A 55405-nucleotide genomic window follows, 5' to 3' on the forward strand; every position below is an offset into this window, starting at 1 on the left:
GCCACGGCTCTTAAGCACGGCGCGCCTGACTGGTTCGATAGTGAGGAAAATATCGCTGAGCACACAACGATAAAGCGGATTGACGCAGCCATCGCCAAAGCCACCACCTAACCCCGACCGCCGCCCCGGGCGGCCTGGAGAACGACATGAACACAACTTTTTTGCTTATGGCCCAGTACGATGGGCAGGCTATCATCCCGCTCGAGCGGGTATGCACCGATTACTTCAGCCACCTCACGCCGGAAAAGATGAAGGCAAAGGTGGCTGCGGGGGAGATAGACTTGCCGCTCGTGCGCATGGAGGGCAGCCAGAAGGCTGCGCGCGGGGTGCATTTGAACGACTTGGCCGCATACTTGGATGCCCAGCACCTCAAGGCCAAGACAGAGCATGAAAAGCTAATGGGAAGGCGCCTCAAGCGCGTTTCCTGACCCCTACCGGGCCCCGATCGTGGGGCCCGTTATGATCTTCTGTATCCATTCCCACCCCGCATAGCGGTCCCCCTTCCCTCTCAGGTGCGTGTATCTGCGCATCGAGTTCCAATCCCTGTGGCCTGACACCGACGCCACCTGCGGGATATCCCACCCCAATTCAAATAGCCGACTCACTCCATCGTGTCGCAGATCATGGAAATGCAAGTCCTTGATTTCCAGGAAGTGGCACGCCCGAGTAAAGGCAGTGCCAATGGTTCTAGATTTGTAAGGGAAGACGAATTCCCCCGCACGGGGCATCGACATCATGATGGCCCAGGCCTCATCAGGCACATGGCACCAGACGTCATTGCCCCATTTCTGGCCAGGGTTTTTCATGTCTTTGATCAGCACGGCCTGGCGCTCAGGGTTGATAGCGTCCCAGCGAATGCGGGTTATCTCCTCCTGCCGGCGGGTGGAGAACAGCGCGAAGGCCACCACTCTAACCATGTCGGTCTGCTGCCGCCGCCTGTCGCGCATATCGGCGAAATACCCAAGAATGCTTTCCAGCTCTTTCAGCGTTGGTCGGCGATCACGCTCCTTGCTACTCGCAACAGCCCCCATTTTCTTTAGAACGCGCCGCGCATGAGCCATTGCGGTTTCGTCGACATCATAGCCCCAGGCTGGTTTTGCTACGGAAAGAACAGCACCCAGGTGGGCCAGGTCGTTCCCCACAGTCTGAGCCTGCACCCCGTCCTTCTGCATGCGCTCGTTGGCATACTCGACGATATGCTGGCTAGTGAGCTGAGAGTCTTCCAGGGCCCCCAGGGGCGTCTTGCCGATGGCTGTGAGGGTGGCGCGCTTGGTCTTGCCCAGAGGGCGTATTTTCTCGTACTCCGCGAGATACCGCTCGATCATGCTCTTGATCGTCACGCCCTTGCGGCTGGCCTTCTCCAGGGCTCCAGGTGCAGCCAGTTCAGCTTCGCGCTTTTTGATCCAAGCCTGGGCGGTGGTCTTGCGGTCGAAGGTCTGCGATTCCTGATAAACTGTTGCGCCCTGCTTCATGATGCGGATCTGCGCGGTATACCCGGCCGATCCGTCCTTGCGCTTGCGAGTGGTGATGCTGCCCATCGTTTTTGCTACATGAGGTGAAGGGCTTGCTACAATGTAGCAACGAGCAACGGAAAACAAGGTTGAATGAGCAAAAACAATGGTGAACGGGGGATTGTCGAAAACCAATGAATCAGCAGTCAGGACGGGCAAATCAAGCAGATTCGGTATCTAGGAGATTTTCCGTTGCGCCCATGATGGATTGGACAGACCACCATTGCCGGTACTTCCACCGGCAACTCTCGCAACGTGCCCTGCTGTACACCGAGATGGTCACCACCGGGGCCTTGCTCAACGGCGATGCTGGCCGGTGGCTGCGTTATCACGAAGCGGAACACCCCGTAGCCTTGCAGTTGGGCGGCAGTGTGCCCGCAGAGCTGGCCGCGTGCGCACGGCTGGCCGAGCAGGCCGGTTACGATGAGGTGAATCTCAATGTAGGTTGCCCCAGCGACCGGGTGCAGAACAACCTGATCGGCGCCTGCCTGATGGGCCATCCGGCGCTGGTCGCCGATTGCGTGAAGGCGATGCGCGATACGGTCAGCATCCCGGTCACGGTCAAGCACCGCATCGGCATCAACGGGCGCGACAGTTACGAACAGTTGTGCGATTTTGTCGGCCAGGTACGTGATGCAGGTTGCCACAGCTTCACCGTGCACGCGCGCATCGCTATCCTCGAAGGCCTGTCGCCGAAGGAGAACCGCGAGGTGCCCCCGCTGCGCTACGAGGTGGCGGCGCGGTTGAAGGGCGATTTTCCTGATCTTGAACTGGTGCTCAACGGCGGCATCAAAACCTTGAGTGATTGCCTGGCGCACCTGGCAACGTTCGACGGGGTGATGCTTGGCCGCGAGGCCTACCACAACCCCTACTTGCTGGCCGAAGTGGACGCCGCGCTATTCGGTGGCCAGGGGCCGGCGATAACGCGTTATGGTGCGCTACTGGCTATGCGACCGTATATCGAGGCACACCTGCGCGAGGGTGGTTCGATGCACCATGTGACGCGCCACATGCTGGGCCTTGCCCAGGGTTTTCCAGGCGCGCGCAAATTCCGCCAGTTGCTCTCGGTAGACGTACACAAAACGGCCACGCCGTTGGCACTATACGACCAAGCGGCGGCGCTGCTGCACGGCCGCTAGCGGGTAGGCCAGCGCCATACCGTCGGAACCTCGCCGTGGTGCTGAACTCCAACGCCATATCGCTTTAAGGTAGCGCCGCACCGCCCCATTAAGGGGCGGGGGGTGCTAAGTTAATGTCGCTATTTCAACAGGACAGAGAACACTCATGACTTCCAAGCTGGAACAACTCAAGCAATTCACGACAGTCGTGGCCGATACCGGCGATGTGGATGCAATCAAGCGCCTCAAGCCCCAAGACGCCACCACCAACCCCTCGCTGCTGCTCAAGGCTGCATCCCTGCCAGGCTATGCCGCGCTGCTCAAAAAAGTGATCGGTGAGTCCGGTGGCAATGTACAAGTCGCCGGGGACGCCCTGAACGTGGCGGTCGGCAGCGAAATCCTCAAAGCCATCCCGGGCCGTATTTCCACGGAAGTCGACGCGCGATTGTCGTTCGACACCTCGGCCATGTTGAAAAAGGCCAACCACCTGATCGAACTGTACGAAAAGCACGGTGTGAGCCGTGATCGGGTGCTGATCAAGCTGGCCTCTACCTGGGAAGGCATCCGCGCGGCCGAGCAGCTCGAGCGTGATGGCATCCAGTGCAATCTCACCCTGTTGTTCTCTTTCGCCCAGGCCGCGGCCTGCGCCGATGCAGGGGTGTTTCTGATCTCGCCGTTCGTAGGCCGTATCTACGACTGGTACAAAAAAGCCAATAACACCGACTATACCGGCGCCGAAGACCCGGGCGTGCAGTCGGTCACGCGCATCTACGATTACTACAAAACCAATGGCTACAAAACCGTAGTAATGGGCGCAAGCTTCCGTAACACAAGCCAGATCGAACACCTGGCCGGCTGCGACCGCTTGACCATCAGCCCTGACCTGCTCGATAAGCTGGCCAGCGACGAAGGCCCCTTGCAGCGCGTGCTCAAGCCCAACACCAACGGCGAAGCCAAGCTGGCGCTGGATGAACCTAAATTCCGTTGGCTGAGCAACGAAGACGCCATGGCCACCGAGAAACTCGCCGAAGGCATTCGGCAGTTCGCCCGCGACCAGGAGAAGCTCGAGAAGCTGATCGGTGAATACAAAGGCTGATAAAACGCCCCCGCATGCAAAAGGGCGACCGCAGGGTCGCCCTTTTTGCGTGGAGCTTGCCACGTTTCATACCTTGCCTGCGTAACCGTCGCGGCGCGCAGAGCAGCCGCTCGGCTGGGTACCACCCAGCCCGTCCTAATCCTTTGGCCGGCCGCGCCGCGGACCCCACCAGGCCCGCCTAGCTGCGCTCCAGCGCATTCACCAGGTCGTGAAACGCCTCACGGTTAGAGTCGTTCAGGCCCATGAGGATCTTGTGCGCTTCCAACACCTTGGATTTGACCACGTCTTCATCCTGGTCCTGCGATGGCAGGTCGGTCAGGCATTCTGGGCAAGGAATCGGCGTTTCGACGATATTGAATACCTGATCGAAGCCCATCGACTGCAACAGCCGCGTGATGTCTTCATGGGTCGTCACCACGGTCGGCAGCAGCCCGACCTTTTGCCGCGACAGAATCGAGAGTTTGGCCAGCAACCCCAGCGTGGTGCTGTCGATGCTACGGGTTTCGGTCAAATCGATGATGATGGCCGAGAAATCCAGGGCGCAGAAGATTTTCTCGATCGTGGCATCCAGCGCCGAGCACAGCGTCAAGCGCACTTCGCCCACAAATTTCAGCACAAAGGTGCCGCCTTGCTCAGCGAACTGGATTCTACCGGTACTCATTCAAAATTCCTGCTTAGCACCATGAGAGCGATATCATCCGGCATCTCACCCAAGGTGGCCAATCCAAACTGTTGGCGCAAGCCATCCAGGCTACCGCCTGCTGCCTCGATGATGTGAGGCAAGGCAGCTTCTTTGTCTTTGAGTGTTTCACCTGGCAAAAGGTCCAGGATGCCATCTGAGAACAGGGTCAAACTGAAACGCTCAGGTAACTCCAGCACGTGGTCGTGGTAGCTGGCTTCGTCGAACAGCCCTACCGGCAAACCGCGCCCTTCGAGGTAGCGACCGCTGCCACCAGTGTATAGCACCGGAAGCGGCAAATGGCCACCAATGCTGTAGGTGAGGACGCCGCGCTGCTGGTCGATGACCCCGCCCACCATGGTCACGTGCTTGCCCAGCCGGCAGTTGAGCAGGCCGCGATTGATATGCGCCAACACCTGGGACGGTTTGAATTCAGGCAGGGCACCGTTGCGCTTGGACTCGAACATCAGCCGGGTGGTCATGAACTTGAGCAGCACTGTGACGAACGCCGACGAGGCACCATGGCCGGAAACGTCAGCCAAGTAGAACGCCAAGCGATGCTCGTCGACGCGGAAGCAATCGACGAAATCCCCCGACAGATACAGCGAGGGGATAATCTGGTGCTCAAAGCGGAAACCGTCGGTCACCCATGGGCTGACCGGCAACATGTTCATTTGAACCTGGCGGCCAGCGTTCTGGTCTTCCTGCAACAAATGCAGGCTCGCCTCCAACTCGCGGTTGGCAGCCTCGAGCTTTTCCCGGTAACGCAGGTTTTCGCGCACCAGCCGCGAGCGGTCGAGGGCACGGGCCACCGAATGTTCAAGTACGGCCAGGTCTTCGAGCGGCTTGATCAGGTAATCCGCGGCGCCCAGGCGCAAGGCTTCGACCGCATCGGCCATCACGCCCGCGCCGGAAACTACGATCACCGGCGTATCGTAAGCGCCTTCATTGACCTTGCGAATCAGCTCCAAGCCGCCCAGTTGTGGCATGCGTAGGTCGCATACGATCAGGTCGGGTTTTTCCCGTTCGAATACCGCCAAGCCCTGCACGCCATTATTGGCCTGCAGCACACGAAAGCCGCTGTCTTCTAGATAAGCAGCAATGCTCGCGCGAACGACTTCGTCATCGTCGATCAGGAGCAGCGTTGCACTGGTGTTCGGCATGTGGGCAAACGGCGCCAGAAATTGGTTGGCATAAGGAAGGCTCGGCCGGGGCAGAACTCACTTACTGGATTCACTTCTGACACCCTGGCGATGTTCCAGGCCAGCAAGCCTGGGCGCGCGTTGCAGAGGTGCCCTATAAGGCGCAGACGGTACTCCCATCCGCTTGCCGTTTCAAGCATGCGCCGATGGTCGCGGCGCGACTTTACAGGCTAAATCGCTGGGCGTTATAAGAAACCTGAGTACCGTGCAGCACTTACATAATCAAGGGATGAACCTAATGAATCGACTCGACTACAGTGAAAAACGCGATTTCATCCGTATGAGCATAGGCGCCAAGATCACTGTGCGAGCGCAAGGCGCCAACCTGGACGGCACCTGCCACGACCTCTCCAGCAGCGGTATGCAGATAGAAGCACCCAGCAAACTGCGCGTAGGCGAGCAGATCGATGTCACCGTACCATCCCATCACCCCACGGTCGCGGATCTCGAAGCGCGCTGCGAGGTGGTACGGATTGAAGCGGCGCCGAACGACGCCCAGTTGCTCGGCTTGAGAATCATCGAAATGGACGGCATCAAGATCGGTTGAGGCCGCCCTGGGCGATCAGAAATCGTCTTCGACTTGGCCATCCTTGACCTTGAATTCCCGGTTCTGCAGGTAGGCATTGCGCAAGAATGTGTATTTGTCGCCACGGATCAGCTTCTCGGCCGACAGCAGATTGGCCCGGGTATCGACCATGTTCAGCCCGAAAACCGTGTTGCGCGTGGGCACATGGTCGACGTAGCGGTAGGGGTAGGTATAGGTATCCGGGTACTTGGCCACGGCGTCGCGCACGGTGCTTGGGCCGAGCAGTGGCAACATCACGTACGGGCCGCTGGGCACGCCCCAATAGCCCAGCGTTTGGCCAAAGTCTTCGTCGCTGCGCTGCAAGCCCATGCGCGTGCCGACATCGAAGAACCCGAGCACGCCGAAGGTGGTGTTGAAGATCAGCCGCGCCACGTCCTTGCCCGCCGCTGCTGGCTTGGCCTGCAGCACATTGTTGGCCAGGTTGGTCACATCGCCAAGGTTGTTGAACACGTTGTGCACGCCGTCTTGCAGAAACTGCGGCGTTACATACTGGTAGCCCTTCGCAATCGGCTTGAGCGTGTAGGTGTCGAGCGTATCGTTGAAGCGGAACACTGCACGGTTCACGCTTTCCCAGGGGTCGTCCTCGGCGGCCTGCGCAGCCAGCGGCGCCAACGCCAAGCTCAACGCCAAGCAAGTGAGGGGGCCGAAACGGCGCGCTTGGATGTGGCGCATCGGGTGTTTCCTCCAATGGTCGAATATCTTCAAAATTTGTCTAAAAACGCCCTAGTATAAGGAACACGCGCCGTAATACCACAAGCGTTGCGCTCTGCGCCCCAGAACCTTTACCCTTGCCGCCTGGTCAATGGAAGCGCCCGCTTTTGAAGGAGAACCTAATGCCTGTGCGCGAACTCGAAGAACAACTGACCGCCTTGCGCGATCAACTCGATAAAGAACCACCACTGTCGCTGGAAGAACGCGATAAGCTTGAGCAATTAATGCAGCAAATTGGCGCGCGCATCAAGGTGGAAGACGCAACACAGCAGCCCGACAGCCTGAGCGACGGGCTAACACTTGCCGTAGAGCGCCTGGAAGTGGAATACCCAAAGGTAGCGAGCGTGCTGCGCGACATCGTGCAAAAACTGGGTAGCATGGGCGTCTGACCCCCGTCCGCACCACTACTGGCGGGCAAACCGCCGGTTGGCCCACGTAAGCGCCTGGGTGCTGCGGTAGGGGTTGATGTCCAGGCCGCCACGGCGCACATAGCGCGCATATACGGTCAAGCGCTCGGGCGCCAATAACCTGAGCAGGTCCAGGAACATACGCTCCACGCACTGCTCATGGAAATCCGAATGCTGGCGAAAACTCACCACATAGGCGAGAAAACTCGCGTGGTCCAGCGCCTTGCCGTGGTAGTCCACCACCACCGTACCCCAATCAGGCTGGCCAGTCACCGGGCAATTCGACTTCAGCAAATGGCTGTGAAGCACCTCGGCCACCTGGCCTTGGCCACAGCGCAACTGCTCGGCGCTGGGGTGCTGGTACACATTCAAATGCACATCCAGGTCATCGATACAGGTTCCCGGCACCGCTTCGAGGCCTTCGGCCTGGGCCTGTGGCAAGGTCTTGAGCAGCACGTGCACCGGTTTGCCGGCGGCCGCCGAAAGGTCGCGTTCAAGGCAGGCTTGCGCGGCGGCGAAGCTGGCGAAAACAGTTTGGTTAAGCGAGTTCAGGTACAGCTTGAACGATTTGGACTCGATGATATTGGGCGAGTCGGCCGCAATCCGGAACTCGCCAATGGCCACCACCGGCCTGCCGGTGGGCAGCAGCCAAGACAATTCGTAACAATTCCATATGTCCACGCCTTGGTAGGGCAGGCGATCGGCGACCAGGCCGAGTTCGGCCCACTTGTCGGCACGGGGTATCGGGAACAACAGGCCAGGGGTGTAAGCAGTAACGTATTCACTGGCCTTGCCCAGCGGGGAATGTTCGGCGGCAGGGTGCATGGCAAAACCTGGTAGATAATTTCCCGGCTATTGTACCTGCCTTTGTTTATGCCCGCGCTAAAATGGACACCTTGCCCGCCACCACAGGCCCACCATGAAACTGCTGCTCGTCGAAGACCAAGCCAAGACCGGCCACTACCTGCGCCAGGGGCTGAGTGAAGCCGGCTACGCAGTGGACTGGGCCGACCACGGCCTGAACGGCCAACACCTGGCCCTGGCCGGCGACTATGCGCTGGTGATCCTGGACGTGATGCTGCCAGGCCGTGACGGCTGGCAAATTCTCCAGGCGTTGCGCAGCGCGGGCCACGATACCCCGGTGCTGTTTCTCACCGCCCGCGACTCTGTGGCCGACCGTGTTCACGGCCTGGAGCTGGGTGCTGACGATTACCTGGTCAAACCCTTCGCCTTCGCCGAGTTGCTGGCCCGTGTACGCACCTTGCTACGCCGCAGCGCCAGCCCCAGCCTGGCCACAACGCTGGAGCTGGCCGGCCTGCGCCTCGACATGCTGCGCCGGCGCGCCGAGCGTGAAGGCCAGCGCATCGACCTCACTGCCCGCGAATTCGCCCTGCTCGAACTGTTATTAAGGCGGCAGGGCGAGGTGTTACCCAAATCGCTGATTGCCTCGCAAGTGTGGGACATGAACTTCGACAGCGACACCAACGTCATCGAAGTGGCCATCCGCCGCCTACGGGCGAAGGTCGATGACCCTCATCCGGCCAAGTTGATCCACACGGTGCGTGGCATGGGTTACGTGCTTGAAGCGCGGCCGGTATGAACATCAGCCTCAGTGGCCGTATCGGCCTGCTGTTCGCCGCCTGCACCGCGGTTGTCTCGCTGCTGGCGGGGGTGCTGTTCAACCGTGCCAGCGAAGCGCATTTTCTGGAACTGGACCAACAACTGCTGGGCAGCCGCCTTCAGGCGTTGCGTACCGTACTCGGTGGCGTGAACGACCGGGCAAGCCTGGCCGCGCATTTACCTGCGCTGCAAAGTGAGTTGGCTCATGAGTCGGACCTAGGTTTGCGTATCCTCGGCCCGGATGGCCAGCTCTGGTTCGACGACCGCCCTACCCTGCTCGGCAGCCCCGCGCCGCCCGGCCTGACCCGCCTGCAGGGCATTAGTGGGGATTTTCGAGTGTTGCGAACCCCACTGGCCGGCGGCCAGGGCCCACAGTTGGAGCTGCTGCTCGACATCACTCACCACCAGCACTTCCTGCAGCGCATGCAGCGGCTGATCTGGCTCACCGTCGGCCTGTCGGCGCTGGCCACCGCATTGCTGGGGGCCTGGGCGGCGCGGCGGGCCTTGGCCCCGCTGAGGCGAATGGGCGAGGTCGCGGCCAGCGTATCGGCCACGTCGCTGACCACCCGCCTGCCCGACCATGCGCTGCCGGCAGAGTTGGCGGAGGTAGCACATACCTTCAACGCCATGCTGGGCCGGCTCGATGATGCCTTCCAGCGGCTCACGGCATTTAGCGCAGACATCGCCCACGAACTGCGCACGCCGCTGACCAACCTGCTCACCCACACCCAGGTTACCCTGGCCCGCCCGCGCCCCCTTGAAGACTACCGCGAAGCACTGCACGGCAACCTCGAAGAGCTGCAGCGCCTGGCGCAACTGGTCAACGATATGCTGTTGCTGGCCAAGGCGGAGCATGGCTTGCTGATGCCAGGCCACGAAGCGCTGGACCTGGCCCAAGAGGTAGACGCTTTGCTCGAGTATTACCGGCTGTTGGCCGACGAGTCCGGCATCACGCTGGCCCAGCACGGCCATGCCAACGTGTATGCCGACCGCGGCATGCTGCGCCGCGCGTTGTCCAACGTGCTGGAGAACGCGCTGCGCTTCACCCCAGCGGGCGGCCAGGTCACGGTCAACCTGCAACAAACCGCGGAAGAAGTCCGGGCTGAGGTGCACAACACCGGGCCAGGTATTGCCCCCGCGCGCCTGGCTCGGCTATTCGACCGGTTTTACCGCGAAGCGCCGGCCCGCCCCGATGAACACGGCGCGCAGCACGCGGGCCTGGGTTTGGCGATCACCCGTTCGATCGTGCGTGCCCATGGCGGTGGTATCCACGCTGAGTCCGGCCAAGGCTGGGTGCGTTTGGTAATCCGCCTGCCGGCTCATTCGTAACGCAGGGCCTGCGCCGGTTGCACTTGCGCTGCGCGCCAAGCCGGGTAGAGGGTGGCGAGGAAACTCATCACCAAGCCGGCGCAGCAGATCATCGCCACGTCGCCCCACTGCAACTGCGAGGGCAGGTTGCTGATGAAGTACACATCGGAGGTGAAGATGTGTTGGCCACTGACGCGCTCCATCCAGCCGACGATCCGGCTCACGTTGAGTGCGGCGATCACCCCCAGCACGCCACCCGCCACTGTGCCGGCGATGCCGATCAGCGAGCCTTGCACCACGAAGATTCCAAGGATCTGCCCGGGCGTGGCCCCGAGCGTGCGTAGAATGGCAATGTCGGTGCCCTTGTCGTTCACCACCATCACCAGGGTGGCGATGATATTGAACGCCGCCACTGCCACTATCATCAGCAACAACAGGCCGATCATGGTTTTTTCCATTTTCATGGCACTGAACAAGCTGCCTTGGGTGTGGGTCCAGTCATCGGCGCGGTATTGCGGGCCCAAGCCCTGGGCAATGTCGCTGGCCACTTGCGGTGCCAGCCACAGGTCGCGAACTTTCAGGCGCACGCTCTGTACCTGGGTGGGCTGCCAGTGCTGTAGCTCGGCAGCATCCTGCACATTGATCAGCGCCAGGCTGCTGTCGAGCTCCGCCCCCACCTTGAAGATACCCACCACGGTCAAGCGTTGCAGGCGCGGGGTGATGCCACCCGGTGCCGTGCTGACCTCCGGCACGATAAGGGTGACTTTGTCGCCCGGTGCCAGGCGAAAGCGCCGGGCGGTGATTTCTCCGATCACCACGCCGAACTCACCCGGTTTGAGCGCCTGCAAGTCGCCGGCCTTGATGTGCGAGGCCACGATGGACACCTTGCCCTCCTGGGCCGGGTCCACCCCGCTTACCTGGATCGGCTGCATCGCCCCCTTGAACGAGAGCATGCCGTCAAGCTGGGTGAAGGGTACTGCGGCCTGCACTTCAGGGTTCTTCATGGCGGCTTCGGCCACCGGCCGCCAATCGTCCAGCGGCTGGGTAGCCCCTACCGTGGCGTGGGGCACCATGCCGAGAATGCGCTCGCTCATCTCATGCTGGAAACCATTCATGACCGACAGCACCACGATCATTGCGAGCACACCCAGGGCCAGGCCAATCATCGAGGTCAGCGAAATGAACGAGATGAAATGATTGCGCCGCTTGGCCCGCGTGTAGCGGCTGCCGATGAAGATCGCTAGGGGTCTGAACATGTAAGCCTCGAAATCAGAGCGGGACCAAGTGGCCTTCGTCAAGCGTCAGCGTGCGGTCCATCTGCCGGGCCAGGGCCTGGTCATGGGTTACCACCAGAAACGCGGTGTTCAGCGACTGGGAAAGCTCCAGCATCAGTTCTTGGATACCCTGTGCCGTGTGCTGGTCGAGGTTGCCGGTGGGCTCATCGAGCATCACCAGCCCCGGCCGGTTGACCAGTGCACGGGCGATTGCCACCCGTTGGCGCTCACCACCGGAAAGCTCGGCCGGCTTGTGCGACAGCCGGTGGCCCAAGCCTACCCGCTCCAGTAGCGCGCTGGCGCGGGCTTTGGCCTCGGCGATCGGCGCCTTGCCGATCAGCAATGGCATGCACACGTTTTCCAATGCGGTGAACTCGGCCAATAAGTGATGGAACTGGTACACGAAGCCCAGCGAACGGTTACGCAGCAGCCCACGGTCGCGCTCGTTAAGTGCCGACAGTTCCTGGCCGGCCAGCCAAACACTGCCATGGGTGGGCGTGTCCAGCCCGCCCAGCAGGTTGAGCAAGGTACTTTTGCCAGAGCCCGACGTGCCGACGATCGCTACCCGCTCACCCGCATACAGCTCCAACTGCAGGTTATGCAGCACCACCACCGATTCGGGGCCCTCCTCGTAGGATTTGCCCAGGTTGCGGCAACTCAGCACGGCTTTGTCGTTCATGCGTGGCTCACTCATAGCGAAGCGCCTCGGCCGGCTGCGTGCGCGCCGCGCGCCAGGCCGGGTACAGGGTGGCGAAGAAACTCAGGATCAACGCCGCGCCACACACGAGGTAAATGTCCTCGGCCATGACCTGCGACGGGATGTAATCGATGAAATACACGTCGGGGTTGAGGAATTTATGCCCGATCAGGTGTTCCAGCCCCGCGATGGCGCGGCTCACGTTCAGCGCGGCAAGGATGCCTAGCGCGGCACCGACGGCCACGCCCACCACGCCGATGACCGTACCCTGGACCATGAACACCCCCATGATCTGCCGCGGGGTCATGCCAAGGGTCCGCAAGATGGCGATGTCACCCCGTTTGTCGTTGACCACCATCACCAGCGTGGAAATGATGTTGAACGCGGCCACCGCCACAATCAGCAGCAATAGCAGGCCAATCATGTTTTTTTCCATGCGGATAGCCTGGTAAAGATTGCCGTGGGTGCGGGTCCAATCGCGGGCGTAGTAGTTATCACCTAACTGCTGGGCCAGTTGCCAGGCCAGGCGTGGGGCCTGGAACAAATCGTCGAACTTCAGCCGAATGCCCTGCACCTGGCCGGGCTTCCAGCGATGCAGGCGGCCAAGGTCTTCCAGGTTGGTGATGCCCAGGTAGCCATCGATTTCGCCGGCGCCCACGTGAAACACGCCCGTCACGGTAAACCGCTTCATGCGTGGAAACACCCCGGCTGGCGTTACCGCGACCTCGGGCGCGACGAAGGTGACCTTGTCACCCACCTTCACCCCCAATTTACTGGCGGCCTTGTCGCCGATCATGATGCCGAACTGCCCCGGGGCGAGGTCAGCGAGTTTACCTTCGCGAATAAAGGCGTCGATGATCGAAACCTTATCTTCACGGGCAGGCTCTATACCGTTGAGCAAAACCTTTTGCACCTGCCCATCGTGGGTCAACAGGCCTTGCATCTGGGTGAACGGCGCCACCGCAGCGACCCCCGGGGTGGCTTGGGCCTTGGCTGCCAGGGCCTGCCAATCGTCGATTGGCGTTGGCGACTCGATGGTCGCATGGGGCACCATGCCCAGCACCCGGTTGCGCATTTCGCGGTCGAAACCGTTCATCACAGACAGCACCACGATCATTACCACGACCCCCAGGGCCAGGCCGATCATGGACGTTAGGGAAATGAAGGAAACGAAGTGGTTACGGCGTTTGGCGCGGGTATAACGTGCGCCGATGTATACGAAAAGAGGTCTGAACATGTAAGGGGCTTGTTCGCAATGGATTGGATCGCCCGTGTGGCGGAGCTGCCCGTGCAACCTTACACTCGGACCATCACTGCCAGATTGGGTTCGCCATGCTGACGACAGACGACGCGGAACGCCGCGAATACTATCGTATCAACGATCGTATCGCACTTGAAATCACCCCGTTGGCCCCAGGTTTCACCGAGGCTGAAAACACCGCCGCCGCCAGCTTGTTCGGCTTGCTCAGTGAACTGCACCTCTCGGATTTCGAATCGCAACACTTGCTGCGCCAGGTGGGCGACGCCAACCGGGCATTGGCCGCTTTGCTACGCGCACAGAACAAACGCATCGAGTTGCTGACGCAAGTGATGGCGCAATCGATACTGGGCAGCATCGGCGAGCCACAACCGGTGGTGCTGTCGGAGGCGGGCCTGGAGTTTCACTATGCCCAACCGCTGGCCCCCGGCAGCCTGCTGGCCCTGAAGATGGCGCTAATGCCGCAGGCGCTGGGGGTGATGCTACAGGCGCGCGTGGTGCGCTGCGACCGGGCGCACGAAGGGCATTTTGACGTGGGCGTGGCGTTCGTCGATGCCAGTGACGCGCAACGGCAATTGCTTGCACGCTATGTGTTGCAGACACAAGCTGCCGAGCGCCGGCGGGCGGCTTCAGCAGAAACTTACCCGCTGCACGCTGCCCACTAAAAGCGTTACGCTCAGCCGATGCAACTTGCCACGTGCCGCTGTTTTTTCCTCAGTTTGTAAGGAAACACTGTGACCCTCCTATACGGTCATCGGGGCGCCAAAGGCGAAGCCCCTGAAAATACCCTCGCCAGCTTCCAGCAATGCCTGGGCCATGGCGTAAAACGCTGCGAACTCGACTTGCACCTGTCCCGCGACGGTGAACTGGTGGTGATCCACGACCCGACCCTGCAGCGCACCACCGAGCGCCGCGGCAGGGTGAGCGATTACAGCGCCGCCGAACTGGCCAGCTTCGATGCTCGCCGCGGTGGGCCAGGTTGGGTCAGCCCCTGTCCCATCCCAACCCTTGCGCAGTTGTTCGAAGCTTGCCCCTTCGAGCATTGGCAGTTGGAAGTCAAGAGTGCCTCGCGGGTGCGCGCGGCCAATACGGTGCTCGCCATCCGCGAGCTTGCCCAACGCTTTGGCCTACTCGACACCGTGACCATTACCTCGAGTTCCCGCGAAGTGTTACGTGCCGCCCAGCACTTGGTCCCGGACATCGCCCGTGGGCTGGTGGCCGAGTACGCCTGGCTCGACCCGCTGAAAGTCGCCCAGAACTATGGCTGCCAGTTGCTGGCACTGAACTGGACGCTGTGTACCCCCGAGCGCCTGCAACGGGCCCAACGCCAGGGGTTGCACGTGTCGGTGTGGACGGTCAATGAACCGGCGCTGATGCGCCGGCTCGCCGACTTTGGCGTAGACAGCCTGATCACGGACTTTCCCGGTTTGGCGCGGGCCACCTTGGGTTAGCCTGGCGTTTCGATAGGTGCCAGCACGGCACGCTATTAGGTTCTGGGCACCGCCAGGAACAGTCGTTGCGCCAAGGCCGGCCCGATGCTGCTGCGATAAACGGCTAGCGCCGCTCGGCCGCTACCCGCGCGGCCAAGCAATTCGCGGTAACCAAGTTTGCGTTCAGTGGCCAGCTTCAGGTGCGCAGCCACGTAGGCTTCAGCGGGGGCAGTTGCCTGGTCATAGTGAAAGTGCGCCCACCACAGGGTTTTGTGCTCGGTATCGACGATCCGGTACTCCTCGAGAAAATCCCCCGGCCGCTGCAACGCTCGGCGCTGGCCCACCCGTTCGATGTACGCCTGGCCCCCCCGCACCAGGTAATCGACCCGGGAGGCGGTGGGGCGCTGTGCCTTGATCAACTCGACCCGTAGCGCCTGGCCTTCATCACGCAGGCGCTGCTCGGCGGCCATGGCCCGGGCGATCAGCGCATCGGCGCCCTGGGCCTGCTCGCTGCTCCAACCGGTACGGTCGGCTTGCTGCAGTGCCCCAAACAGCCCCTGTAGCCGGTCGGCCTTATGCACCAATAGATCTTCTATGTCTTTGGGGTCCGCCTCGGCTCGGGCCAGGCGCCGTACCTGGTCGAGGTCCGCGTCGCAGCGGTTGATCGCCGCTTCGATCCGCTGCCGTAAATGGACCCGGGCCGGTGCAGCGCGTTCAGCGGGCACGGGTGAATGCTCCACGACCTCATGCCACAGGCCATCCTCTTCGTGCAAATGGTACGTTTCGATCACTTGCCCGGTAAAATCGACCATTTCGGCCACCTGCCCCGGCAGTTCACTGGGCTGGCTCGCCGCACGCGCCAGTACGGTGCGCTCGTCCACGGTACGAACCACCTGCACCCGTGGCGAGGGCCGGGCCGCAAGTGCAGGCGTGGTAGCGGGGGTAGGCACCGACGCCGATTCGGCGACCCAGGCGGCCACCTGCCGTTCGGCCAGTGCCTGCAATTCGCCCAGTTGCGCTAATGCGCGCCCCAGTTGGGCAACCTCGAGTGATGCCTCAGCCGCCCCTTCTTGCGCCAGCGTGGTGATGCCAACCGCACGCTCGTAGCTGCGTAAAGAGCTTTCCAATACCTCGATACGGTCACTCAGTGGAAGGGTCAGATCGAGGTTCATGTGGGAGTAGACGGCGGCCCGCAACCATTTGCTTTCGACCATATGCCAATAGCCTGATGCTTGCGAAGCATCCGCCAGCGCCTCACGGGTCAGGCTCAACTCCAGGGCATCGAACAAGCGTGCGCCGCGCCAGCGCATCACTTCAAGGTAGGGGGCGCTTTCAACCCACTGCCGCTCAACCTGCGCCGGGCCAACAACGGCGGCCGAACGCAGGTGCTCGGTCCAGTCGGCCCACGCTTGCGACCATTTCATGCCCCATTCATCGTAGCGTTGTATTACGTCCAAGGCCGCCCGATACTGGCTATAAGTTCGCTCGCTGGCCAACCCATCGGCCTTCAGGCAACTGACCATCACCGCCAGCGACGGTTGGCGCTCGGCCCATAGGCGCTCGATAAAATTGCCAATGAACGCCAGCAAGCCATTGACCTCGGTGGCCATGCGTTGCGGGCTGAGCCGGTCGGCTGGCAGCAATTGCGCATCCAGTGCCCGCCGCTGCTCGGTCATATCGACGAGTGCGGTGAGCACCCCCTGCATTTTTTCCAAAAACCGCGGTCGCAGTTCCGCCGCGGCTGCCTCGTAGTGTTGTTCGTAGCGTTCCTGCAGTGCGATCTGCTCCAACACGGCGCCGCTCAGGCGCTGCAGTTCTGTGGCGACCCGCTCGCGCAGTGCGCGATAGGCCTTGACCGTGCGGGGGCCACCGCCCCGCAGGCGCAGCGGCAAGTCCAACCGCCATTGCCCGTCAAGCCACTGCACCGCGGGCCCCTGCCCAGCGGGTGCAGTAGGGTCGACGATATAGAAACCATGTGCTGCCTCCTTGACCGGATAGACGTCCTTGCCCACCGGGGCATACCAGTGCCCGCCATGCTCGACCAACCCGGCATAGCGCCCGCTTTGCTGGCTCGGTGGCAACGGCCGTGGAAGGTTCCCGCGCAATGTTGCAAGGCGCGCCCGCACCTCACTCGGCGGTTGCGCGTAGGGGCCTGCCCAAGCGAAATCCAGCCGCATACGCCACGAGCCCGGCGGCACAGCTGCCGGCTGCAGGCTGGCCGGCAGCTTCGGCGCGGTCGGCGGTAGCGGATCGTACTGCGGATGGCGCAAATAGGCCGGTGCCGACCATCGCACATCGTGCAGTACAGCCAGTGATACGTTCATCAGCACCTCTGCCAGCCGCGCACGGCGCATGTCACCCGTTTGCTTGATGAACGATTCAAAGCTGCCCAGCGCCTCCAGCAGCCAGACAGCGCGGGGCAACGGCCCACTGACCACACTCAACAGCGTGTCGAGCAACAACCACCCACCCGCTTTAAACTGCGCCCAACGGCTTTGATGGTTAGACACACTGTTGCGCTCGGCCAAATGAACCAGGGCCTGGATATGGTTTTCATACAGCGCCTGCGATACCGCCCCGGCCACCGGTACATCGGCTAATTCGGCGGGCTGGGGTGTCGCCACCGGAGCATACTCGTCACCCTGCCCAAAACGTTGGAAACGGGGCTGCTCGAACCCCCCATCAGCGTATACGCCAGAGGCTGCATCGCTGAGCCAAGGCAATATACGGGCCTGAAGCGGCCCCGGTGTCGCGACGGCAGCCCGCAATTGATGCCAACTCGCCCACTGGTGCAAGGGGCGGGGCGCCAGCGGCTCATACAGCAAAACCGGCCCGTGGGTCATATCTAGCGGCCCGGCCACATAAAGATGCTCGGCCACATCGGGGGCGGCACCGGCACGCGAGCGAAACGCCAAATGGCGCAACACCACCGGTTCCGGGTAGGGTGGTTCGCTGGTGGCGCCGAACATGGCCGCGATCACACGATAGCCTTCCCAAGTCAGCCCCTGCTCGTGGCGAATGGCCTGCTCCATCGCCTGCAACGGCAGTTGCAGGCTCAACTGCCGTGCGAACGCGGCACGCCGCCAGGCCGCGTCCGGGCTGTCCAGCAATGCAGCCTTGACCAGATGAGGGTATCGGCCGCCGACATCGACCTGCTCAACCACGCGGGCCAAGTACTGCGGTGTCAACCAGCTGGGTACCGGTACGCCGTCGCCGCGTAGCACATGGCGGGCACCCGCGGGTAACCCGGACAAGTTGTTCAGGGCAAAATCCAGCACCGGCATGCTGACGGGCTCGATACCGCCGACTACCCGCAGGTCAGCACCGCTGGCGACCGCCGTGCCGACAACCCGGTCGATACGCAAGGTCAAGGCCGAAAGCGGCACATTGAAGCCAGGGTGTCTTTGTCGAATGGCCGTGAGCAAAGCGTCTTTTGCGTATTGGCGCAATGAAGGCACACCGTCGTCGAACGGGCGCCCGGGGTCACCCCGCTGAGCCGCCGCGACCTTGGCCAGCGCCTGGCCATAGGCCAAACGCTGGGGCAATGGCGCGGCGGCCAGCCACTGTGGCAGGGGGTGCTTGAGTTGTGCCGCAGGCGGCTGGGGAAATGGGCCCAGTAACCGGCTAAGGTCGCTGACGGCCGCAACGTACTGCTGCGCCTGGTCGGCCGTACAAGGCAGTGCCGCCGCCAAGCCCGCCAACTCGGCCAACTGCCGGTCGAGCATGGCCAGGGCCAAGCCCTCGAAGGCATCGGCCGGCGGTTCCACCCACGGTATGCTGAACGTCGAAACCTGCCGGCCTGGCGCCCGCTGCAGTGATCGCAAGCCATCACGGGCGCGCTCCCCTGCCCATAGCCCGGCCAGGGGCCAATACAGTAGCCTGGTGGCATCTGCCGCTTGGCCCGCGCGGATAAGCATGCACGGGTAAAGCGCATCGGCTTGGCCGCCCCGCTGCAGCGGCACACTCACCTGCAGGCGTTCTGCGCTAGGCGTTTCGAATACGGAATCGAGCAAGTCACGGGCAGCTTTGCCAGGGCTGCCCAGCAGTGTTCTGCCGAGGTTGTATTCGCTGTCGCTCAGGGTACCGGCAGCCGCCCGCAAGGTACCGGCAAAATCCGCCGATAGCCGGGTGGCTAACCACCCCAGGCGGCTAGCGCTCTGGGCATCGCCCTCGGCGGCCCAATAGCGCACCAGCGCCTCGGCGTAATGGCCCAGCAGCCCCACGGCCACGCTATCGATCAGCTCGCCCAGCGCCAGAATAGGCAATTGAGGGTGGGCGACCCCGTGCTCGTCCACCACCGTTCGCGTGTCTTGCGCCCAGTTACCGTCCGCAGCCCCGCTGAAACGGTCGAGGATCTCGTCGGCCACCGCCCGAGGCGCCGTCGACTGATCCTCCACCACCAAGCACGCGGTGCCGAGCTTTAGGCGGTCATCGGGAAACCGTTGGGTAAACAAGGCCGAGATTTCTTCGGCAGCCACATCGCGCAAGCTCGGCCGGGAGGCGAATCGCTCAATGATATCGAATAGACAGTCCATCTGTGCTCATTCCAGTCAATGCCGGCGAGGGCCGCCGGTTGAAACTGGAACTAAGCGCCACGCGTGCGCAGCCGGGTGCTAAATACGTCTTGGCGAAAAAGCACAGGGAAAAAGGGGCCGCATGGGCGTGCCCCCGGTAGGCAAACTCGGCCTGATCACAGACTTTCCCGGTTTGGCCAGCGCCATTCTCGGGAATCGCTGAATGCAGTCTCTCCGGCCGGCTCAGGCCACCGGCCGGAGCCACTCAAAAAAGCCGGTTGAGCCCGTCGTATGCGGCCACCCGATAGGCTTCGGCCATGGTCGGGTAGTTGAAGGTGGTATTGACGAAGTACTTCAATGAATTGAGTTCGCCAGGTTGATTCATGATCGCTTGGCCGATATGCACGATTTCCGAAGCTTGGTCACCGAAGCAATGCACGCCGAGCACCTCCAGTGTTTCGCGGTGAAACAGGATCTTCAGCATGCCCACCGGTTCGTCGGAAATCTGCGCCCGCGCCATGCCCTTGAAGAACGCCTTGCCCACTTCGTAGGGCACCCTGGCTTGGGTCAGTTCATGCTCGTTCTGGCCAATCGAGCTGATCTCCGGGATGGTGTAAATACCGGTGGGCACGTCGTTGACGAAGCGCCAACTGCCATTGTCTACGATCGAGCCAGATGCTGAGCGGCCTTGGTCGTAGGCGGCGCTGGCCAAGCTTGGCCAACCGATCACGTCGCCGGCGCCACAAATATTCGGTACGCTGGTGCGATAGGCTTCGTCTACGTCGATCTGGCCACGGCTATTGACTTTGATCCCGATATTCTCAAGGCCCAGGCGGTCGGTATTGCCTGTGCGGCCGTTACACCATAACAGGGCGTCGGCCTTGATCTTCTTGCCGGATTTCAAATGCAGGATCACGCCGTTTTCCAGGCCTTCTACCCGCTCATACTCTTCGTTGTGGCGCACCATCACGTTGTTGTTGCTGAAGTGGTAGCTCAACGCCTGGGAGATTTCCGAATCCAGGAAACTCAATAACTGCTCACGGGTATCGACCAACTCCACCATCACGCCCAGGCCGCTGAAAATCGAGGCGTACTCACAACCGATCACGCCGGCGCCATAGATGATGATCTTGCGCGGGGTGTGGTTCAGGCTCAGGATGGTGTCGCTGTCGTAGATACGCGGGTGGCTGAAATCGATGTCCGCTGGGCGGTAGGGGCGCGAGCCGGTAGCAATCACAATGTTCTTGGCAACGAGCTTTTCCTGGGCACCGTTGGCGCAGATCACGCTCAGGGTTTGCTCGTCGGTGAAGCTGCCGGTGCCGAAGAACACATCGACCCGGTTGCGCGCATAGTAGCTGGTGCGTGAGGCGACTTGCTTGGCAATCACCCGCTCGGCGCTGTGCAACACATCAGGAAATGAAAACCAACGCGGTTCGCCAATGGCGCGGAACATGGGGTTGGTGTTGAACTGGATGATCTGCTTAACCGAGTGGCGTAACGCCTTGGAGGGAATGGTGCCCAAATGGGTGCAGTTGCCGCCGACCTGGCGCCGGCTATCGACCATCGCGACCTTGCGCCCTGCCTTGGCGGCATTCATTGCCGCACCCTCTCCCGCTGGGCCGGAACCCAACACCACTACGTCGTAGTTATAGACAGCCATGCGTACTCCTTAGAACAGGCCGGAAACGCCACCCGTCTCCGACTTTAAATGCCGCAGGCGGCACCGATGAGCCTGGCCCGTGCAATTTCAGGTGCGTGTGCGGTTATCACGCACAAGCACCGGGCGCAGCCACTTTGCGCGCAGCCTAATGAACAGCGGGTGACGCGCACATTAAACCTTGGTCGCGAGAAACGCCATTTTTCCGTGCGGCAAGGTGCCACACCGGCAGCCCGAAAACGCCGTAACAGACTGCCGCCGAACAGATTTAGGTTGCCTGGGTCAAAGGATACACATATCGTAACAATTACCGTCGATTAGTGACGCCATCACTGTGCAGGGCCCGCGCAGCTGTTCAGCTCAAGGACCGGGCAACGCCAACAACTACAAGCAGGTGCATTCCATGGCCGCCAATACAGGCAAAGGCAAGGCGATTTTTCGCGTTGTCAGCGGTAACTTTCTAGAAATGTTCGACTTCATGGTGTACGGCTATTATGCCACCGCCATTGCCAAAACCTTCTTCCCTTCCGATGACGGCTTCGCTTCGCTGATGCTGTCGCTGGCCACCTTCGGCGCGGGCTTTTTGATGCGACCGCTCGGGGCCATCGTGCTCGGGGCCTACATCGATAAACACGGCCGCCGCCAAGGCTTGATCGTGACCCTGATGATGATGGCCGCAGGCACCCTGCTGATTGCGCTGGTGCCCGGTTATGCCACGCTCGGCGTGCTCGCACCGGTGTTGGTGCTGATCGGCCGGCTATTGCAAGGCTTTTCTGCCGGCGTCGAGCTTGGGGGTGTGTCGGTGTACCTTGCCGAAATCGCCACCCCTGGGAACAAAGGGTTCTATGTCAGTTGGCAGTCAGCCAGCCAACAGGTGGCCGTGATATTCGCAGGCCTTTTGGGCGTGCTGCTCAACCACTTCCTCAGCCCCGCCGACATGGGCCAATGGGGTTGGCGCGTGCCGTTCCTGGTCGGTTGCGCCATCGTGCCGGCCATCTTCATGATCCGCCGTTCGCTGGAAGAAACCCCTGAATTCCAGGCGCGTACCCATCGCCCGGCGTTTCGCGAGGTGATGCGCTCGATTGGCCAGAACTTCGGCCTGGTAATCGCCGGCATGGCCATGGTGGTGATGACCACCGTGTCGTTTTACTTGATCACCGCCTACACGCCGACGTTCGGCAAAAACGTGCTGCACCTGTCCGACCTCGATGCCTTGGTGGTTACAGTGCTCGTGGGTGTTTCAAACTTCATCTGGTTGCCGGTGATGGGCTCGGTGTCCGACCGGGTGGGGCGCAAGCCGTTACTGGTGGGCACTACGGTGCTGGCGATCCTCACCGCTTACCCGCTACTGTCGTGGCTGGTCACCGCCCCCAGCTTCAGCCATCTGCTGATGGTCGAGCTGTGGTTGTCGTTCCTGTACGGCTCGTACAACGGCGCAATGGTAGTGGCCCTGGCCGAGATCATGCCCAAGGAAGTGCGCACCACCGGGTTCTCGCTGGCCTATAGCTTGGCGACCGCCACGTTCGGCGGCTTTACCCCAGCAGCCTGCACGTGGTTGATTCACGCCCTGAACAACGACGCCGCCCCCGGCATTTGGCTCACCGGCGCTGCCGTGATGGGCCTGCTGGCCACGTTGGTGCTGTTTCGCGGCAACCGCCATCAGTGGCGGGCCAGCGAGCCGGCGAACGCCTAACGCCATATGCGCCGCGGGAGGGGGCATTGCTACCCCTTCCCGCCCCTTACGGCTCATGGCTTGGTGTTCAAGGCTGCGCCAGCAGCCGCTGCAACGTATTACGCACCTTGCCGATCCCCGCATGCAGGGCCAGTTCGATCTCGGCCATGGTAATCACCTCGGTGCTTTTCCCAGCCGCCGGGTTCACCACCAGCGCCAGGCATGCGTAGTCGAGTTGCAGCTCGCGCGCCAGCGCCGCCTCTGGCATGCCCGTCATGCCTACGATATCGCAGCCGTCACGTTCGAGCCGGGCGATTTCGGCCACGGTTTCCAAGCGCGGCCCCTGGGTGCAGCCATATACCCCCTGATCACTGTGTGCATGGCCTTCAGCCGCCAACGCCGCTAACAGGCGCTGGCGCACCGGTTCGCTATAGGGGTAGCTGAAGTCGATATGCGTAACGGCCTCCAGGTCATCAGCGAAATACGTGTGCTCGCGCCCGCTGGTGTAATCGATCACCTGGTGCGGCACGCAAAAATGCCCAGTGCCCATCCCTGGGTGGATACCCCCTACGGCATTGACGGCCAGCACCGCCTCGGCGCCGGCCTGCTTGAGTGCCCACACGTTGGCGCGGTAATTGACCTTGTGCGGCGCGAAGCGGTGCGGGTGGCCATGGCGCGCTAAAAACAGCACCTCGCGCCCGGCATATTCGCCGATCACCACCTCGGCCGAAGGCTGGCCATAGGGGGTGTCCACCGCCAGGGAGCGCTGGATGTTCAGGCCTTCGAGTTGGGTAAGGCCGGTACCACCGATGATGGCGTAAACAGTCATGGGTAAATCCTCAATCGATCAATTGCGCGCGGCGCAGGGCGCCCAGCGCCTCGAGCCAACGCGGGTGGTGGCGGTAATCCTGCCCCGGGGTGGCACGCCCGGCCATGCGGGCGATACGTGCAGCTGGCGTTACCCTCAGCCGCTGGGCCGCGCTCAGGGCCAACTCAGCGGCGCCGCGATCATTGCACACCAGGCCCATGTCGCAGCCAGCGCTGAAGGCCGCTTCGACACGGGCGGCGGCATCGCCTACCACGTGGGCGCCGGCCATGGACAAGTCATCACTGAAGATAACCCCGTCAAAGCCCATCTCGCCGCGCAGAATGCCCTGCAGCCAGCGCTTGGAAAACCCCGCTGGGCGGTCGTCGACCTGTGGGTAGATCACGTGCGCTGGCATCACTGCCGCCAGCTCCGGAAGCAGCCGGCTGAACGGGATCAGGTCGTGTTGGCGCAAGGTGGCAAGGTCTCGCTCATCGACCGGGATCGCAACGTGCGAGTCAGCTTCGGCCCAACCGTGGCCAGGAAAATGTTTGCCGCAGGCCGCCATGCCAGCCTGGCGCATGCCGCGGATAAACGCACCGGCCAATAGCGCGGCGCGCTCAGGGTCGCTTTCGAACGCGCGCAGGCCGATCACCGCGCTACGCTGGTGGTCAAGGTCCAGCACCGGGGCGAAAGAAATGTCCAGCCCTACCCCAAGTACTTCGCTGGCCATCACCCAGCCGCAGTGCTCGGCCAGGCGCTGGGCATCGGCCGCCTCGGCGAGGCGGCGCATTGCCGGCAGGGCCACGAAACCCTGACGCAGGCGCTGCACACGGCCGCCCTCCTGGTCCACCGCCAGGATCAGATCAGGGCGCAAGGCGCGCACCGAGGCGGCCAACTCGCGGACTTGGCGGGGGTGTTCGATATTACGGGCGAAAACGATCAGGCCGCCCACCTCGGGCTGGCGCAGCAGGTGGCGGTCCTCGGCGCACAGCCAAGTGCCGGCGACATCGAGCATCAATGAGCCCTGCAGGCGGGTGGTCATGGCAAATCCTTCGAAGCAGTGGGGGCGCTACTTTAACGGAAGCCAGGCGCGCCGGCCACGCCCTGCGCGGGCCTTAAACCTTTGCCGGCAGCGCCTGTTTATTGCGCGGGCGCAGCTGCGCGCTGCCCATGGCCGGGTCGGTGACGCCACTGTCGGCACGCATGCCGGCCGCCAGAAACGGTACCATCAGCCGCATCACCTGCTCGATCGAGGTATCGACGCCGAAGTCGTTCTCCGAAATAGCCCGTAGCGCCTTGATACCCGACATACTAAAGGCCGCAGCGCCGAGCATGAAATGCACCCGCCAGAATAGCTCCAGTGCCGGGATACGCGGGGCGGCCTCGTTAACCAATTGCATATAGCGGCGAAACACCTTGCCGTACATGTCTTCGAGGTAACGCCGCAGGTGCCCCTGGCTTTCGCTGAACGCCAGCCCCAGCAGGCGCATGAAGATGGAAAGGTCGTTGTTACTGCGCGGCTGCACCGCCATGGCTTGGTCTACCAGCACCTCGAGCAGTTCCTCAAGACCGGCCTTGTGCTCGGGGCGTGCGCTGCGCCGTTCGAGCTCACGCTCGAGGCTGGCGCAAAAAGGCCCGAGAAAACGGGAAAACACCGCCTGGATCAGGGCTTTTTTTGAGCCGAAATGGTAGTTCACCGCGGCCAGGTTAACCCCGGCCTTGCCCGTGATCAGGCGTAGAGAGGTTTCGGCGAACCCCTTCTCCGCGAACAATTGCTCCGCGGCATCGAGGATGCGTTCGACGGTCTCCGACTGGGCCATGGTGTCTCCGGCTGGCAAACAGGTGTTTGAAACTTACGTTTCAATATGCACCGCTGTCAAGCTGGCCGATGCATTTTCAGGCCAGATGGTCAAGCAATTCAATTGCCAAGTCAAAAAAGGAGGGTTGCCAAGCGGCCATTACTGTATATAATCCCAGTCACTGTATAAAAAGCCAGAGCCCGCCACTATGCTGAAATTGACGCCACGCCAAGCCGAGATCCTGGCCTTCATCAGGCGCTGCATCGAAGACAACGGCTTCCCCCCTACTCGCGCAGAAATCGCCCAACAGTTGGGGTTCAAATCGGCCAATGCCGCCGAGGAGCACCTCAAAGCCCTGGCACGCAAAGGCGCGATCGAAATGACCCCGGGTGCTAGCCGCGGCATCCGCATACCCGGTGGTGGCAGCGAGGCCAAGGGTGACGACAGCTTGCCCATCATCGGTCGCGTGGCCGCCGGCGCGCCCATCTTGGCACAGCAGCACATCGAAGAAACCTGCAGTATCAACCCCGGTTTTTTCCACCCCCGCGCCGACTATTTACTGCGGGTGCACGGCATGAGCATGAAAGATGTCGGCATCCTCGACGGCGACCTGTTGGCCGTGCACACCTGCCGCGAAGTACGCAATGGCCAGATCGTGGTGGCCCGCATTGGTGAAGAGGTCACCGTAAAACGCTTCCAGCGCAGTGGCAGCAAGGTTCGCTTGCTGGCCGAGAACCCTGAGTTCGCGCCCATCGAGGTCGACCTTCGGGAGCAGGAGCTGGTGATCGAAGGGCTGAGTGTCGGCGTGATCCGCCGCTGAACGAGGAGGCTTCATGCAGTGCATTCCCGCAATTCCCACCCGGGCGCAACAGGCTCAGTTATCGCTGTTTGAAGTGTTCATGGCACCTACCGCCGAACCGCTGCTCGAAACCCACTGGGTAAGCCCAGCCGACGTGGAAGAACCCGAGGTGTTCAGCGAGCTTGCACTGCGCGGTTCGGCGGGCAGTTGCTTGAGCCTGATGGCCCCAGTGCTTCAATCGCTGAGCCAGGCCAGGGAGCAACGCTGGCTAACGCTCGTCGCGCCCCCCGCCAGCCTCACCCATACGTGGCTTCGCGAGGCCGGGCTGAACCGCGAACGCATCCGGTTGTTGCAACCGCGCCGTAACCAACCGGTGCTGGAACTGGCTTGTGAAGCATTGGCACTGGGCAATAGCCACACCGTGGTCAGTTGGCTAACCCCGCTGGCTTCGGCCGCGCGCCAACAACTGGTGCGTGCGGCGCTGGCAGGGCAGGCCCAAAGCCTCAACATACGCCTGGGCTGAATGGCCCAGCCTTTGCCAGTGAACTGTTAGCGCTGGCACCGGTAGGCCACGGCGTGGGGCCCTCAGGCGAGCGCCTGTGAGTATGAACTGAACGCCATGGTAACGATGCCCAACGCTATGCAGCGGATGGTAACCGCCCCTCGCGCGTATTCGTCCGAAAAGGCTGAGCCAAGGTTCAGCGCTTGCGCAGGATCACGCTGCCAATGGAATAACCCGCTCCGAAGGAGCTGAGCACGCCCACGGCGCCGCTGGGCAGGTCGTCCTGGTGCAGGTGCAGGGCAATCACTGAACCCGCGGAACTGGTATTGGCGTACCGGTCAAGGATCACCGGTGCCTGTTCGGGCGCCACATCATGCCCCAGCAGCTTCTTGACGATCAGTTGGTTCATCGCCAGGTTCGCCTGGTGTAGCCAGAAACGCTGCACTTGCTCCACCGGCAGGTGTTGCTCGGCCAGGTGTTGGCCAATCAACTCCGCAACCATCGGGCACACTTCCCGGAACACCTTGCGGCCTTCTTGTACGAAAAGCTTGTCGTCGGCGTTGATGCCCTCTTCCGCCGCGCGGTTGAGAAAACCAAAGTTGTTGCGGATGTTGTTCGAAAACTGCGTCAGTAGCTTGGTGCCAAGAATGTCGAACTGGTATGGCGAGCAGGCAAGGTCAGCCCGCTCCACCAACAGGGCGGTGGCGGCATCGCCAAAAATAAAATGGCTGTCGCGGTCGCGGAAGTTCAGGTGCCCCGTGCAGATCTCCGGGTCAACCACCAGCACCGAGCGAGCCTGGCCCACCTGTACCGCATTGCAAGCGGCCTGGATGCCGAAGGTAGCCGACGAACAGGCCACGTTCATGTCGAAGGCAAACCCGGCGATGCCCAGGGCTTGCTGCACTTCGATGGCAATGGCCGGGTACGGCCGCTGCAGGTTGGAGCACGCCACGATCACCGCATCTACATCCTTGGGCGCCTTGCCGGCACGCTGTAGCGCCTGGTGGGCGGCCTTCACCGACATCTCGCAGAGGATCGATGGCTCGTCGTTGCTGCGCTCGGGCAAGCGCGGCTTCATTCGCTCGGGGTCGAGGATGCCGTCTTTGTCCATCACGTAGCGGCTTTTGATGCCGCTGGCCTTCTCGATAAAGGCGGCACTGGATTCCAGCAGCGCCTGTACCTCGCCACGCGCGATGGCCATGGCGTGCTGATCGTTGAAACGGTTGACGTACGTGTTGAACGAGGCAACGAGTTCGTCGTTGCTGATGCTGTGGGGCGGTGTGTACAAACCGGTGCCACTGATAACAGCCTTATGCACGATCCATCCTCATGATTGTAAGGCGCCGCCCCGGGGGCCATGCGCGCGGTATTTTGCCATATCAGCTACATTCATGCCGGGTTCAGCCTTCGACCTGCGCCCATTGCTTGGCCAGGCGCTTATCCGACACCGGGACCTTGGTACCCAACTGCTGGGCGAACAATGAAACCCGGTACTCTTCCAGCCACCAGCGGTAAATGGCCAGTTGCTCATCCCGCTTGCCCTCCTGGCCATGCTTGGCCAAGCGCGTGCGGTACTGGGCCCAAGCTTCGCTCAGTTCGGCACTCCATACCCGGTCCCGCTGCAACTGGGCTGGCAGCTTCTCCAGCCGCAACTGGATGGCCTTCATATAACGCGGCAGTTCTTTGAGCCACTGCAACGGCGTTTGCCGCACGAAGCCAGGGTAAACCAACGCCCCAAGCTGCACCTTGATGTCGCCCAGCGCCACGGCATGGGCCAGGTCGATTTTGCCCTTCAGATGCTTTTGCAGCCCGTGCCAGAGCGTAAGAATCTCCAGCGTCAGCCGCGCCAAGCGCTCGGCATGCTCGGCCCAACTGCCGCGCTTGGTTTCAGCCAACGCCGCCAGTGCCGCGCCATCCCGTGGCAAGCTGGCCTCGCCCTCCAGGATGCAGCTGTCCAGGCTGGCCAATAGAATGTCCTCGACCAACGCCTCCGGCCGCCCCAGGTCGCGGTACAACAGCCCCATCTGGGTGAGCCCGGGCAGCTTGCCACGCAGGTAGCGGGCAGGCTCGGCCAGTTGCTGCAACAACAGCCGTTGCAAGGCCTGCCGGTGTTGCCATTGGGCTTCGGCGGCGGTCGCGAAACGTGCCTGGCGCACCTCACCGCCCTCCTCGGCTAGCGCCGGGTATACCGTCATGTCCAGCCCGGCAACTTGCTGCCGTGCGGTGTGCGCCACGTTGGCAAAAGCCTTGGCTTGCACTGGCTGCTGGGCCTCAGCCTTGGCCGGCATGGCCAGCGCCGCCTGGCTGGCCTGGGCGAAGCGCGCGGTCAGTTCGGCGAGGTTACGGCCCTCGCCGAGGAATTTACCCTGGGCGTCAACCACCTCGATGTTCATCTTAAGGTGCGCTTCGACTTCCTCCACCGCTTGCGTCCAGGCCTCATCGCTCACTCGCGCACCGGTCATGCGTTGCAACTGCGCGCCCAATGCCTGGGGCAACGGCCCTTGTGCGAAGCCCAGGCGTTCGAGCGCGGCGCGAACGAAATCCGGCACTGGCACGAAGTTCTTGCGCAACGCCTTGGGCAAATGGCGCACCAGCGCCATGCACTTGGCTTCGAGCAAGCCAGGTACCAGCCACTCCAGCCGCTCAGCCGGCAATGCGGGCAGCAGCGGCGCCGGTACCCGCACGGTAACACCGTCGCGCGGGTGGTTGGGTTCGAAATGGTAGGCCAGCGCCAAGCTCAAGTCGCCTAATTGCAAGGTATCGGGGTACTGCGTGGCAGTAACCTCAAGGGCCTCGCGGGCGAGCACGTCTTCTTCGCGCATCATCAGCAACTGCGGGTGCTTTTGGCTCTCGCTGCGGTACCAGGCATCAAAGCTGGCGGCCTGGTGAATGTCGGCTGGCAAACGCGCGTCGTAATAGGCATACAAGGTCTGCTCGTCGGCCAGGATGTCGCGCCGGCGCGCCTTGGCTTCCAATGCATCGAGTTGTTCGAGCAGTGCCCGGTTGGCCGCCAGGCATTTGGCCCGGGAGTTGATTTCACCGCGTACCAATGCTTCGCGAATGAACAACTCACGGGCCACCTGCGGGTCGATGGGGCCATAGTTGACTGGCCGGCGGCCGATGATAATCAAGCCATAAAGGGTCACTTGCTCGAAGGCCACCACCTGCCCGCGTTTTTTCTCCCAATGTGGCTCGAAGTGGTTTTTCTTCACCAAATGCTCGGCCAACGGCTCCAGCCACAGCACATCGATGCGCGCGACCATGCGCGCGTACAGCTTGGTGGTTTCCACCAGTTCCGCCGCCATCAGCCACTGCGGGCGCTTGCGGCCGATGCCCGACGAGGGGTGTACCCAGAACCGCCGTTGGCGCGCGCCGAGGTAATCACCCTCCTCGGTTTTTTGCCCTACCTGGCTGAGCAGGCCCGCCAGCACAGCCTTATGCAGCTTGGGGTAGTCGGCGGGCTCTGGGTTGGCCTTTAGCTGCAGCTCGCGGCAAATCAACGTGAGTTGGCGGTGGGCGTCGCGCCATTCGCGCATGCGCAAGTAATTCACAAACTGCTTGCGGCACCAATTGCGCAGCGCGCTGGCCCCCAGTGCCTGGCGCTGCTCTTCGAAGCCCCGCCACAAGTTCACCAGGGCGGCGAAGTCCGAGTCAGGGTCCTTCCATTGCGCATGGGCCTGGTCGGCGGCCTGTTGGCGCTCGGCCGGGCGCTCGCGTGGGTCTTGCACCGAGAGCGCGCTGGCGACGATGAGAATCTCTGCCAGGCTGCCTTGGCGGGCGCCTTCGAGCAGCATGCGGCCCAGCCGCGGGTCGATGGGTAGGCGCGCCAATTGCCGGCCCAGGGGTGTGAGTTGTTGCTCGCGGGTCACCGCACACAGTTCTTGCAGCAGGTTGAAGCCGTCGCTAATAGCCTTGCCATCCGGCGGCTCGATGAACGGGAAGGCCTCGATGGTGCCCAGGCGCAGGTGCAGCATTTGCAAGATAACCGCCGCCAGGTTGGTGCGTAGGATTTCCGGGTCGGTAAAGGCTGGGCGGGCGTTGAAATCTTCTTCACTGTAAAGGCGAATGCACAGGCCGCGTTCTACCCGCCCGCACCGGCCCTTGCGCTGGTTGGCACTGGCCTGCGACACCGCCTCGATGGGCAAGCGCTGTACCTTGGCGCGGTAGCTGTAACGGCTGATGCGCGCGGTACCGCTGTCGATCACGTAGCGAATGCCCGGCACGGTAAGGGATGTTTCCGCCACGTTGGTGGCCAGCACCACGCGCCGCCCAGGGTGGCTTTGGAAGATACGCTGTTGCTCGGCCGGAGACAGCCGCGCATACAGCGGCAAAATCTCGGTGTGGCGCAGTTGCGCCTTGCGCAGCATGTCGGCGGCATCGCGGATTTCACGTTCACCTGGCAAGAACACCAGTACATCGCCCGGGCCCTTGCGTTCGCTGCGTTCGAGGGCGGCGATTTCATCGAGGGCGGCCAAAATACCCTGGTCCACCGACAGGTCGTCTTCCACGGCGTTGCCGTCTTCATCCTGTTCACGGACCAGCGGCCGGTACCAGGTATCGACTGGGTAGGTGCGGCCCGACACTTCGATGATCGGCGCACTGTCGAAGTGCTTGGAGAAACGCTCCAGGTCAATCGTGGCCGAGGTGATGATCAGCTTGAGGTCTGGGCGGCGCGGCAGCAGCGTCTTCAGGTAGCCCAGCAGGAAGTCGATGTTCAGGCTGCGCTCGTGGGCTTCATCGACAATGATAGTGTCGTAGCGCTCCAGGAACCGGTCGTGTTGCGTCTCGGCCAACAGAATACCGTCGGTCATCAGCTTGACCAAGCTAAGCGGCCCTGTCTGGTCTTCAAAACGCACTTGGTAACCCACCAGTTGCCCCAGCGGCGAACCCAGTTCCTCGGCCACCCGGCTGGCCACGCTGCGTGCGGCGATACGCCGCGGTTGCGTGTGGGCGATCAAGCCGTACTGGCCACGGCCCAACTCCAAGCAAATCTTCGGCAATTGTGTGGTTTTGCCCGAGCCGGTTTCGCCAGCGATCACCACCACCTGGTGCTCAGCGATCAGGCGCTTGATCTCATCGCGCTTAGCGGCGATCGGCAGTTGCTCGTCGTAGCGGATCGCCGGCACGCTGGCACGGCGCCGCGCCACCAGTGCGCACGAGGCCTGGTAACGCTCCAGCCATTGCGCCAGGCGAGTTTCGTCCGGCTGTTTGCGCAGTTCATGCAACTGCCGGCGCAGGCGATGGCGGTCGGCGATCTGGGCGTTGTCGAGGAGTTCCAGCAGGGTGTCGAGCGATGGGGCTTGATCAGTCATCAGCAGGCGAAATCTATGGTGCGGCAAGAGTATGGCGGGGATTGTCGCAGATTTCCGCGGCGGCGTTTCAGGCGTTAGCCGCACTATTTTATCGCGGTGCCCTTAGCTGGCGGTACCCGGCGCCGCCGGGCACCTGCGGGTAACTCATGCAATTTTTTTCAGGCCCCGTTTGCGCAGCTCTTCGTCGCGCAGTTCACGGCGTAGGATCTTGCCCACATTGGTGGTCGGCAAGCTTTCGCGGAATTCAACGTATTTGGGCACCTTGTAACCGGTGAGGTTGGCGCGCATATGCTCGATCACTTGCTCCTTGGTAAGCGACGCACCGGGGCGAATCACCACGAACACTTTGATCAGCTCACCGGATTTTTCGTCCGGTATCCCAATGGCGGCGCATTGCATCACGCCTGGCAGGCACACCAACACCTCCTCCAGCTCATTGGGGTACACGTTGAAGCCACTGACCAGGATCATGTCTTTCTTGCGATCGACGATGCGGATGTACCCGTCGGGCTGGATCAGCGCGATGTCGCCCGTTTTCAGCCAGCCTTCGGCGTCAAGGATCTCCGCGGTGGCGTCGGGCCGTTCCCAGTAGCCCTTCATGACCTGCGGGCCCTTCACGCACAGCTCGCCGATTTCATTGAAGCCAAGGCTCTGGCCGTCTTCGCCGATGACCTTGCACACCGTGGACGGCACCGGGATACCGATGGAGCCGATTAAAATGTGTTCGCGCGGGTTGACGGTGGCGACTGGGCTGGTTTCGGTCATGCCGTAACCTTCGCAAATGGGGCAACCGGTGACGGCTTGCCAGCGCTCGGCCACCGCCTGTTGCAGGGCCATGCCGCCCGACAGGGTGACCTTGAGCGCGGAAAAATCCAGCTTGCGGAACTCGGCGTTGTTGCACAGCGCCACGAACAGGGTGTTCAAGCCCACGAAGCCGTTGAACTTCCAGCGTGCCAGCTCCTTGGTCATGGCCGGCAGGTCGCGCGGGTTGGTAATCAGTACGTTATGGTTACCCATGAGCATCATCGACATGCAATGAAACGTGAACGCATAGATGTGGTACAGCGGTAACGGTGTGATGATCACTTCGTTGCCTTCGCCCAGGTTGGCACCCATCAGCGCCTTGCATTGCAGCATGTTCGCCACCAGGTTGCGGTGGGTGAGCATCGCACCTTTGGCAACACCGGTGGTACCGCCGGTGTACTGCAGCACGGCCACGTCGTGCCCGGCGGGGCTGGCCTCGTTCACCGGCTGGTCGCGGCCCTGGGCAAGCACTTCGGTAAAACGTACAGCACCCGGCAAGTGGTACGCCGGTACCATCTTTTTGATGTAACGGACCACCGCGTTGACCAGTAGCCGTTTCAAGGGCGGCAGTAAGTCGCCCACTTCGGTGATGATCACATGGCGTACCTGGGTTTTCGGCACCACGGCCTGGGCCAGGTGCGCCATGTTGGCCAGGCATACCAAGGCCCTGGCACCGGAATCCTTGAATTGATGTTCCATTTCCCGTGCGGTGTACAACGGGTTGGTGTTCACCACGATCAGCCCGGCACGGATCGCGCCGAACACGGCGATCGGGTATTGCAGCAGGTTGGGCAACTGCACGGCGATACGATCACCCGGCTTGAGGTCGGTGTGTTGCTGCAGCCAGGCGGCGAAGGCGCCGGAGAGTTGGTACAAGTCGCCATAGGTGAGCGTTTTGCCCATGCTGGTGAACGCCGGCTGCTCGGCGAAGCGCTCACAAGAAGCCCTGAGCACGGCCTGCACGTTGGGGTACTGGTCAGGATCGATGTTCATCGGCACGCCAGCCGGGTACTTGTCCATCCAGAAATTTTCGACCATGGAAGCCTGCTCCTCACGCAACTGCTGGGCTGCACCGCATTGGCTGCGGTTCTTATTGATATAGTTGAAGCGCGCCGAGAGTAGCAGTTTTGCCGTAGGTCGCCTAGAGGCACACCCCCCTCTACGGGTCACTAACTAAACCGATATGCGCGATATAGTCATGTTTAGAGTGTTTGCACCAACTGCACGGATCGCTCTAGCCTGGGCCTTCCGTTAGTCTGGCGGCCGCCAGGAGGCAATAGCGACCGCCACAGGTGCGAGCCCGCGCTATGGTTACAGCGCATTACCCAGGTGGCCAGCAGGCAGGCAAATCAAGGGATTTCATTCGCATGCGCCTGCGGCGCGCTACACTGTGGCACTTTTTTACCGACCGTGAAGGATTGCCACTCCATGACCGAAGTCAGCAACACGCCGTACGACGCACTAGAGGTCGGCCAAACCGCCTCATACAGCAAGACTGTGGAGGAGCGTGACATCCAGTTGTTCGCGGCCATGAGCGGCGACCATAACCCGGTACACCTCGATGCTGAATACGCCGCCAAAACACTGTTCAAGGAGCGCATTGCCCACGGCATGTTCAGCGGCGCACTGATCAGCGCGGCAGTGGCGTGCGAATTGCCGGGCCCAGGCACTATCTACCTGGGCCAGCAGATGACCTTCGAAAAGCCGGTGAAGCTGGGCGACACCCTCACCGTGCGCTTGGAGATCCTCGAAAAATTGCCGAAGCTCAAGGTGCGCGTGGCCACCCGCGTGTTCAACCAGCGTGGCGAGCTGGTCGTCGATGGCGTGGCAGAGATCCTGGCACCCCGCAAGCAGCAAACGGTAAGGTTGGCGCCGGTACCGGCCATTCACTTCGGCTGATGGCACGCCTTGAAAAGATGTTTTTATAACGAAACGTTTTGAAACTAATTAGCTTATACGGCTATTGACCAGCATTTACGGGACCAGGATAAATCCTATATTCCAAAAAAGAATATAGTTTTTATTTAAACCTCAACGCCTTGCGGTTAGGGTAGGCCACCTTTTCGTATAGTCATGGAGGGCTGGGTCGTGTCCCTGCGTCTATCGCTGAAACGTTTCTTTGCCATGGAGGCCGCAAGCGGCCTGTTGTTGATCGCCGCCGCCGTGCTGGCCTTGATTATCAACAATTCCTCGCTGGCCGCCTGGTATCAGGGTTTTCTCGACGCACCGGTACAAGTGCGCCTGGGCCCGCTGGACATCGCCAAACCCGCACTGTTGTGGATCAACGATCTGCTGATGGCGCTGTTCTTCCTGCTGATCGGGCTGGAAATCAAGCGCGAAGTGCTCCAGGGGCAACTGGCACGCTTCTCTCAGGTCGCGCTGCCCGGCGCTGCGGCCTTGGGCGGGATGCTGGTGCCCGCGCTGATCTATGTCGCCACCAACCACGGTGATGAGGCAGCCTTGGCGGGCTGGGCGATTCCTACCGCTACCGACATCGCCTTCGCCCTTGGCGTACTGGCCCTGCTCGGCAAACGCGTGCCTACCTCGCTGAAATTGTTCCTGATGACCCTGGCAATCATCGACGACCTCGGCGCCATCGTGATCATCGCCCTGTTCTATTCGGCCGAGGTATCCGGCGCGGCTTTGGGGCTGGCCGCCGCTTGCCTGGGGGTATTGCTGGCCTTGAACCGCCTGGGCGTTCGCGCGTTAGGCCCGTATCTGTTGGTAGGCCTGGTGCTATGGGTATGCGTGCTGAAAAGCGGTGTGCACGCCACCCTGGCCGGCGTGGCGCTGGCGTTTTTCATTCCCCTGCGGGGCGAACGCTCGCCGCTGATCATCCTCGAACATGCCCTGCACCCCTGGGTGGCGTATGTCATCCTGCCGGTATTCGCCTTTGCCAATGCTGGTATCTCGCTGGCCGGCATCAGCGCGGCGAGCTTCACCCACGGCGTGCCACTGGGCATTGCCTCGGGCCTGGTGCTGGGCAAGATGCTGGGCGTGTTCGGGTTAACCTGGTTGGCGATTCGCCTGCGCTGGGCCGCGATGCCACATGGGGCGAATTGGGGGCAGTTGCTCGGCGTAGCGCTGCTCTGTGGGATTGGCTTCACCATGAGCATCTTCGTGGGCTCGTTGGCCTTCGATGCGGCCAGCAGCCCCTATGCCGGTGAGGATCGGCTGGGTATCCTTACAGGGTCATGCCTGGCGGCATTGCTCGGCTATACGGTGCTCAGGGCAAACCTTAAGCGCTGAATGCGGGAGCGAAAACGGGCGGGCTCGCGCGGAGCCCGCCGCGCTAGGTCAATGAGCAACGCGGCTGGTGCCATCGACGGTCATGATGCGAACTCGCTCACCGGTGCGAAAAATCTCATTGGGCTGCACTTGCTGCACATAGGCGCGCGTACTGCCGTCGTCTTCCCGCACAGTGATTTCTACACCCTGGGTGCGGGTCAGCCCCTCTTCGGCGGCCGAGCCTGCAAAGCCGCCCGCTACCGCGCCGATCACCGCGGCGACGATGCTGCCGCGCCCACCCCCTATCGCAGACCCAGCCACACCGCCGACAATAGCGCCAGCACCCGTGCCGATCGGCGTTTTGGTGCCTTCGATACGCACCGGCCGTAGCGCTTCGATGGTACCCATGCGCACGGTTTGCACCTGGCGCGCCTCATCGCGAGAATACACATCCCCCTCCAGGCTAGAGGCACAACCACCCAGAAACAGGGATGAAACGGTAAAAGCAGCGACCAGCAATACAGGTTTACGCATGGAACATACTCCGTAGGACTCGACACCATTAGACGCCAGGCGGTGCGATGTGTCACGGGGTGTAAGGTACAAAAATGTGTTCATTCAGCAGGCGTACAGCTCGCCAGGCTTGCCGGGCGGGCGTAGGAATGGGCGACCACCGCGAGGCGAAGCGCTCAGGGCGCCAGGCGCTCACGCAGCCATAGGCCGTGGGCCAAGCGGTAGTTCAGGCGGTCATGCAGGCGGCTGGGGCGCCCTTGCCAGAATTCAATGCGATCAGGCACCAGGCGATACCCGCCCCAATGTTCGGGGCAATGCGGCGGCGTGTCGCCAAAACGTTGCTCGGTGGCCTTGAGCAGGCCCTCGAGCGCTGCCCGGTCGGCGATCACTCGGCTTTGTGGCGAGGCCCAGGCACCCAGGCGGCTGCCCAAGGGGCGAACCTGGTAATAGGCCTCAGACTCGGCGGCGGCCACTTGCAGGGCGCGCCCTTCGATGCGTACTTGGCGCTCCAATGCCGGCCAGAAGAAGGTCATTGCCGCGAAGGCGTTCTGCGCCAGGTGCTGGCCTTTGGCGCTTTCGTAATTGGTGAAGAACGTAAAACCCTCTTCATCGAGCGCCTTGAGCAACAACACCCGGCAATGCGGCCGGCCCTGTGCATCGACGGTGGCCAAGGTCATGGCATTGGCCTCGACCGGCGGCTGCTCGGTCTGCACGGCCTCCTCGAACCATTGGCGAAACAAGGCGAACGGCTCGGCCGGGGCCGACGCCTCGCTCAAACCGTCTCGGGTGTAATCCCGGCGCATATCGGCCAATGCCTGGCTCATCGCGGGCTTTCCTCCCAACAATCAGTTGGACGCTTGCTGGTCAACCACTGGCTTTTTGGCAGCGGCCTTCTTCGCAGCAGTGGCCTTGGTCGCTACTTTTTTGGTGGGCGCGGCTTTTTTCGCGGCCACGGTTTTCTTCGACGTCGATGCCGGCTTGGCGACGGGCTCAGGCTCAGCCTTCACGTCTTGCATCGCCACCATTTGTGGCACCGCGGTTGGCGGCAGGTCGTACTTGGCCATCAGCGCGATCATGGTGTTCTGCGGCGTCACGATCATTTCTACCCGGCGGTTCAGTGCCCGGCCGGGTGCGCTGTCATTGGCAGCGCGCGGCATCAACGAGCCCATGCCGCGAAGGCTCAGGCGGGTACGCTCAAGGCCACTGAGGCGGAAGATCGCCGCCACCGACTGGGCACGCTCCAGGCTAAGTTTCTTGTTCACATCTGCCGCGCCGGCAGCGTCGGCATGGCCAAGAATGAGCACGGCACCCTGCTGGTCAGGCTCGAGTAACTTGGCGACATTGGTGATGGGCCCCAGCGCGGCTGGCAACAGCATGGCCGGGCGGTCAGGGTTGAACGAGGCATCCACAGGCGCGGTGACCACCAGCACGTCATCGCGCCGCTCTACTTGGAACTTGCTGCCCTTGATCGCTTCGCGCACTTTGGGTTCGTACTGATCAAGGAATGCCTGGGTTAGCACCGGGTCCACCTTCGGCACCGCCGCTACAGGTTTGGCCGCCTCAGCCTTGGCCGTGCTTTCACCGGCACCGAATGGCCACCACCAAGGGTTCTCGCTGCCCTTGGCGTTGGCGGCCTGGGCCACCGGCGCAGGCTTGGCCTCAGCCTGCGCAACACGGGCCTTGACGGCCTGCTCCACGTCATTCTCAGGGGCCTGCTCGGCGCCCGATTTAGCCATCGCGTTCGAGCTGCCAAATGGCCACCACTTGTAACTGCTGTCTGCGCTCGCGCTCTTGGCATCCTGCGCGCCACTGGTGGCGCAACCGGTAATGGCTAGGCAAAGGGCCAGGGCGAGGGATTTTTTTGCGTACATTGAGCGTTCCAGGCGTTGATTGATAAAGCGGGTTAAAAAACCCGTATAACTTATTGATTGAGATAGTAGATCATTAACCACACAAAAGTTGACCGCCGGTCGCCTTATTCACGGTATGCAACGGGCGAGTACCTGGGCCAGCCGCTGCGCGCGGGGGTCCATCAGGATATAGGGCCCCAACGTATTGGTGACGAAACCAAATGCCACATCCTTGGCGGGGTCGGCAAACCCGCAGCTACCGCCAGCACCCGGGTGGCCAAAGGCACGCGGCCCCATGCCGAACGTGGCATTACCCTTGCCCGGCTGATCGAGCATGACTCCCAAGCCAAACCGGGTGCTGGTCAGCAGCGTCAAGTCTTCACCGTAACTGTGTTCACGGGTCATTTGCGCGAGCCAATGCGGGTCGAGCAATGTCCCATCGAGCAGGCCGGCATAAAAGCCAGCCAGGCTGCGTGCATTACCATGGCCATTCGCCGCGGGCTGCTGCATACGCCGCCATTCGGGTTTGTTCGTGCTGGTTAGCATGCCAGGCGGGTTGGTGAAAGCGAGGGCACTTAAGGCTTCGGGTTGGTGCAGGGTAACCTGCAGCAGGCGCCTGGCCGCTTCGTCGCCAGCATTCCCCTTGCCCCGCGCGATGTGCGCGACGCGGTCGAATTCGCTGTCGGCTAACCCGATGTGAAAGTCCAGCCCCAGCGGCCGCGCGACCCGGTCGACAATCACTGGCCCTGGTTCGCGGTCTTCTACACGCCGCAGCAGTTCACCGAGCAACCAGCCAAACGTGACCGCGGCATAACCGTGAGCGGTACCGGGTTCCCACCACGGCGCTTCGGCGGCCAGCACGCCGACCATCGTTTGCCACCGGTACAACGCTTCTGGCGCCAGCGCCTGGCGGATGGCCGGCAAGCCGGCGCGGTGGCACAACAGTTGGCGCACCGTAACCTCGGCCTTACCGGCTGCGGCGAACTCGGGCCAATAGCGCGCCACTGGCGCATCGAGGTCCAGTTTACCTTCGGCGGCCAACTGCAGCACCGCGACCGAGGTGAATGCCTTGGTACAAGAGAACAGGTTAAGGATGGTATCGCTGTGCCAGGCCTGTTGCCCGTCCTTGTCGGCGCTGCCGGCCCACAGGTCCACTACCGTCTCACCGCCCCGTTGAATGCACAACGCCGCGCCGCGTTCCTGGGGGTCGTCGAACAGCGCGGCGAAGGCGTCGCGTACTGGTTCGAATTCGAGTTGGAAATGGCCCTGGATCTGCACCTGCCGGCTCCCGTGGCTGACCGCACAAAATGGCAGGCATTGTTTCAGTAGTCAGGGCATTTGTGAACCGGGAGGGCGCTTTTAATTAAGAACATTACCCAATTTCTTGGCGAAACGGTGGCAGTGTAGCAAGGATGGCCTTGCCGTAGCGCTGGGTGACCACCCGCCGGTCAAGCAGGGTGATGGTGCCGCGGTCTTGCTCGGTACGCAACAGCCGCCCACAGGCCTGGATCAACCGCAGCGAGGCATCCGGCACGGCAATTTCCATGAACGGGTTGCCGCCACGCGCTTCGATCCACTCGGCCAATGCGGCTTCCACCGGGTCGTCCGGTACGGCGAACGGGATCTTGGCGATCACCACGTGTTCGCAATAAGCGCCGGGCAGGTCGACGCCCTCGGCGAAACTGGCCAGGCCGAACAGCACGCTACTCGCGCCATCGTCGACCCGGGCCTTGTGTTTATTAAGGGTTTCCTGCTTGGACAGATTACCCTGGATCAGCACCTGCTTGCGAAAGTCGCGGTCCAGGCCGTCGAACACATCCTGCATCTGCCGCCGTGAAGAAAACAACACCAGCGTACCCCGCGACCCCTCGACCAATGCCGGCAGCGCGCGCACGATGGCCGCGGTGTGCGCAGGGGCGTTGCGCGGGTCTGCGCCGAGGTCTGGCACCCGCAGCACCCCCGCATCGGCATGGTGAAAAGGGCTGGGCACCACGGCCGTGACGCTATCGTACGGAATGCCCGAGCGCATGCGGAAGCGGTCGAAGCGGTTCAATGCGGTGAGCGTGGCCGAGGTCACCAAAGCGCCATAGGCCACGTTCCACAGCGTACGCCGCAACATCTCGGCGGCGAGGATGGGGCTTGCGTTGACTTCGATGTCATGCAGGTTGCCGGCCTCGACCAGGGTCAACCAGCGCGCCATGGGCGGGGCATCTTGCGGGTCTTCGACGGTGAAGGCGGTCCACAGCTCCCAATTGCCCTGTGAGCGCGCCAGCAGGCTGCCGAACAACGGATACCATTCCTCGGCTTGGTGGCTGGCAATGCCGATGTTCTTCTCGCCATCCATGCCCTCTTTGAGCAACTCGGCGAGCCGGGTGAACAGGTCGGTCAGGCGGCCGAAGCCTTTTTTCAGTTCCAGGCCCATGTCGCGCAGGTGCTCGGGAACCAACCCCGCGGCAAACCGATGGCGCGGCCGCTCGCGGCCTTCCATGTCTTCGCCCGCATGGAAGTCGGCCAACTGCTCGCACGCCCCATACATGAACTGCTGCTGCCCCTTGAGCTCACGCGCCAGCTCCGGCACCTGCTCCACCAGCTTGCCCAGGTCGCCCGGCAAGGGATGCTGGGCCAACAGCTTGGTAAGGTTGCGGGCAGTCTGCTCGAGCCAATCGGCGGTGGAGCGCAGGCGTGTGTAATGGGCAAAGTGGCCAATGGCTTTGTCGGGTAGGTGGTGGCCCTCATCGAACACGTAGAGGGTGTCGCGCGGGTCGGGCAGCACAGCGCCACCGCCCAGGGCAAGGTCGGCCAGCACCATGTCATGGTTGGTCACGATCACGTCAACCTTGCCCATACCCTCCCGGGCCTTGAAAAAGGCGCACTGCTGGAAGTTCGGGCAATGCCGGTTAGTGCATTGGCTATGGTCGGTGGTCACCTGCGCCCACTCTTTATCTTCCAGCGCCACCGGCCAGCTGTCGCGGTCACCGTCCCATTGGTTGCCCGCCAGTTTCTCGATCATGCTGTTGAACAGCTTCAGGCTGGCTTCGTCGACATCGATGGAAAAACCTTCGTCTTCGAACAACTGCGCGGTGGCCGTTTGCGCTTGGCCCTCTTGCAACAGGCTGTCGAGCTTAGACAGGCAGAGATAGCGGCCACGGCCCTTGGCCAAGGCGTAGCTGAAGCTGAGCCCGGCATTGCTCAGCAGGTCGGGGAGGTCTTTGTGGACGATTTGCTCTTGCAGGGCCACCGTGGCGGTGGCGATCACCAAGCGCTTGCCGGCGGCCTTGGCCACGGGGATCGCCGCCAGGCTGTAGGCAACCGTTTTGCCGGTGCCGGTACCGGCCTCCACCGCCACCACTGCCGGTTCGCCCAGGCGCCGGCCTTCGTCGTCTTGCGCCACCGCGCCAAGCACCTTGGCGATTTCGGCGATCATCAGCCGTTGGCCATAGCGCGGCTTGAGCCCCTTGGCTTCGAGAAAACGCGAGTAGGCGCCCTGGATGGTGGCTTTGAGTTCAGTACTGAGCATGGAATCCGGGCCAGCGGAGTGCTGGATAAATTATCAGTGTCGCAAGTTCGGTATCATACCTGCTTCTGCATTCTCGCGCCGGCTGGAGTTACGCATGATATTGCAAGCGATCACTTACGCCCTGCACGTATTGGCGGCGGCGTTGTGGGTGGGGGGCATGTTCTTCGCTTGGGCGGTGCTGCGCCCGGCCAGTGCCGCGTTGCCACCGCCACAGCGCCTGCGCCTGTGGTGGCAAGTGCTGGGGTGCTTCTTTAACTGGGTGTGGGCCGCGCTGGTGCTGTTGCCCGCCACTGGTTTGATGGTATTACAAGGGCGTTTTAACGGGTTCGAAACGGCACCGCGTTATGTGCAGTGGATGATCGGCGGCTACATCGTGATGGCCGCCGTGTTCTTGCGCTTGTACGCCCTTGGCCTGCCGCGGCTGGGCGAAGCGGTGGCCGCCGAAGACTGGCCCGCGGCCGCCAAGGCACTGGCGCAGGTTCGCCGCTGGGTCGCGCTGAACCTGGCGCTGGGGGTGGTGATCATGGCGGCCGCGGCAGCGCGGCTTCATTGAGGGCGGGATATCGGCGCAGGTACCGACTGAATATGAAAAACCCCCAACAGCAGGACCTGCATGCGGTCGATATTACGGTGCGAACGGTCACGAAGGTGGCCGTTGAAAGCGAACAGTTCTAACACGTGCAGCACCAGCATGGCAGCGCCCGCCAGGTTCACCCAGGCCCGAAACGGCCACACCATGGGCATGAACAGGTTCACCAGCACCACCCACCAGAACACCAGCATCAACGCCTTGAAAACCCCTAACAACATTTATCCCCCTCGGGGCGCAGGGCCCATGGCCAACCCTTGGCGGCCATGGGCCAGGCCCTTGCCAGTGGCACGGTCAACGGTTGATGTGTAGCTCCACGCGGCGGTTTTGTGCCCGGCCTTCGTCCGTGCTGTTATCCGCCACCGGGCGCGACTCACCGAAGCCTTGGCTGCTGATTTTCGACTGCTGCACCCCATGGGCTACCAGGTAGCGCACCACGCTGGCCGCACGGCGTTCCGATAGGCCTTGGTTGTAAGCATCGGTGCCCATGCTGTCGGTGTGGCCTTCGACCTTGATGGTGACCACGTCGGCGGCGCGCAATTTGTCGAGTTGTTTGTCCAACTGGGCGGTCGCTTCGGCCGTGAGGTTGGATTTATCGAACTCGAACAGCACATCACCTGCATCGCTCAAGGTAATCACCTCTTCCTGAGGCGGTGGTGGAGGTTCGGCCTTGGGTGGCGCAGCCGGGTATTGTGGCAGCGGGCAACCGTTATGGCTCACCGGCGTACCTTTGGGCGTTCCCGGGCAACGGTCGCGGCGGTCGAAAATACCATCGCCGTCTTCGTCGCCATCCTGCGCGTAGCAGATCAGCCCGCCCCCTATCGCGCCGAGCAGGCCGCCACCAGCAGCCCAGGCACCGCTTTCGATCGCCCCCAGGCCGGCGCCCACCGCGCCCCCGAGTACGCTACAAATTGGCCAGTTCCTTTGGTTCAGTGGCGCACTTCCATCACTGTGCGTGGCACACCCCGAGAGAACACTGCTGACCAGAAGTACGGGTAATAAAGCCTTCGTCAAACGGCCCATCATCGAAGCTCCTGTGTCTCCGGCCCCTGCCGGTAAAGGTATTAAAGCGCAACGGCCCGCATTCGCCCGGTAAGGGTGGCGAACACCACAAGGCCACGCATGTGACAATGCCACTATCGGAACGATCCCTGCCCCGGCTACTCTTGTGGCTTGAACGAGGATTTTCGATGCCCGAACGCACGCCCCAACAGGCTTTAGCCGCCCTGCTCGACCGCTACGCACCGCAAACGTTATTGGTGGTGAGCACGCAACGTTTCCCGGCATTGGACGCCTTTACCCAGGCCCACCCGGAGTGCGACGTCGCCCACAGCGCACCTGGCCCGTTGCCGGCCACCTTGGCTGGGCGGCGCTTCGACCTGGCGCTGGTGCTCGACTGCCTGGAACACCTGCCCAAGCGCGACGCCCTGCAATTGCTAGGCGGCATACGCAACCTCAACAGCGGCCGCCTGGCGGTGCTGGTAGATCTGCAAGCCGCCGGCTGGGCCAACACCGACTTCTACGCCCTGGCTTTGCAGGCCGCCGAGCGCTTTACCCGCGATAGCCAGGAGTTGGCGCTCTACACTTACGACGTGAAGGACTACAAGCAGGTGCCCGATTGGCTGAATGCCAAGTTCTGGGCCAACCCGGAAAACTTTGGCAAGTACTGGTGGTAACGCAATGAACCCATGCCCTTGCGGCAGTGGCGACCTGCTGGAGGCGTGCTGCGGCCGCTTCCATGCACGTGCCGGCGCGCCGGATGCGCAAACCCTGATGCGCTCGCGCTACAGCGCTTACGTGCTGGGCAATGTCGACTACCTGGTGGCCACGACCCTGCCGGCCCAACAACCGGGCCTGGATCGCCAAGCGATGGCGGGGTGGAGCGCCTCGGCCACCTGGCTGGGCCTGGAGGTACACAGCACGCAAACCTTGGGCGGCAAGCCTGAGCATGCCTTCGTGAGCTTTACCGCGCGCTGGCACGACGCCACCGGCGAGCACAGTCACCATGAGCGCTCAGCCTTTGTGCAGCAAACCGACCAGTGGTATTTCATCGACCCCAACGTGCCGCTGCAAGCCGGCCGCAACGACCCTTGCCCCTGCGGCAGCGGGCAGAAATTCAAGAAGTGCTGCGCGGGGTTCATTACGGGATGAGCCGCAGATGATCTGTGTTCGGCGCCGCACTGGCGGCCTGGGGCTTGGCTTGGCCCATGTCGCTGCCGGCCGGCGCCAGCGACAGGCCGCTGAGGTCCATGGCCGGCGCTGGCGCTGGGGCGGTGGGTGGGCTCAGGTCGGCACCGAGCTCGGCAAGGTCGTAGGCCGGCGCGTCGACATGGGCAAAGGCCGCCATGTACTGATCACGCGGCACCACTTCGGCACGCGGGCGTGGCGCCTCAGCGGATGGCAGCCCGGGCTCGATGGCTGGCTCGGCCAAGGCATTGACCTGCACCGCGGCCCCAGCACGCTCCAGTACCTGGCGGTATTTGCCTGCCTCGGCTGCGTCCAACCCGGTTTTGAGCACCAGGCGGCGGCCGCTGAAGAGCGCCTCGATGCGCGCAGTGTCGGCCTGGAACACCCGCGCCAGGTTGGCCTTTACCGCTTCCAGCGGCGCACCGGTTTGCACTTGGCCCTCGAAAACGATTTCATAAAGGCTCATCGGTTCACTACTCCTGATCCACACAAGGGCGCCCGGCGATGACGCGTTTACCAGCGTTGGCTGCCCTTATCTTAGCCCTGTGCCTGCCGGCTTGCTCAACGGCCTGGTTCACCGGCCGTTACCAGGCCCCCGACGTGAGCCTGTTGCGGGTCGAACGGGTCAAGGCCCACCTGTTGCAACAAACCTTCATCCTGCACTTTCGCATCGATAACCCCAACGACAGTACCCTGCCAGTACGAGGGTTTCGCTACCACGTCACACTCGAAGACATCACCCTGGCCGAGGGTAAGGCCAAGGACTGGTTCAATGTGCCGGCGCACGGTACGTCTTTCTATAGCATAGAGGTGCGCACCAACCTGTGGCAGCACCTCAAACCCTTGCGGGCGCTTCTGCGCGACCCCGAACGCCCGTTGCATTACACCTTGAAAGCCGAGCTTAAAACCGGAATATTCTTTGGCCACTGGATCACACTCGAACGCAGTGATGCGATAATACCGGCCCAGTTCATCCCGGAGTGATTCCATGTCTCAAGCGCCTCACGTTCATGGCCCAGACTGCAACCATGACCATGACCATGACCACCACCATGGCCATGTGCACGGACCGCATTGCAACCATGGCCCGCAAGAACCTTTGCGCAACACGCTGAAGGACGTAGGCCGCAACGATCCTTGCCCCTGCGGTAGCCAGAAGAAGTTCAAGAAGTGCCATGGTGCCTGAGAGGTCCCACGGCAGGCTTTAACCGCGCACGGTTGACTACTTGAAAGCTGGCGGCCGCCGCCTCAAGGGTGCATCCGCCCTAGCCCGGGGGGCACGCCGCTACTGTCGGTCGGCTGCCATGGGCCGTCCGGGCTGGTGGCCCAGGCCCAGCCGCCGCTGAAGCGGTAGTAAGTGCGCTGGCGGTAATACACGCCGTCCGCAGTCTCCAGCACGTACACCGCCAAGCCCGGGTCCCAGTGGCTCGGGCCGCCCGGTGGCGGGGCAAAGCTTGCCGAGGTGCGCGGTGCTGCCTTGGTTTGGCCCGGTGCCGGGGTGCCGGAGGGCTGCACGGGGGCCGACGGCTGGGTGGCGGGGCCAGGTACGTTGGCCGGTATGGGCGGCGCCGGCTGCGGCGTGGGGCGCTGCACGCTACAAGCCGAAAGGCCCAGCAGCAGAGTGAGTGCGGCCAGGCGCACAGGGGCGGGCAATATCAGGGTTCGGGTCATGAGTCAGGGCTATCGATGGTCAGCTGCTGAAGCACCGCACTGTCGCGGGCGATGGGTGCGCCACGCCCCAGCCACTCACCTTGGGTGGGCTGGCCGCTGCGGCTGATGCGCGCCCCCAGTTGGACTTGCTCGAACGCGGACAGTTTCAATGCCGGCTGCATGGCATCAGCGTCGCTGAGTTCGACGGTGGCAGGCAGTTCTGCCACGGTCAGGCGCTTCACCGCCAGCGGCAGCGGCGGCCCATTGACCGCGCGGGCAAATACGAACACCGTATCGCCCGGCAACACTTTATCGCGCAACGCCGGGGCCAGGCTGACCTGCACCTTCAGCCCGGCAACGGCCTCGGCAGCGGCAGCCGGTGGCAGGCCGGCTCGTTGGCGGGCCTTATCGATACCGCCCTGCAACGCCTGGCGTGCGGGGTCGCCTGCCGGTAGCAAGGCTTGCAGGCGCTGCCAGTAACCGGCGGCTTCGGCGTAATGCTGGCTTTCGAAGCCCGCGATGCCGAGCAACCCCAAGCTGGTTACCTCGTTCGGGTCGGCCTTCAGCGCTTCGTCCGTCAATGCCTGCATCGGCGCGCCCCAGTGCTTGCCATTGGCAAAATACAGCGCTTGCGCCCACTGCCCCAGCAAGTCCGGGCGGCGCCCGGCCAGCGCTACCGCCCGCTCGAACAGCGGGGCGGCATCGCCGGGGCGGTTTTGCGCCATGTAGGTCCGTGCCAGGTAATACACCCCTTCCACTGCATCCGGCTGGGCCTTCACCGTTTGCTCCAGGCGCGCGGTCATGTCTGCCAGCGACTGCGGCGGCGTGGCGAAGCTACGGCTAAGCGCCAGCGTGTCGCTGGCCCCGTAGTGCAGGTACAAGCCCAGCGCCAGCACGGGCAGCACAAAGGCCACCAACAGCGGCAGGCGCCAGTCCTGGCCCTGGGCGGGCGGCGCTTCTTCACCATCGGCGTCGGCCAGCAGCTCACGGGCAGCTTCGGCCCGCCCACTGGCCATGTCTTCGGCGCTGAGCAGGCCGTCGGCATGTTGTGCGTGCAATTGCTCAGCCCGCTCCTCGAACAGCGCTACGTTCAGCGCCGCGCGGTCCTGGCCGGCCGGCGACGGGCGGCGAAGCAGCAGCGGAAGCAGGATAAAACACATGGCCACCCCTAACAGCAGGGCGGTGGCAAGCCAAAAATCGGTCATGGGCGGTGCTCATCCAGCAGGCGTGCAAGGCGTTCTTGTTCATCGGCCGACAGCGCCTGGGCCGCCCCCGCTTGGCGGCGGCGCACCCTAATGGCCACCACCGCGGCGCCGGCCAACAGCAACAGCGCCGGGCCGAACCACAGCAGGCCAGTACGCAGGCTCAACGCCGGCCTGTAGCGAATGAACTCGCCATAGCGGTCGACCATGTAATCGATAATCTGCCGGTCGCTTTTGCCCTCGCCCAGCAAACGGACGATTTCCCGGCGCAAGTCGGCGGCAATCGGTGCATTGGAGTCGGCGATGTCCTGGTTCTGGCACTTCGGGCAACGCAGCTCGCCGGTCAGCTCAACGAAACGTTGGCGCTGCGTATCGTCGGCGAAGGTATAGGTGTCGATCGCCGCATGCGCCAATGCGGCGCTCAGCGCAAGTGCCGCACCAGCCAGCAAAGCACGCAGGCTCATTGGCCGGCCTCATCGAGCAATTGCTGGTAACGCCCGGCTAGCTGCTCACGCCATACCTGCTGGTCGATCACCCCCACGTGCTTGAAGCGAACCACACCTTTGGCATCGATCAAAAAGGTTTCGGGGGCCCCGTAAACGCCCAGGTCTACCCCCAGGCTGCCGTCTGCGTCGGCCACATTCAGTTGGTACGGGTCGTGGAACTGGGCCAGCCACTTTTGCGCGGCAGCGTTGTCGTCCTTGTAGTTCACACCGTAGATCACCACGCCCTGGGCCTTGAGCGTGTTAAGCACCGGGTGCTCATCGCGGCAGGCCACGCACCAGGTGCCCCATACATTCACCAAGGCCGGGCGGCCCAGAAATGCATCGCGGCTGAGCATACCACCACCCTGTACCGCGGGCAGTTGGAACGCCGGAAACGGCTTGCCGATCAACGCCGAAGGTAAGCTTTGCGGATCGAGGAACAGCCCCCGGTAAAGAAACACCGCCAGCACCAGGAACAACACCAATGGCAGCAACAACAACCAACGCCTCATGCCGCCGCCTCCTTCAGACCCAAGGTGCCGCGCACCCGGGCCTTGACCTTGGTGCGGTAGCGGCCGTCGGCCGCCGCGAGCAACCCGCCCAGGGCGGTCAGTACGCCACCGAGCCAGATCCAACGCACGAAGGGCTTCACGTGTACCCGCACGGCCCAAGCGCCATCGCCCAATGGTTCGCCCAACGCCACGTAGAGGTCGCGCAGCAGGCCAGGGTCGATGCCGGCTTCAGTCATCATCGATTGCTGGGCGGTGTACAGCCGCTTCTCCGGGTTGAGCACCGCGACCGGGCGGCCGCCCTGGGTCACGCGGATTACCGCGCGGTCGGCGCTCCAGTTCGGCCCATTCACATGCTGCGAACCTTCGAACACGAAGTGGTAACCGCCCACATCCACGGCCTCGCCCGGCGCCATGCGCAGGTCGCGTTCGGCATTGTGCTGGCTGGAAAGCACCACTCCCAGGGCGCACACGGCAATGCCCAGGTGCGCCAGGTGCATCGCCCAGTAACTGCGGCGCAACCCCCGCAAACCCCTGGCCAGCCCGGTATGGCGGGTTTTGTCGAACACATCGCGCAGCCCGCCCACCACCACCCACATGGCCAAGGCGAACACCGCCAGCACAGGCCAGTCGAAATCACCCAGCCACCAACCGCCCAGCACCGCCAACACCACGGCCGCCACCAGCACCGGCGTGAGCAGGCCGGCCAGCCAACGGCCAGGGGTGTGCTTCCAACGCACCACCACGCCCACTGCCAGCAGCAGCATCAACAGGGCCATCAGCGGCAGGAACAACAGGTTGAAATACGGCGGGCCCACTGACAATTTGGCCCCGGTCAAGGCATCCAGCAACAAGGGGTAAAGCGTGCCGAGCAAAATGGTCGCGGCGGCCACCACCAGCAGCAAGTTGTTGCCCAGCAGCAGGGTTTCCCGCGACCACAGGCCGAACCGCGCGTGGCTGCGTACCACCGGCGCACGCAGGGCGAACAACCCCAGCGAGCCCCCCACCACCAACAGCAAGAAGCCCAAAATGAACACACCCCGGGTGGGGTCGGAGGCAAACGCATGCACCGAGGTGAGCACACCCGAGCGCACCAGGAAGGTGCCCATCAGGCTCAGCGAGAACGCCGCGATGGCCAGCAGCACCGTCCAGCTTTTGAACACACCGCGTTTTTCCGTCACCGCGAGGGAGTGAACCAGCGCGGTGCCGACCAACCAGGGCATCAACGAGGCGTTTTCTACTGGGTCCCAGAACCACCAACCACCCCAACCGAGCTCGTAGTATGCCCACCATGAGCCCAGGCTGATGCCCACCCCGAGAAAGCTCCAGGCCACCAGCGTCCAGGGCCGCGACCAGCGCGCCCAGGCCGCGTCCAGGCGCCCGCCCAGCAGTGCGGCGATGGCAAAGGCAAAGGCCACCGAGAAGCCCACGTAGCCCATGTAAAGCATCGGCGGGTGAACCACCAAGCCAAAGTCTTGCAACAACGGGTTCAAGTCGCGACCATTGGCCGGCACCTGCGGTAGCAGGCGGCTGAAGGGGTTGGAGGTGCAGATCAAAAACACCATGAAACCGGTGCCGATCAACCCCATCACGGCCAGCACCCGCGCCAGCATGTCGCGCGGCAGCTGGCCGGAGAATATCGATACCGCGAAGGTCCAGCCGCCGAGGATCAACGCCCACAGCAGCAGTGAACCTTCATGGGCACCCCACACCGCGCTGAACTTGTAATACCACGGCAAGGCACTGTTGGAATTCTGCGCCACATAGGCCACGGAAAAATCATCGACCATGAACGAGCGGGCCAAACAGGCAAAAGCGAAAGCTAAAAAGGCGAACTGCCCCCAAGCGAGCGGCCGTGCCAACGCCATCCACACCACCTGCCCACGCCAGGCACCCAGCAGTGGCAGCACGCCCAACGCCGCGCTGAAGCACAGCGCCAGGATCATCGCCAGTTGGCCGAGTTCCGGGATCATGGCTCGGCCTGCGCGAGCTTGCCATCCTTGAGGGCCTTGTTCACTTCCGGCGGCATGTATTTTTCATCGTGCTTGGCCAGCACCTCGTCGGCCACCACCACTCCATCGGTGCCCACCTTACCCAACGCGACGATGCCCTGCCCTTCGCGGAACAAGTCCGGCAAAATGCCGCGGTAGGTAATGGCCACCGATTTATTGAAGTCGGTGACCACGAAGCGCACCTGCAGCGAATCGCTCGAGCGCACCAGTGAGCCTTTTTCGACCATGCCACCGGCGCGGATGCGCGTGCCCATCGGCGCTTCGCCGTTGGCGATCTGAGTGGGGGTGTAGAACAGGTTGATATTCTGCTGCAGGGCGCTCAGGGCCAGGGCCACCGCTGCGCCAACCGCGGCCACCAAGCCAATGATGATGTACAGGCGCTGTTTGCGCTGGGGGTTCACGCTTGACGCTCCCGGCGCAAACGGCGCGCCTCTTGTTGCAGGTAACGGCGCCGCGCCAGCCAAGGCGCTGCGACATTCCAGATCACGACCACGGTGCCAATGGCATAGGCCGACCATACGAACGGGCCATGATGCCCCATTGCGATAAATTGCGCGAATGACGCAAATTTCATGGTGCCAGCCCACCGCCCAGGGCCTGGCGCACGGCCGCCTGCGCCCAGCCGCTGCGCGCCTCGCGCTGCAGCAGGGCCAGGCGCATCCGTGCCAGCAGCACCGCGCCGAACAAGCAATAAAAGCCCAACACGGTAAACAACAGCGGCAGCCACATCTCAGCGGGCATCGCCGGTTTCTCCGTAAGGCTGAACGTAGCGCCCTGGTGCAGCGTGCTCCACCACTGCACCGAGTACTTGATGATCGGGATGTTCACCACCCCCACGATCGATAGCACCGCGCACGCCTTGCCGGCGCTGTCGCGGTTGCCGATGGCATTACCCAAAGCGATGACCCCGGCGTAGAGAAACAACAAAATCAGCATCGAGGTAAGCCGGGCATCCCACACCCACCAGGCGCCCCAGGTGGGCTTGCCCCAAATGGCCCCGGTGAGCAGCGCCAGCGCGGTCATCGAGGCGCCCACCGGCGCTGCGCAGTGAATGGCGATGTCGGCGACTTTCATCTTCCACACCAGGCTCACCACCCCGGCCAGCGCCATCAGCACATAGCAGCTCTGCGCCAGCATGGCGGCAGGCACATGGATGTAGATAATGCGAAAGCTGTTGCCTTGTTGGTAATCCGGCGGGGCGAAGGCCAAGCCCCACACCACCCCCACCGCCAATAGCAGCGCCGCGGCCAGCGCCAGCCAGGGCTGCAGGCGGCCGGCCAAGGCGTAGAACCACTTCGGCGAGCCCCATTTGTGAAACCAGGTCCAGCTCATAACACGCTACTCATCACGGTCACGTTCCATTATGCAGGCTCACTCGGCCACGCTGATACGCAGCCCAGCGGCAATCGCCAGCGGTGCCAGCGCCAGCGCCAGCGCCGCCAAGCTTGCCAGCCACAACAGGTAGCCGCCGCTGGGCAGGCCCTGCAACGCCGCTTGCAACGCCCCGCTGCCAAGAATCAGCACGGGTATATACAGGGGTAAAACCAATAAGGCCAGCAGCAGGCCACCGCGCTTCAGCCCCACCGTCAGCGCCGCGCCGATGGCTCCCAGTAGGCTCAGCACCGGCGTGCCCAGCAACAAGGAGGCCAATAGCACCGGCAAGCATACCAGCGGCAACCCCAGCATCACCCCCAACAACGGCGCCAGCAATACCAGCGCCAGCCCGGAAAACAGCCAATGCACCAACACCTTGGCCAGCATCAGCAGGGCTAGCGGCTGCGGGCTTAGCACCATTTGTTCGAGCGAGCCGTCTTCGAAATCGCTGCGAAACAGCCCCTCCAGCGATAATAATACCGCCAACAACGCCGCCACCCACACCAACCCAGGTGCCACGGCTTGCAACAGCTGCGGCTGGGCGCCCAACGCCAACGGGAACAGTGCCACCACGATGGCGAAGAACACCAACGGGTTGAGCAATTCACCTGGCCGCCGGCAGAGCAAACGCACCTCGCGCTTGAGCAATTCGGCCAGCACGCTCATGCCGTAGCGCCCCCGAGCGCAAGCTCGGCGAAACCCGGCGGCCTGCGCCCTAGCAGGTGGTGGGTGGTCAGCACCACTGCCCCGCCCTGCTCGCAGTGCGCCGCCAAGTGCGCCTCCAACTGCGCCACCGCCTGTATATCCAGCGCGGTGAAAGGCTCGTCGAGAACCCACAGCCGGGGTGCCGGCAGGTACAGCCGCGCCAGCGCCACCCGGCGCTTTTGCCCGGCCGAAAGGCTGTGGCAGGGCACGTCCTCGAAGCCGCGCAAACCCACCTCGGCCAGGGCCTGCCAGATCGCCGCGCGGTACGCTGCGCGGCCCTCGGTAGCGGGCGCCGTAGCGGGGACCTTACCGGGAGCCGTAGCATGCAATGCACACAACCAGGCCAGGTTTTCCTCGGCGCTGAGCCGCTCCTGGATGCCCGCCGCGTGGCCGACCCACAGCGGCTTTGCGGTGCAGCGCACATGCCCGGCGGTGGGCGCCATCAGCCCGGCGAGCACGCGCAGCAGGCTGGTTTTACCGGCGCCATTGGGGCCGCTGACCTGCAGCATGTCGCCAGCGCCCAGGCTCAAGGCCAGGTGCTCGAACAACAAGCGCCCGTCACGCTCGCAGGCCAGCGCGCTGGCTTGAAGATAAGGGTTCACAGGTGGCCTTTCGATCCAGGTCGGCGGTTCAAGGGTTGCCACCACCGGCCGATACACATTGCATTGACGATTCGCGGGTGGCCATCATACAGCACCGTGAACCTTAAAATTGTTCAAAATTTTTCACGGTTTAGTATTCAATGCCAAGTGAAATCAACCCCGTCGCTGCACCTGCCGCCCTGGCAACGGCCCAGCGTAACGCCGCGAACGTCGGCGAGGTGTTGAAGCTGCTCCAGCCCATCGGCGAATCGTTGCAGCCTGGGCAAACCGCCACGGCCGAAGTGCTGGCTGTCAAGCAGGTGTTGGCGCAGAACGTCCAGAGCTTCCAATTGCTGCTGGCGCTGACCCTTGGCAACGGCAAAACCCTCACAGTGCAGGTAGGCGCCGGCCAGCCATTGGCCCAAGGCACGCAATTGCTGGTGCAAAAGCTGTTCAGCGAGCAACTGATGGTTACCTCGCCCACCGGCGACAACCGCGGTAGCCTCACCGCGCTGGACACCCGGCAACTGCCAATCGGTACGCTGCTTCAAGGCAAAGTGCTCACCAGCATACTCTTGCCACCGCAAACACCTGGCGGTGCCGTGACCTACCGCAGCACCGTGGTGCTGCTCAACACCGCCCTGGCCGGGCAAAGCCTGGCCATAGACAGCCCGCAGCCGCTGCGCCTGGGCAGCCTGCTCAGTGCACAGGTGCAAGGCAGCCAGGCGCTGCGCTGGGTGCAAGTGGGCAACCGGCTGGACCAATTGGCAGTGCAACAGCAACTCAGCACCCAGCAAAGCCGCCAGGCTTCATTGCCGGGCTTGCTGGCATTGCTGCAGAACGTGCAAGGCAAACCCAACCTGCCCGCCGGCGTGGCCCAGAGTGCCCAAGCCCTGCTCGCCAGCCTGCCCAACGTAGCGCAAATGGTTACCCCGCAAGCCGTCGCCCAAGCCCTGCAAAACAGTGGTGTGTTCCTCGAAAGCAGCGTGCTCACCGGCCTGCACCGCCCGGAACTTGCCGCGCCAGACCTAAAAACCGCGCTGCTGCGGCTGGTCGCCCAGGTGCTGCCGAACCTCCCCGCCGGCCAATACATCAACCCCGCCACCTTAGCCACCTGGGTGCAGGCCATGGCGCGCAACCCGCAATCGAACCGCCTGCGCAATGCCCTCGGCCAAGCTGGCGCGGCCGCCCCGGCCGGCGCCATAAACGCAGATTTCCCGCTCCCCCTGCGCAACGTTGACGCACGCGACGACGAAGACGAACTGCAAACCCTGCTGCGCCTGGCCAGCGCCGTGTTGTCGCGGGTACAAAGCCACCAATTGAGCAGCCTGGAACACAGCGGCATACAGCCCGACGGCAAACTGCTAAGCACCTGGCAAATGGAAATCCCGCTGCGCCACTTCAGCGACATCGTGCCGCTGCAAGTGCGCCTGCAAAGCGAAGAACGCCCCGACGAAGCGCCGCGCCGCGACAACGAGGGCCGCGAACTGCCCAAACGCAAACTCTGGCGGTTGGAACTGGCCTTCGACCTTGCACCGCTCGGCCCGCTGCAGGTGCAAGCGCAACTGGTGGGCGAGCAACTGTCCAGCCAACTGTGGGCAGAAAACCCCGCCACCGCCGCGCTGGTGCAAAGCCAACTGGGCTACCTGCGCGAACGCCTGGGCGGCGCCGGCCTGACCGTGGGCGACCTGGACTGCCACCTGGGCCTGCCCGCTCGTGGCCCGCGTACTCAACTCGAACAACGCTGGGTGGACGAAACCGCATGAGCACGCCCTTCTCCCGCCAGGCCATCGCCCTGACCTACGACGGCGAAAGCGCCCCTACCTTGTCTGCCAAGGGCGACGACGAACTGGCCGAGGCCATCCTCGCCCTGGCCAAGCAGCATGAAGTGCCCATCTATGAAAACGCCGAGCTGGTGAAGCTGCTGGCTCGGCTGGAGCTAGGGGAGAGTATCCCGCAAGCGTTGTACCTGACGATTGCGGAGATTATTGCGTTTGCGTGGTATTTGCAGGGTAAGCAGGCGGTGGGGTTTGTGCCGGGGGATCGGCGGGTGGAGCGGGATGTGACGCCGTCGGTGCCACCACTACGCTAAATACCCGTGATTGGTCACACCGTGCAGCACTTTTACCTGCCTGCGGGCGGGCCATCGGATGCGCAGGGCCGCAATTTTTCCAAAACCACATAACTGGGCAGGGCGAATAACCTATTAGGCTTTATGGCCGCGTGCCACCAATTAGAT

At 62.8% G+C, this 55405-nt stretch carries 55 protein-coding genes; 21 read left to right on the plus strand and 34 right to left on the minus strand.

What is annotated here, in order from left to right:
- Positions 1 to 146 precede the first annotated feature (146 nt).
- The gene (locus HAQ05_RS23425) at positions 147 to 428 is read left to right on the plus strand and encodes a pyocin activator PrtN family protein (protein WP_190425266.1); all 282 of its coding nucleotides are present in this window, start codon (positions 147 to 149) and stop codon (positions 426 to 428) included.
- 3 nt (positions 429 to 431) lie between these two features.
- Here HAQ05_RS23425 and HAQ05_RS23430 read toward each other — a convergent pair whose 3' ends face one another.
- Positions 432 to 1538, minus strand: a complete 1107-nt coding sequence (locus HAQ05_RS23430; protein WP_190425269.1) for a site-specific integrase — start codon at positions 1536 to 1538, stop codon at positions 432 to 434.
- 107 nt (positions 1539 to 1645) lie between these two features.
- Here HAQ05_RS23430 and dusA point away from each other — a divergent pair, with 107 nt between their 5' ends.
- Positions 1646 to 2650, plus strand: a complete 1005-nt coding sequence (dusA, locus tag HAQ05_RS23435) for a tRNA dihydrouridine(20/20a) synthase DusA (protein ID WP_190425272.1) — start codon at positions 1646 to 1648, stop codon at positions 2648 to 2650.
- Positions 2651 to 2795: 145 nt separating this feature from the next.
- Positions 2796 to 3725 carry a transaldolase gene (gene tal / locus HAQ05_RS23440; protein WP_190425275.1) on the plus strand — a complete coding sequence of 310 codons (930 nt, stop codon included), beginning with the start codon at positions 2796 to 2798 and terminating at the stop codon, positions 3723 to 3725.
- A 178-nt stretch (positions 3726 to 3903) separates the two neighbouring features.
- On the opposite strand, the gene rssC is transcribed toward tal, so the two are convergent.
- Both rssC and rssB read right to left on the minus strand, forming a co-directional pair.
- Positions 3904 to 4386, minus strand: coding sequence for an anti-sigma factor antagonist RssC (rssC, locus tag HAQ05_RS23445; RefSeq protein WP_190425277.1), 483 nt, complete (start codon positions 4384 to 4386; stop codon positions 3904 to 3906).
- Entirely contained in the window at positions 4383 to 5567 is a 1185-nt protein-coding gene (rssB, locus tag HAQ05_RS23450; RefSeq protein ID WP_190425280.1) for a two-component system response regulator RssB, read from the minus strand. The genes rssC and rssB overlap by 4 nt, the downstream gene beginning before the upstream one ends.
- A 277-nt stretch (positions 5568 to 5844) precedes the next feature.
- Between rssB and HAQ05_RS23455 the strand changes: the two genes are divergently transcribed.
- A complete protein-coding gene (locus tag HAQ05_RS23455) occupies positions 5845 to 6153 on the plus strand; it encodes a PilZ domain-containing protein (RefSeq protein ID WP_238935068.1) in 309 nt (102 codons plus the stop codon).
- A gap of 15 nt (positions 6154 to 6168) precedes the next feature.
- Here the strand turns inward: HAQ05_RS23455 and HAQ05_RS23460 are convergent, their stop codons facing one another.
- Positions 6169 to 6864: an MlaA family lipoprotein gene (locus HAQ05_RS23460; protein ID WP_190425285.1), complete on the minus strand. Its 696-nt coding sequence runs from the start codon at positions 6862 to 6864 to the stop codon at positions 6169 to 6171.
- A 161-nt stretch (positions 6865 to 7025) separates the two neighbouring features.
- Here HAQ05_RS23460 and HAQ05_RS23465 point away from each other — a divergent pair, with 161 nt between their 5' ends.
- Positions 7026 to 7292: a DUF4404 family protein gene (locus HAQ05_RS23465; protein ID WP_190425288.1), complete on the plus strand. Its 267-nt coding sequence runs from the start codon at positions 7026 to 7028 to the stop codon at positions 7290 to 7292.
- A 15-nt stretch (positions 7293 to 7307) separates the two neighbouring features.
- Here the strand turns inward: HAQ05_RS23465 and queF are convergent, their stop codons facing one another.
- Positions 7308 to 8135 (minus strand): NADPH-dependent 7-cyano-7-deazaguanine reductase QueF, encoded by an 828-nt coding sequence (queF, locus tag HAQ05_RS23470; RefSeq protein WP_190425291.1) that lies wholly within the window; start codon positions 8133 to 8135, stop codon positions 7308 to 7310.
- Positions 8136 to 8229: 94 nt separating this feature from the next.
- Between queF and HAQ05_RS23475 the strand changes: the two genes are divergently transcribed.
- A complete protein-coding gene (locus HAQ05_RS23475; protein ID WP_190425294.1) occupies positions 8230 to 8910 on the plus strand; it encodes a heavy metal response regulator transcription factor in 681 nt (226 codons plus the stop codon).
- Positions 8907 to 10259, plus strand: coding sequence for a heavy metal sensor histidine kinase (locus HAQ05_RS23480; RefSeq protein WP_190425297.1), 1353 nt, complete (start codon positions 8907 to 8909; stop codon positions 10257 to 10259). The genes HAQ05_RS23475 and HAQ05_RS23480 overlap by 4 nt, the downstream gene beginning before the upstream one ends.
- On the opposite strand, the gene HAQ05_RS23485 is transcribed toward HAQ05_RS23480, so the two are convergent.
- The 3 genes from HAQ05_RS23485 to HAQ05_RS23495 are packed head-to-tail and all read right to left on the minus strand — an operon-like array spanning position 10250 to position 13446.
- The gene (locus HAQ05_RS23485; protein ID WP_190425300.1) at positions 10250 to 11494 is read right to left on the minus strand and encodes a lipoprotein-releasing ABC transporter permease subunit; all 1245 of its coding nucleotides are present in this window, start codon (positions 11492 to 11494) and stop codon (positions 10250 to 10252) included. The two genes, HAQ05_RS23480 and HAQ05_RS23485, sit on opposite strands and share 10 nt — an antisense overlap.
- Positions 11495 to 11507: 13 nt before the next feature.
- A complete protein-coding gene (gene lolD, locus HAQ05_RS23490) occupies positions 11508 to 12191 on the minus strand; it encodes a lipoprotein-releasing ABC transporter ATP-binding protein LolD (RefSeq protein ID WP_190425423.1) in 684 nt (227 codons plus the stop codon).
- A gap of 7 nt (positions 12192 to 12198) precedes the next feature.
- Positions 12199 to 13446 (minus strand): lipoprotein-releasing ABC transporter permease subunit, encoded by a 1248-nt coding sequence (locus tag HAQ05_RS23495; RefSeq protein WP_190425303.1) that lies wholly within the window; start codon positions 13444 to 13446, stop codon positions 12199 to 12201.
- Between the two features lie 95 nt (positions 13447 to 13541).
- On the opposite strand from HAQ05_RS23495, the gene HAQ05_RS23500 reads away from it, so the two are divergent.
- Together HAQ05_RS23500 and HAQ05_RS23505 are read left to right on the plus strand one after the other, a co-directional pair.
- A complete protein-coding gene (locus HAQ05_RS23500) occupies positions 13542 to 14132 on the plus strand; it encodes a PilZ domain-containing protein (RefSeq protein WP_190425306.1) in 591 nt (196 codons plus the stop codon).
- A 69-nt stretch (positions 14133 to 14201) separates the two neighbouring features.
- The gene (locus tag HAQ05_RS23505; protein ID WP_190425309.1) at positions 14202 to 14918 is read left to right on the plus strand and encodes a glycerophosphodiester phosphodiesterase family protein; all 717 of its coding nucleotides are present in this window, start codon (positions 14202 to 14204) and stop codon (positions 14916 to 14918) included.
- 35 nt (positions 14919 to 14953) lie between these two features.
- Here HAQ05_RS23505 and HAQ05_RS23510 read toward each other — a convergent pair whose 3' ends face one another.
- Together HAQ05_RS23510 and sthA are read right to left on the minus strand one after the other, a co-directional pair.
- Positions 14954 to 19432: a dermonecrotic toxin domain-containing protein gene (locus HAQ05_RS23510; RefSeq protein WP_190425314.1), complete on the minus strand. Its 4479-nt coding sequence runs from the start codon at positions 19430 to 19432 to the stop codon at positions 14954 to 14956.
- 244 nt (positions 19433 to 19676) lie between these two features.
- Positions 19677 to 21071: a Si-specific NAD(P)(+) transhydrogenase gene (gene sthA / locus HAQ05_RS23515; protein WP_190425317.1), complete on the minus strand. Its 1395-nt coding sequence runs from the start codon at positions 21069 to 21071 to the stop codon at positions 19677 to 19679.
- A gap of 400 nt (positions 21072 to 21471) precedes the next feature.
- Between sthA and tcuC the strand changes: the two genes are divergently transcribed.
- Positions 21472 to 22761 (plus strand): MFS transporter, encoded by a 1290-nt coding sequence (gene tcuC / locus HAQ05_RS23520; RefSeq protein ID WP_190425319.1) that lies wholly within the window; start codon positions 21472 to 21474, stop codon positions 22759 to 22761.
- 67 nt (positions 22762 to 22828) lie between these two features.
- Here the strand turns inward: tcuC and HAQ05_RS23525 are convergent, their stop codons facing one another.
- From HAQ05_RS23525 to HAQ05_RS23535, 3 genes are all read right to left on the minus strand, one after another.
- Entirely contained in the window at positions 22829 to 23569 is a 741-nt protein-coding gene (locus HAQ05_RS23525; RefSeq protein WP_190425321.1) for an S-methyl-5'-thioinosine phosphorylase, read from the minus strand.
- Between the two features lie 10 nt (positions 23570 to 23579).
- Positions 23580 to 24578: a beta-N-acetylhexosaminidase gene (gene nagZ / locus HAQ05_RS23530; RefSeq protein WP_190425426.1), complete on the minus strand. Its 999-nt coding sequence runs from the start codon at positions 24576 to 24578 to the stop codon at positions 23580 to 23582.
- An 85-nt stretch (positions 24579 to 24663) separates the two neighbouring features.
- Entirely contained in the window at positions 24664 to 25368 is a 705-nt protein-coding gene (locus HAQ05_RS23535) for a TetR/AcrR family transcriptional regulator (protein WP_190425324.1), read from the minus strand.
- A gap of 187 nt (positions 25369 to 25555) precedes the next feature.
- On the opposite strand from HAQ05_RS23535, the gene lexA reads away from it, so the two are divergent.
- A complete protein-coding gene (gene lexA / locus HAQ05_RS23540; RefSeq protein WP_190425327.1) occupies positions 25556 to 26167 on the plus strand; it encodes a transcriptional repressor LexA in 612 nt (203 codons plus the stop codon).
- Positions 26168 to 26180: 13 nt separating this feature from the next.
- The gene (sulA, locus tag HAQ05_RS23545) at positions 26181 to 26669 is read left to right on the plus strand and encodes an SOS-induced cell division inhibitor SulA (protein WP_190425330.1); all 489 of its coding nucleotides are present in this window, start codon (positions 26181 to 26183) and stop codon (positions 26667 to 26669) included.
- A 175-nt stretch (positions 26670 to 26844) separates the two neighbouring features.
- On the opposite strand, the gene HAQ05_RS23550 is transcribed toward sulA, so the two are convergent.
- The 3 genes from HAQ05_RS23550 to fadD1 form a co-directional block, all read right to left on the minus strand.
- Positions 26845 to 27966 carry a beta-ketoacyl-ACP synthase III gene (locus HAQ05_RS23550; protein WP_190425333.1) on the minus strand — a complete coding sequence of 374 codons (1122 nt, stop codon included), beginning with the start codon at positions 27964 to 27966 and terminating at the stop codon, positions 26845 to 26847.
- 82 nt (positions 27967 to 28048) lie between these two features.
- A complete protein-coding gene (gene hrpA / locus HAQ05_RS23555; RefSeq protein ID WP_190425336.1) occupies positions 28049 to 31960 on the minus strand; it encodes an ATP-dependent RNA helicase HrpA in 3912 nt (1303 codons plus the stop codon).
- Positions 31961 to 32104: 144 nt separating this feature from the next.
- Positions 32105 to 33802 (minus strand): long-chain-fatty-acid--CoA ligase FadD1, encoded by a 1698-nt coding sequence (fadD1, locus tag HAQ05_RS23560; RefSeq protein WP_190425339.1) that lies wholly within the window; start codon positions 33800 to 33802, stop codon positions 32105 to 32107.
- Between the two features lie 390 nt (positions 33803 to 34192).
- Between fadD1 and HAQ05_RS23565 the strand changes: the two genes are divergently transcribed.
- Together HAQ05_RS23565 and nhaA are read left to right on the plus strand one after the other, a co-directional pair.
- On the plus strand, positions 34193 to 34663 hold the full coding sequence (locus HAQ05_RS23565; RefSeq protein WP_190425342.1) for a MaoC family dehydratase: 471 nt from the start codon (positions 34193 to 34195) through the stop codon (positions 34661 to 34663).
- A 189-nt stretch (positions 34664 to 34852) separates the two neighbouring features.
- Positions 34853 to 36013, plus strand: coding sequence for a Na+/H+ antiporter NhaA (gene nhaA, locus HAQ05_RS23570; protein ID WP_190425346.1), 1161 nt, complete (start codon positions 34853 to 34855; stop codon positions 36011 to 36013).
- A gap of 48 nt (positions 36014 to 36061) precedes the next feature.
- On the opposite strand, the gene HAQ05_RS23575 is transcribed toward nhaA, so the two are convergent.
- The 5 genes from HAQ05_RS23575 to dinG form a co-directional block, all read right to left on the minus strand.
- The gene (locus tag HAQ05_RS23575; protein ID WP_190425350.1) at positions 36062 to 36526 is read right to left on the minus strand and encodes an outer membrane lipoprotein; all 465 of its coding nucleotides are present in this window, start codon (positions 36524 to 36526) and stop codon (positions 36062 to 36064) included.
- Between the two features lie 155 nt (positions 36527 to 36681).
- On the minus strand, positions 36682 to 37329 hold the full coding sequence (pdxH, locus tag HAQ05_RS23580) for a pyridoxamine 5'-phosphate oxidase (RefSeq protein WP_190425353.1): 648 nt from the start codon (positions 37327 to 37329) through the stop codon (positions 36682 to 36684).
- 21 nt (positions 37330 to 37350) lie between these two features.
- Complete coding sequence (locus HAQ05_RS23585; protein WP_190425356.1) at positions 37351 to 38376, minus strand: OmpA family protein; 1026 nt, start codon at positions 38374 to 38376, stop codon at positions 37351 to 37353.
- A gap of 108 nt (positions 38377 to 38484) precedes the next feature.
- Positions 38485 to 39633: a serine hydrolase gene (locus tag HAQ05_RS23590; protein WP_190425358.1), complete on the minus strand. Its 1149-nt coding sequence runs from the start codon at positions 39631 to 39633 to the stop codon at positions 38485 to 38487.
- 94 nt (positions 39634 to 39727) lie between these two features.
- The gene (gene dinG, locus HAQ05_RS23595) at positions 39728 to 41872 is read right to left on the minus strand and encodes an ATP-dependent DNA helicase DinG (RefSeq protein WP_190425361.1); all 2145 of its coding nucleotides are present in this window, start codon (positions 41870 to 41872) and stop codon (positions 39728 to 39730) included.
- Positions 41873 to 41966: 94 nt separating this feature from the next.
- On the opposite strand from dinG, the gene HAQ05_RS23600 reads away from it, so the two are divergent.
- On the plus strand, positions 41967 to 42425 hold the full coding sequence (locus HAQ05_RS23600) for a CopD family protein (protein WP_190425364.1): 459 nt from the start codon (positions 41967 to 41969) through the stop codon (positions 42423 to 42425).
- On the opposite strand, the gene HAQ05_RS23605 is transcribed toward HAQ05_RS23600, so the two are convergent.
- Both HAQ05_RS23605 and HAQ05_RS23610 read right to left on the minus strand, forming a co-directional pair.
- Positions 42419 to 42682 carry a DUF1145 domain-containing protein gene (locus HAQ05_RS23605; protein ID WP_190425367.1) on the minus strand — a complete coding sequence of 88 codons (264 nt, stop codon included), beginning with the start codon at positions 42680 to 42682 and terminating at the stop codon, positions 42419 to 42421. The two genes, HAQ05_RS23600 and HAQ05_RS23605, sit on opposite strands and share 7 nt — an antisense overlap.
- 73 nt (positions 42683 to 42755) lie before the next feature.
- Positions 42756 to 43484, minus strand: a complete 729-nt coding sequence (locus HAQ05_RS23610; protein ID WP_190425370.1) for a PA1041 family peptidoglycan-binding anchor lipoprotein — start codon at positions 43482 to 43484, stop codon at positions 42756 to 42758.
- Between the two features lie 167 nt (positions 43485 to 43651).
- Between HAQ05_RS23610 and HAQ05_RS23615 the strand changes: the two genes are divergently transcribed.
- A complete protein-coding gene (locus HAQ05_RS23615) occupies positions 43652 to 44137 on the plus strand; it encodes a DUF6231 family protein (RefSeq protein ID WP_190425373.1) in 486 nt (161 codons plus the stop codon).
- 4 nt (positions 44138 to 44141) lie between these two features.
- The gene (locus tag HAQ05_RS23620; RefSeq protein WP_238936575.1) at positions 44142 to 44612 is read left to right on the plus strand and encodes a YchJ family protein; all 471 of its coding nucleotides are present in this window, start codon (positions 44142 to 44144) and stop codon (positions 44610 to 44612) included.
- On the opposite strand, the gene HAQ05_RS23625 is transcribed toward HAQ05_RS23620, so the two are convergent.
- Positions 44602 to 45114: a hypothetical protein gene (locus HAQ05_RS23625; protein WP_190425379.1), complete on the minus strand. Its 513-nt coding sequence runs from the start codon at positions 45112 to 45114 to the stop codon at positions 44602 to 44604. The genes HAQ05_RS23620 and HAQ05_RS23625 overlap by 11 nt on opposite strands.
- 38 nt (positions 45115 to 45152) lie before the next feature.
- On the opposite strand from HAQ05_RS23625, the gene HAQ05_RS23630 reads away from it, so the two are divergent.
- Together HAQ05_RS23630 and HAQ05_RS23635 are read left to right on the plus strand one after the other, a co-directional pair.
- A complete protein-coding gene (locus HAQ05_RS23630; RefSeq protein ID WP_190425382.1) occupies positions 45153 to 45632 on the plus strand; it encodes an LEA/WHy family protein in 480 nt (159 codons plus the stop codon).
- A gap of 4 nt (positions 45633 to 45636) precedes the next feature.
- Positions 45637 to 45834 (plus strand): SEC-C metal-binding domain-containing protein, encoded by a 198-nt coding sequence (locus HAQ05_RS23635; RefSeq protein WP_190425384.1) that lies wholly within the window; start codon positions 45637 to 45639, stop codon positions 45832 to 45834.
- A gap of 62 nt (positions 45835 to 45896) precedes the next feature.
- On the opposite strand, the gene HAQ05_RS23640 is transcribed toward HAQ05_RS23635, so the two are convergent.
- From HAQ05_RS23640 to ccmA, 10 genes are read right to left on the minus strand one after another with little or no spacing between them, the layout of a single operon-like run.
- Positions 45897 to 46301 (minus strand): hypothetical protein, encoded by a 405-nt coding sequence (locus HAQ05_RS23640; RefSeq protein WP_190425429.1) that lies wholly within the window; start codon positions 46299 to 46301, stop codon positions 45897 to 45899.
- A gap of 14 nt (positions 46302 to 46315) precedes the next feature.
- Positions 46316 to 47503, minus strand: a complete 1188-nt coding sequence (ccmI, locus tag HAQ05_RS23645; RefSeq protein WP_190425395.1) for a c-type cytochrome biogenesis protein CcmI — start codon at positions 47501 to 47503, stop codon at positions 46316 to 46318.
- A complete protein-coding gene (locus HAQ05_RS23650; protein WP_190425433.1) occupies positions 47500 to 47958 on the minus strand; it encodes a cytochrome c-type biogenesis protein in 459 nt (152 codons plus the stop codon). The genes ccmI and HAQ05_RS23650 overlap by 4 nt, the downstream gene beginning before the upstream one ends.
- A gap of 2 nt (positions 47959 to 47960) precedes the next feature.
- Positions 47961 to 48497: a DsbE family thiol:disulfide interchange protein gene (locus HAQ05_RS23655; RefSeq protein WP_190425399.1), complete on the minus strand. Its 537-nt coding sequence runs from the start codon at positions 48495 to 48497 to the stop codon at positions 47961 to 47963.
- Positions 48494 to 50467: a heme lyase CcmF/NrfE family subunit gene (locus tag HAQ05_RS23660; RefSeq protein ID WP_190425401.1), complete on the minus strand. Its 1974-nt coding sequence runs from the start codon at positions 50465 to 50467 to the stop codon at positions 48494 to 48496. The genes HAQ05_RS23655 and HAQ05_RS23660 overlap by 4 nt, the downstream gene beginning before the upstream one ends.
- Positions 50464 to 50907, minus strand: coding sequence for a cytochrome c maturation protein CcmE (gene ccmE / locus HAQ05_RS23665; RefSeq protein ID WP_190425403.1), 444 nt, complete (start codon positions 50905 to 50907; stop codon positions 50464 to 50466). Before ccmE ends, HAQ05_RS23660 begins: the two co-directional genes overlap by 4 nt.
- The gene (ccmD, locus tag HAQ05_RS23670) at positions 50904 to 51080 is read right to left on the minus strand and encodes a heme exporter protein CcmD (RefSeq protein WP_190425405.1); all 177 of its coding nucleotides are present in this window, start codon (positions 51078 to 51080) and stop codon (positions 50904 to 50906) included. The genes ccmE and ccmD overlap by 4 nt, the downstream gene beginning before the upstream one ends.
- Positions 51077 to 51838, minus strand: a complete 762-nt coding sequence (locus HAQ05_RS23675) for a heme ABC transporter permease (protein ID WP_190425407.1) — start codon at positions 51836 to 51838, stop codon at positions 51077 to 51079. The genes ccmD and HAQ05_RS23675 overlap by 4 nt, the downstream gene beginning before the upstream one ends.
- A 39-nt stretch (positions 51839 to 51877) precedes the next feature.
- Positions 51878 to 52546, minus strand: a complete 669-nt coding sequence (gene ccmB / locus HAQ05_RS23680) for a heme exporter protein CcmB (RefSeq protein ID WP_190425409.1) — start codon at positions 52544 to 52546, stop codon at positions 51878 to 51880.
- Positions 52543 to 53187 carry a cytochrome c biogenesis heme-transporting ATPase CcmA gene (gene ccmA, locus HAQ05_RS23685; protein ID WP_190425412.1) on the minus strand — a complete coding sequence of 215 codons (645 nt, stop codon included), beginning with the start codon at positions 53185 to 53187 and terminating at the stop codon, positions 52543 to 52545. The genes ccmB and ccmA overlap by 4 nt, the downstream gene beginning before the upstream one ends.
- 140 nt (positions 53188 to 53327) lie before the next feature.
- Between ccmA and fliK the strand changes: the two genes are divergently transcribed.
- Both fliK and HAQ05_RS23695 read left to right on the plus strand, forming a co-directional pair.
- Positions 53328 to 54932 (plus strand): flagellar hook-length control protein FliK, encoded by a 1605-nt coding sequence (gene fliK, locus HAQ05_RS23690; RefSeq protein ID WP_190425415.1) that lies wholly within the window; start codon positions 53328 to 53330, stop codon positions 54930 to 54932.
- Positions 54929 to 55258, plus strand: a complete 330-nt coding sequence (locus HAQ05_RS23695) for an EscU/YscU/HrcU family type III secretion system export apparatus switch protein (RefSeq protein ID WP_190425417.1) — start codon at positions 54929 to 54931, stop codon at positions 55256 to 55258. The genes fliK and HAQ05_RS23695 overlap by 4 nt, the downstream gene beginning before the upstream one ends.
- Positions 55259 to 55405: the final 147 nt, after the last annotated feature.

This window comes from Pseudomonas typographi (assembly GCF_014694385.1).
Lineage (GTDB): Bacteria > Pseudomonadota > Gammaproteobacteria > Pseudomonadales > Pseudomonadaceae > Aquipseudomonas > Aquipseudomonas typographi.

What these genes read in the sequence shown, in the direction of transcription:
- HAQ05_RS23425 (WP_190425266.1), top strand. Translation starts at nt 147, where the DNA reads ATGAACACAACTTTTTTGCTTATGGCCCAGTACGATGGGCAGGCTATC.
- HAQ05_RS23430 (WP_190425269.1), bottom strand. Translation starts at nt 1,538, where the DNA reads ATGGGCAGCATCACCACTCGCAAGCGCAAGGACGGATCGGCCGGGTAT.
- dusA (WP_190425272.1), top strand. Translation starts at nt 1,646, where the DNA reads ATGAATCAGCAGTCAGGACGGGCAAATCAAGCAGATTCGGTATCTAGG.
- tal (WP_190425275.1), top strand. Translation starts at nt 2,796, where the DNA reads ATGACTTCCAAGCTGGAACAACTCAAGCAATTCACGACAGTCGTGGCC.
- rssC (WP_190425277.1), bottom strand. Translation starts at nt 4,386, where the DNA reads ATGAGTACCGGTAGAATCCAGTTCGCTGAGCAAGGCGGCACCTTTGTG.
- rssB (WP_190425280.1), bottom strand. Translation starts at nt 5,567, where the DNA reads ATGCCGAACACCAGTGCAACGCTGCTCCTGATCGACGATGACGAAGTC.
- HAQ05_RS23455 (WP_238935068.1), top strand. Translation starts at nt 5,845, where the DNA reads ATGAATCGACTCGACTACAGTGAAAAACGCGATTTCATCCGTATGAGC.
- HAQ05_RS23460 (WP_190425285.1), bottom strand. Translation starts at nt 6,864, where the DNA reads ATGCGCCACATCCAAGCGCGCCGTTTCGGCCCCCTCACTTGCTTGGCG.
- HAQ05_RS23465 (WP_190425288.1), top strand. Translation starts at nt 7,026, where the DNA reads ATGCCTGTGCGCGAACTCGAAGAACAACTGACCGCCTTGCGCGATCAA.
- queF (WP_190425291.1), bottom strand. Translation starts at nt 8,135, where the DNA reads ATGCACCCTGCCGCCGAACATTCCCCGCTGGGCAAGGCCAGTGAATAC.
- HAQ05_RS23475 (WP_190425294.1), top strand. Translation starts at nt 8,230, where the DNA reads ATGAAACTGCTGCTCGTCGAAGACCAAGCCAAGACCGGCCACTACCTG.
- HAQ05_RS23480 (WP_190425297.1), top strand. Translation starts at nt 8,907, where the DNA reads ATGAACATCAGCCTCAGTGGCCGTATCGGCCTGCTGTTCGCCGCCTGC.
- HAQ05_RS23485 (WP_190425300.1), bottom strand. Translation starts at nt 11,494, where the DNA reads ATGTTCAGACCCCTAGCGATCTTCATCGGCAGCCGCTACACGCGGGCC.
- lolD (WP_190425423.1), bottom strand. Translation starts at nt 12,191, where the DNA reads ATGAACGACAAAGCCGTGCTGAGTTGCCGCAACCTGGGCAAATCCTAC.
- HAQ05_RS23495 (WP_190425303.1), bottom strand. Translation starts at nt 13,446, where the DNA reads ATGTTCAGACCTCTTTTCGTATACATCGGCGCACGTTATACCCGCGCC.
- HAQ05_RS23500 (WP_190425306.1), top strand. Translation starts at nt 13,542, where the DNA reads ATGCTGACGACAGACGACGCGGAACGCCGCGAATACTATCGTATCAAC.
- HAQ05_RS23510 (WP_190425314.1), bottom strand. Translation starts at nt 19,432, where the DNA reads ATGGACTGTCTATTCGATATCATTGAGCGATTCGCCTCCCGGCCGAGC.
- sthA (WP_190425317.1), bottom strand. Translation starts at nt 21,071, where the DNA reads ATGGCTGTCTATAACTACGACGTAGTGGTGTTGGGTTCCGGCCCAGCG.
- tcuC (WP_190425319.1), top strand. Translation starts at nt 21,472, where the DNA reads ATGGCCGCCAATACAGGCAAAGGCAAGGCGATTTTTCGCGTTGTCAGC.
- HAQ05_RS23525 (WP_190425321.1), bottom strand. Translation starts at nt 23,569, where the DNA reads ATGACTGTTTACGCCATCATCGGTGGTACCGGCCTTACCCAACTCGAA.
- HAQ05_RS23535 (WP_190425324.1), bottom strand. Translation starts at nt 25,368, where the DNA reads ATGGCCCAGTCGGAGACCGTCGAACGCATCCTCGATGCCGCGGAGCAA.
- lexA (WP_190425327.1), top strand. Translation starts at nt 25,556, where the DNA reads ATGCTGAAATTGACGCCACGCCAAGCCGAGATCCTGGCCTTCATCAGG.
- sulA (WP_190425330.1), top strand. Translation starts at nt 26,181, where the DNA reads ATGCAGTGCATTCCCGCAATTCCCACCCGGGCGCAACAGGCTCAGTTA.
- hrpA (WP_190425336.1), bottom strand. Translation starts at nt 31,960, where the DNA reads ATGACTGATCAAGCCCCATCGCTCGACACCCTGCTGGAACTCCTCGAC.
- fadD1 (WP_190425339.1), bottom strand. Translation starts at nt 33,802, where the DNA reads ATGGTCGAAAATTTCTGGATGGACAAGTACCCGGCTGGCGTGCCGATG.
- HAQ05_RS23565 (WP_190425342.1), top strand. Translation starts at nt 34,193, where the DNA reads ATGACCGAAGTCAGCAACACGCCGTACGACGCACTAGAGGTCGGCCAA.
- HAQ05_RS23575 (WP_190425350.1), bottom strand. Translation starts at nt 36,526, where the DNA reads ATGCGTAAACCTGTATTGCTGGTCGCTGCTTTTACCGTTTCATCCCTG.
- pdxH (WP_190425353.1), bottom strand. Translation starts at nt 37,329, where the DNA reads ATGAGCCAGGCATTGGCCGATATGCGCCGGGATTACACCCGAGACGGT.
- HAQ05_RS23585 (WP_190425356.1), bottom strand. Translation starts at nt 38,376, where the DNA reads ATGTACGCAAAAAAATCCCTCGCCCTGGCCCTTTGCCTAGCCATTACC.
- dinG (WP_190425361.1), bottom strand. Translation starts at nt 41,872, where the DNA reads ATGCTCAGTACTGAACTCAAAGCCACCATCCAGGGCGCCTACTCGCGT.
- HAQ05_RS23600 (WP_190425364.1), top strand. Translation starts at nt 41,967, where the DNA reads ATGATATTGCAAGCGATCACTTACGCCCTGCACGTATTGGCGGCGGCG.
- HAQ05_RS23605 (WP_190425367.1), bottom strand. Translation starts at nt 42,682, where the DNA reads ATGTTGTTAGGGGTTTTCAAGGCGTTGATGCTGGTGTTCTGGTGGGTG.
- HAQ05_RS23610 (WP_190425370.1), bottom strand. Translation starts at nt 43,484, where the DNA reads ATGGGCCGTTTGACGAAGGCTTTATTACCCGTACTTCTGGTCAGCAGT.
- HAQ05_RS23615 (WP_190425373.1), top strand. Translation starts at nt 43,652, where the DNA reads ATGCCCGAACGCACGCCCCAACAGGCTTTAGCCGCCCTGCTCGACCGC.
- HAQ05_RS23620 (WP_238936575.1), top strand. Translation starts at nt 44,142, where the DNA reads ATGAACCCATGCCCTTGCGGCAGTGGCGACCTGCTGGAGGCGTGCTGC.
- HAQ05_RS23625 (WP_190425379.1), bottom strand. Translation starts at nt 45,114, where the DNA reads ATGAGCCTTTATGAAATCGTTTTCGAGGGCCAAGTGCAAACCGGTGCG.
- HAQ05_RS23630 (WP_190425382.1), top strand. Translation starts at nt 45,153, where the DNA reads ATGACGCGTTTACCAGCGTTGGCTGCCCTTATCTTAGCCCTGTGCCTG.
- HAQ05_RS23635 (WP_190425384.1), top strand. Translation starts at nt 45,637, where the DNA reads ATGTCTCAAGCGCCTCACGTTCATGGCCCAGACTGCAACCATGACCAT.
- ccmI (WP_190425395.1), bottom strand. Translation starts at nt 47,503, where the DNA reads ATGACCGATTTTTGGCTTGCCACCGCCCTGCTGTTAGGGGTGGCCATG.
- HAQ05_RS23655 (WP_190425399.1), bottom strand. Translation starts at nt 48,497, where the DNA reads ATGAGGCGTTGGTTGTTGTTGCTGCCATTGGTGTTGTTCCTGGTGCTG.
- HAQ05_RS23660 (WP_190425401.1), bottom strand. Translation starts at nt 50,467, where the DNA reads ATGATCCCGGAACTCGGCCAACTGGCGATGATCCTGGCGCTGTGCTTC.
- ccmD (WP_190425405.1), bottom strand. Translation starts at nt 51,080, where the DNA reads ATGAAATTTGCGTCATTCGCGCAATTTATCGCAATGGGGCATCATGGC.
- HAQ05_RS23675 (WP_190425407.1), bottom strand. Translation starts at nt 51,838, where the DNA reads ATGAGCTGGACCTGGTTTCACAAATGGGGCTCGCCGAAGTGGTTCTAC.
- ccmB (WP_190425409.1), bottom strand. Translation starts at nt 52,546, where the DNA reads ATGAGCGTGCTGGCCGAATTGCTCAAGCGCGAGGTGCGTTTGCTCTGC.
- fliK (WP_190425415.1), top strand. Translation starts at nt 53,328, where the DNA reads ATGCCAAGTGAAATCAACCCCGTCGCTGCACCTGCCGCCCTGGCAACG.
- HAQ05_RS23695 (WP_190425417.1), top strand. Translation starts at nt 54,929, where the DNA reads ATGAGCACGCCCTTCTCCCGCCAGGCCATCGCCCTGACCTACGACGGC.